Here is a 57671-nt window from a genome sequence, read left to right as displayed (position 1 = left end):
AACTAAACAAAAAAACTTTTTTTATACCTACTCCGGGACAATACGAACAGGAATATTTAGCTCAAAAATTAAAAAAAGAAGGCCTTGTCCCTTTTAGCGAACAAGACCTTTTTACTATTAAAAACCTTGAAGAATTAGTACATTATAAAGGACTCTCTGAAATAAAATCCGATATAAACTGGACGGCTCTTTTTGAAGTTTTTCTATTAAACAAACACTAATCGACCAAAAAAATGGTCAATTAGTGCGTTTAACATGTTGTCCTAATTAACCCCCGTTATAGGACAACGAAAAAAAACTAACCTAACTAAAACTACTGGTTATGTTATTGTATCGAAACAATTACGAATTCACTTCTTCTGTTTGCCTGATGTTCTTCTTCGGTACAATCTACGCCATCGGCACATTTATTAACCAATTGCGATTCGCCGTATCCTTTTGCCGTTAATCTTGCTGTATCCACTCCGTTTTTGATCAGCCATTCTTTAGTGGAAGCAGCTCTTCTTTCGGAAAGTTTTAAATTATAAGCAGCTGTATTTCTGCTGTCCGTATGTGAACGAATGTCAATTTTAATTGTTGGATTTTGCATCATTACGTCTAAAATTTTAGACAATTCTAAAGCCGCATCCGGACGAATATCTGATTTATTCAAATCAAAGTAGATGATTTTAATACCAAAAGCTTTCGCAATATCATCACCTACCGTTACTTTTTTAAGTGTTTTTTCGATAGTAATCGGGATGATGGTTTTTCCGGTAGCAGCAGTAATTGTTGCCGTAATTTCATCGGTGTTATACGCGTCTTTCTCAGTTTTGATATAATATTTAGCTTCACAATCCACCTGACCAAAATCGAATTCTCCTTTTGCATTTGTAGTTAATGTTTTCAACAATTTGTAACTGCTGTCAAACAGACTTACTTTGGCACCCGAAATCATTTCATGTGTTTCTACATCAGCCACAGTTCCGCTCAGGAATTGCTCGCAAGGATATTCAATTGGGCGTTTTTCTTTTACTTTATAAATATCATCACCACCCATTCCTCCGTCTCTGTTTGAAGTCACATAACCAATTTTAGTTTGCGGACTAAACCACAATCCAAAATCGTCTTTAGAACTATTTAAAGGCTCACCAACATTTAGAACCTCTTTAAAACTACCGTCCTGTCTGGCTTTGGATACAAAAACATCCAAACCTCCCAAACCGGGATGACCGTCTGAGGCAAAATAGAGTTCGTTTTTTTTGGTAATGAAAGGAAAAGTTTCTTTTCCTTCGGTATTTACACCCTTGCCCAGATTTTCAGGAGTTCCAAAAGTTCCGTCGTCATTAATACTTACCTTATAAATATCCGATTGCCCGATTGTTCCCGGCATATCCGAAGCAAAATACAAGGTCTTTTCGTCAGAACTTAAAGCCGGATGGGCTACACTATAATCGTTACTATTAAAAGGCAATTCGGCAATATTATCCCAATTTTCACCGTTTAATGTTGCTTTGTAAATTTTCAGCAAAGTAGTTTCTTTAGCATCGGTACCTCTTTTACCATTATTATAATTATTTCGGGTAAAATAAACGGTTTTTCCGTCTTTGGTAAAAACGGGAGTAGCCTCATGAAACTTGGTATTCAAGTTTTTGAATGCTCTGTGCACATTGGACAACATCCCATCCGAATCGACCGAAGCGGCATATAAATTAGTAAAACCTTCGCCGGTCCAGGGATCCATTCGTTTTACAAAATTTCCGGTATCACGCGCGGTTGAAAAAACTAAATTTCCATTATAATAAGAACTTCCGTAATCAGAATATTTAGAATTAATCCCTGCGTTTTCAATATCGTACCGTCCGGAATTTTTCTTAATTACCTCTAAATAATTTGTCTGACTTTTAGCCAATTTAGCTCTCAAATCATTACCGTTTTCCTTATTGAATTTAGCCATCATTTCATCAGCCTTCTTGTATTCTTTAATTGACTTTAAAGATTGGGCATAACGGTAATAGCATTCCGGAGTGACAATGGTTTCGGTAGCAAAAAGCTCTTTATAATATTTAGCTGCATTTTCTAAATCGCCGCTAAAATAATAGGCATTAGCCAGCTTCAGGAGCATATCCGGAGACTTATACCCTCTTTCATGCATCCTTTCGTAAGTTTTTATTGCATCGATATAAGCAAATCGGTCGTACTCTTTATCGGCTTTATTATCATAACTTACCTGTGCTGTGAGTTGCATAGCAAAAAAACCAAACAACAATATTGATATGTAATGCTTTTTCATAGGTTTAAATTTTATTTTCAGTTGTAACACATGGTATGCTTCGCCAGTTCGCTATTTTATTCATTGGTATTTGCTTTCGCAAAATTTTTGTTAATGGCGATTTCATACGCTTTATTTTTAGAAAAATCTTGGAGTTATAATTCGTTTTTGAATTCTAAATAATTCAAAACGCAAGAATATTTCATGTGAACCGGAATTATAATTTTCCAAAGAAGTAGTGTCAAAATCATAGCTGTAACCTACCAATAATCCATCGGTTATTTGAATTCCTGCCATGGCGGTTACCGCAGCACTCCATCGGTAAGAAAGTCCCAAAGTGAATTTATCCTGCAACAAAACATTAGCAGCTAAATCGACCTGCAAAGGTGCTCCCGATACCATTTTAGCCAAAACACTTGGTTTTAATTTCACATCAGGGCTCACATCAAAAACGTAACCTCCCATTAAATAATAATGCAATCGGTCTTTGTAAGCCGTTGAAGAATTATCATCAAAATGCTTTACGGTCAAGAAATTGGGAACCGAAAAACCAACATACATTTTATCAGAATGATAATAAACTCCCGCTCCAATATTAGGAGAAAACTCATTATCGATGTTATTTTGAAACAACTGATTCCCGGTATTATATCTGTTTAATTTGGTATAATCCACATTCAATAAGTCGGCTGAAGCTTTAATACCAAAAGACAATTTGTAATTTTCAGAAGTAGGAATTGTATAAGACAAATCTACCGCCAGATTATTTTGATCGCCGGCTCCAATTTTATCATTAACAAAAGACACCCCAATTCCCAATCTTGAATTTTCTAAAGGCGCATTAATGGAAAAGGCATTAGTCGTTGGTGCTCCATCTAATCCTACCCATTGTGAACGATGCAACCCAAAAATGCTTGTTACTCCCCTGCTACCGGCATAAGCAGGGTTAATATTAATGGTATTATACATGTAATGGCTGTATTGCGAATCCTGTTGTGCAAAACCAGACACCATTACTAACAACAGAAATAGTATTATAGAATTTGTTTTCATACTCTTAATTTTAATTATTCTAAAAGAACTTTTCTTTTTCGTGTTTTGCATTTATTTAGTTATTAATTAAATGCAGGTATCCCGCCTTATCTTGAGCTTGTCCACTATTTGGATCTACGTATTTTAGTACATAATAGTAAGTACCGCTTGGCAAAGCCTTGGATTGACTTACCGTAGCTCTTCCTTCAGAAATTCCTCTGAAAGCTTTCGTATTATTATCATATCCGTCCACCTCGAACACTTTTACTCCCCAACGGTCAAACACCTGAACAGAATTATTTGGATAACAATCCAATCCTCGTATGTATAAAATCCTTTCATATTCTGAACCTTCATTTGGAGAAACTGCGTTGAAAACCTCAACAACACAACCTTCAACCCCTATTACAGTCGAATCATCTTCTAACGGACTATCGTCATCCGATAAATCCTGAACTATAACTCCCAACGGACTTGTACCATACACAGTAGCCTGATTCATCACATGTCCAGCAATAATATCTTCTTGTGTAATGCTATAACTTGCCGAAAAAGTAGTGGTATCCATCGCTCCGATAGGCATATCAATGATTCCAGAGTTTTCATCAAGTCCTGCCAATTGGTCTTTAATCCAAACATTGCTTAGCGGAACATCTCCCATATTCATGATGGTATAGGTGTACAAAATGGTTTCTCCAATTTGTGCCTGACCGTCCTGATTCTCATCCTGAAATTCCCCTTTTAATATCAGAGCAATTTTTGGTGACTGAGGTAATCCTGTTTCTGTAATTGCATCATTGTCTATTGCTGTTCCGGAAAGATCACTAACCGGATTATTATCCGGATCTAAAGCAGTAACGGTAGCCTGATTACTTACTTTTCCGGCTTCAATGTTGGCTTGAGTAATAGTATAAATTCCTGTGATACCTGAATTAGTAACTCCCGGTGCCAAACTCACAATCGGACTTCCGGTAAGAATTAAACCTGTCATTGGATCCGTTACAACAATATTTGTCAAGTTGGTGTTCCCGGTATTAGTTACCGAAAATGTGTAGCTAATTGTATCCCCAACCTGAGCTTTAGTGGCATTTCCATTATAAACTGCTGTTTTCACTAAGGCAATACTCGAATTATGAGCAACCGGAGTTTCAGTAATATCGTCCGTTGTTAATGTTGTTCCAGACAAATCGGTTACAGTATTATCTTTAGGATCTTTGGCTGTTACCGTAGCCTGATTACTAACTTTTCCGTCATCTACATCATCTTGGGTAATTACATAAGTTCCGGTAATAGCTGTACTGGTAATTCCAGGAGCTAAACTCGCAATTGGGTTGCCTGTAAGGGTTAAACCGCTCATTGAATCTGTAACAACAACATTAGTCAGGGTCGTATTTCCGGTATTTTTCACCGCAAAAGTATAGGTAATTGTTTCACCTAAAAGTCCGGTTCCGGTTCCACTGATTACTGCCGTTTTAATCAAAGCAATGGAAGAAGATTGCGTTAATGGTGTATCAGTGGTATCATCCGTTGTTAAGGTTGTTCCGGACATATCGGTTACATCATTATTTTGAGGGTCTTTGGCTGTTACTGTAGCCTGATTGCTTATTTTTCCTTCATCTACATCATCTTGGGTAATTACATAAGTTCCGGTAATAGCTGTACTGGTAGCATCCGGTGCTAAACTGGCAATAGGATTTCCGGTCAGGATTATACCCGTCATCGGGTCGGTCACAACAACATTAGTCAGAGTTGTGTTTCCGGTATTTTTTACGGTAAAAGTATAATTCACTGTTTCACCTAAAAGTCCGGTTCCGGTTCCACTAATTGTTGCTGTTTTCATCACAGCAATTGAAGAAGATTCCGGCAAGGTAGTTTCTGTACTGGTATCATTGTTTACAGTAGTTCCTGATATATCAAACACATTTACGCCCTGTGGATCCTGTCCTGTAGCTGTAGCTGTATTCGTCACTTTTCCTGCATCAATATCTGCCTGAGTTATTTCATAATCCTGAGTTATTTGTCCGCTTGCAGACGGTGCTAGTGTACTTGGAACTAAAACCAAATTGGTAATACCAAGTTTTACATCGATAATCGCAATATTATCAATCGTTACATTTCCCGTATTCGTTATCGTGAATGTATAAGTAATTTTATCACCTACTTGAGCTTTAGTAGCATCTCCATTATAAACTCCTGTTTTGACGAAAGCAATTGAAGCTGATTTTGGCAAAATAGTTTCCGTACTAATATCATTGCTAACAGTTGTTCCTGAAACATCCTGAACATCGATATCCTGCGGATCTTTTCCGATAGCTATAGCCGAATTAGTTACTTTTCCGGCATTAATATCGGATTGAGTTATAGTATAATCCTGAGTCACCACTCCGGTTGCTGCAGGTGCTAGTGTAGCCGGAATCAAAGACAGATTACTTACTCCCAACTTAGCATCATTAATCACAATATTTTTTACAGTTACATTTCCGGTATTCGTTACCGTGAACGTATAAGTAATTTTATCACCTACTTGAGCTTTAGTCGCATTCCCATTATAAACTCCTGTTTTTACAAAGACTAAAGAAGCCGATTTTGGTATAATTGTTTCGGTACTGGTATCATTATCAACAGCAGTTCCTGATGTATCTGTAACATCAATATTTTGTGGGTCTTTTCCTGTTGCAGTAGCAGTGTTCGTTACGTTTCCGGTATCAATATCAGCCTGAGTAATGGTATAATCCATAGTTGCTACTCCGCTTGCCAATGGTGCTAAAGTGGACGGGCTAACTGCCAGATTGGTAATTCCTAATTTTGTATCATTTATAGTTACATTCTTTATCGTTACGTTTCCGGTATTAGTCACAGTGAACGTATAAGTAATTTTGTCTCCAACTTTAGCTTTAGTTGCATTTCCTTTATAAACTCCTGTTTTCACAAAAGCAATTGAAGCTGATTTGGTAAAAGTTACCTCTGTAGGATTATTTGTAATTTCAGAAGTTCCTGACAAATCAGTCACATTATTATTTTGAGGATCTTTAGCTGTTACTGTGGCCTGATTGCTTACTTTTCCGGCATCAACATCAGCCTGAGTAATAATATAAGTTCCCGTAATTGTTGTATCAGCATCAGGCGCCAAACTGGCAATTAAATTAGACGTAAGTAACAATCCAGGCATTGGATCACTTACTAAAATATTTTTTAAAGTGGTATTTCCTGTATTATGAATTGTAAAAGTATAAGTAATAACATCTCCTACACCTCCTGAACCACCTATACTGGCCGTTTTTACCAAAGCTATAGATGAATTTTGTGTGATTGGAGTTATCGTATTATCATTAGTTCCAATTGTCGTTCCTGATATATCCGTTACATCATTATTTGATGGATCTTTAGCTGTCACCAATGCCGAATTCACTACTTGACCGGCATCTATATCAGCCTGAGTAATAACATAAGTTCCTGTAATTGATGAATCGGTGATACCCGGCGCTATACTGGCAACAGGATTTCCTGTAATAACTAATCCAACCATCGGATCAGTTACCACAACATTAGTCAAAGTTGTTGTTCCGGTATTAGTCACAGCAAAAATATAGGTAATGGTATCTCCTAATCCTCCTGAACCACCTACACTGGCTGTTTTTACCAAAGCAATAGTTGATCTGGCTCCCACAGGAGTCTCAGTCGTATCATCTGTCAATATGGTAGTTCCTGACAAATCAGTAACATCATTATTTTGTGGATCTTTAGCGGTAACTGTAGCCTGATTACTAACTTTTCCAGCATCGAGATCCGTTTGCTTAATACTGTAAGTTCCGGTAATTGCTAAACTTGTTGCTCCCGGAGCCAAACTGGCAATAGGACTACCATTTATTACTAAATCCGGCAATGGATCGGTTATTACAACATTAGTCAATGTGGTGTTTCCGGTATTGGTTACAGCAAAAGTATAAGTTACCGTATCACCTAAACCACCTAATCCCGATACACTTGCTGTTTTTACTAAAGCAATCGATGGATTTTGAGTCACCGGTGTTTCGGTACTGTCATCTGTAGTTACTGTTGTTCCCGAAAGATCCGTAATAATATTACCATGAGGATCTTTGGCGGTTACTGTTGCCTGATTGGTTACTTTTCCGGCATCAACATCAGCCTGAGTAATAATATAAGTACCAGTAATTGTATTATTAGTAGCTCCCGGAGCTAAACTGGCAATTGATCCGCCCGAGATTACCAAACCAGTCATTGGATCGGTTACTACTACATTAGTTAAAGTAGTGTTTCCGGTATTCGTCACTATAAAAGTATAAGTAATCACATCTCCTTTTACTCCGGTTCCGCTTACTACTGCGGTTTTCACCAAGGCGACACCATCCGTTTGTAGTACCTCAGTAGCAGTACAATCAGGACAATCAGGATTTACAGGACAAGTTGTACAAGGAGTTGGATCGGTTGAAGTAGCGGTCAATGGCGTTCCTAAAATACTAATAGCATTTGCAGTAGCTAAATTATAAACCACCCCTTTATCAATATCTGCCTGTGTAATCGTATAAGTTGCCGTGAAAGTAGTGGTATCACTGGCTCCCGGCTCTAAACTGGCTATTGGACCACCGGAAACAGTAGCATTATTATCTGTCAATGTTATATTGCTTACCGTTTTAAAACCAGTATTTTTAACTTCAAATGTATAATCAATTCGGTCACCCGGATTTACTTTTCCATCAGAATTGGCATCCACATAAGTTCCTTCTTTCAGAACTGAAATAGAAGAAGCATTACAATTTAATGTACTTCCGTCACCTCCGTCACTCTCAGAAGTATCCACAAAAGCACCGTAAACATTAATAGAATTGATTACACTGGCTACCGAATTTAAAGTCAGCCTGATTTCGTCAAAAGGCAAAGTCGTTTTGAAACCAACATTATAAACACCCGGAACGGAACCTAAAACATCCAATCCCAAAAGCGATAAATCAATTAATTGTCCTGCTGATTGCGATTCCTGTAAAACACCGTCATTATAAGTACTGATTTGCAAAGATTGGAATAAATTAACCTGAGCCAGCGTCCCTAAATCATCAATTACAAAACCGGCAAAAGTTCCTTTTGGATAAGTAAACAACTGATCTTTTACAGCGACTGATCCAGAACCTACAACTCCGGCAATCAATGTAATATTAGCATAATCCGTTTCGTCTGCTGTTAATAAATTATTGGTATTCGTAACAGCACAAGACACACAGGCAACCCCTTCAACACCCGAGTGATCGGCATCAATAATTACCGGAAAATCAGGATTAGTCAACGTATAAGTCTTATTACACTCTACAACCGGATCACATAATTTCTGGAAAACAGAGTTATACACTTTAACCTCTCCTAAATTTACTGAGACCGTATTTTGAAAAGTAATTTTAACTTCGTCAAAAGGCATTGTAGTCACAAAACCCAGAGTTTGTTTTCCGGTGCTCACTAACAAATCAGTTCCCACAGAAACTAAAGGTCCATTTCCTGTTTTGGTTTCTTGTTGAATTCCATTTAAATAAGTGGTTATAATTACCGAATCCAATGCTCCTACATTAAGTAAAGCAGGATTTTCTATCGTATAACCGGCAAAAATTCCGGCCGGATAATCGGTAATTTGATTTTTTACGGATAAGCTTCCGCTGGTTCCAACACCCACAGCCAGATTAACGCTGGCGTAATTTGTTAAATCGGCATCAATTAAATTATCCTGATTGGTTACCGTACACAAAGCACAAACTAAACCATTAATTCCTGAATTAGCATTATTAACATATACCGGATACGTTGGAGCTGTCATAGGTGTTTGCGTATTACAAGCTAAATCAGGTCCGGCACAAAATTTTTCAAAAACAGCACCATAAACTCTGGTAGTTCCTAAACTCAATCCTACCGTTTGATTGATGGTTAATTTTACTTCATCAAAACTCTGAGAACTCACAAATCCTAATTTGAAACGTCCCGCAGCAGGAAGCAATCCTACATTGGCTAATAAATTATTACCCGAAAATTGCTCTTTCAACACTCCGTCTAAATATGTAGAAACGACTATATTACCTAAAACAGCCAAATCCAATAAACCCGTGTTTTCTATTTCAACCCCTGCATAAGTACCTGCGGGATAATTGGTAACCTGGTCTTTTATAGCGATACTTGCATTAGCCAAAGCACCAATTGTAAAATTAATCGTTGCATAATCTGAATCATCCGCGCTAACAGCGTTTTCAGTATTCGAAACACTTCCTGCAGAAAGTAATCCCGAAAAACCTGTATTAGCCTGATCTATAGTAACCGGATAAGTTGGAAAGCTCATTTTTGTAACCGTATTACAAACCAAATCAGGTCCGGCACTATATTCTTTTATTACAGCATAAAAAATATTAGTAGCACTTAATAAAGACACTGTTCCATTTAAAACGATTTCAACCGCATCAAATGATTTTAAAGTGTTAAAACCTACTAAATTTTCATTTGTCCCGGAAAGCAAACTCAAACTTAACAATCCATTTCCGGAATTTGCTTCCTGAAGAACCCCATCAAGATAGGTTCTTATTGTTATCCCGTTTAATAAATCCAAACTAAGAACCTGACTTCCGGTTCCTATTTTAAAACCTGTAAACGTTCCCGGAACATAACTTTTATTTAAAGTTCCGTCAGTAACTCGTAATCTATTAACAACACCTACACTAAGTACACCTGTGCTTGCAGTCGCATAATTAGTTAAATCAGCATCAATTAAATTAGCCTCATTGCTTACTCCGCAACCCACACACAAAACTGCTGTTGTATTTTCACTAACAGACAAATTAGCAAAGTTCGAAGACACAAAAGGAACTGGGTCGTCAGCATTATTTTGTCCGTATGAATTTAAGGACAATAAAAGAAACCCTAAAAACAAAGCCAACATATTAAGCTTAGCAGTTAACTGTAAGATTTTAATTGGCTCATTATTTAATAAATTAAAGTAATTATTTCTCATAATCTAAAGCATTTGATTTTGATTGTAAATCTTATTTTAGCTGATTTTATCCGAATAGTAAGACTATAAAAAACCTAAAATTCAGCAGCAATAACGATTCATTCACAAAATTAAATTAATGAATATCGAAAATCGGAGAAAACAAGTAGATATAAACCTACAAGAAAGGGAAATAAAATCGATTAACATCCTGATAAAATTCAATTCTTAAATCGATTAATTCTTACAAAAAAAATTTGTATATATTGATATATTTGTAAAGCGATAGTTTTTATCACCACAAACTATTCATTACAATCCTTTTCATCCAGCAATTAACAACGTTTAGTATTCTCTATAAAATTGAATCCAGCTAAAACAAATACCATTACTTTTTTAATTATAATACTAACAGCCTGTTCGATGTTGATAGTAGTTAACTTCTACACGATAAAAACACTTTCAGCCACAAGAGCTTATGTAAACGGAGAATCACGCTACTCCAAAGGACATAATGTTGCCACCCGCAATTTGATAAATTATGTTTTCACCTCAAAAGAAGAATATTGGACAAAATTTGTTTCTAACATCAATATTCCGCTGGGAGATAAAAAAGCCCGAATAGCATTAACAAAAAAACTAGATACCGAAACAATCAAGCAGGGTTTTAGAGAAGGTAAAAATCATGAAGAGGATTTAAATGATATGATTTGGCTTTTTAACAATTTTAAAAGTCTGTGGTTTTTACAAAATGCCATTGAGGAATGGAAACATGGAGACTACTTAAATACACAATTATACAATAGAGGTTTTGCACTACACCGATTAATAGAAAAACAAAAACTAGATTTAGCAACAAAAATCAAAATTCTGGAAGAGCTGGACAAACTCAGTCACAGTATTACCCGTAGTGAAGAGCGTTTTTCAGAACTCATGGGCGACGGTACCCGCAAAACCAATTATTACCTTTTGCTGACCAACATTTTTTTTATCTGTATTATTATATGTTCTATCAGCGTTTATTATAGCGGAATGCTCAAAAAAATTATCAAATCCAAACAGGAATTAAAACAACAAAAAATACAACTGGAAGCCATCATTAATGATTTAGAAAGAACCAAACTGGAATTATACACCGAAATTATTCAACACAAAAAAATCATCGGAACCATTAGCCATGATATTCGCAGTCCGTTAAAATACATCCAGCTTATTGCTAAACATTTGAGCAGCAATACCAAAAAAGCAAAAAATCCCGAAACTTACAAATACGCAAGTACCATTTACAAATCCTCTTCGCAACTGTATGATTTTACCAAAACGCTTATCGAATATTCCAAAATATACATCGAAGACCGGGATTACAACCAGCAAGAGTACTCTGTTTATGATTTGATTGAAAGCAAAAAAATTTTTTTTGAAGAAATTGCCGCAAATAATGACACTCAAATTATAAATAAGACCGATAATACTTTAAATTCGGACATTAATATCAGAATCATTTCAATCATCATCCATAATTTATTAGACAATGCCATAAAAAATACGAATTCAGGAAGTATCGAAATTGGTGCCTCATCCGATACTGAAAAAATCACCTATTGGGTAAAAGATACCGGCACAGGAATGAGTCAGGAAATTATAGACTATTATACTAATTTATTTAAAAACAGAGACCCCGAAAAACTAATCTTAAGCACTTATGGAATTGGTCTGCATTTAGTACTAGAACTTTTGATAATACTAAAAGGAGACATCTCTTTTTCAAACCCTACTAATGATGGAACTACTGTAACCATTAATATTAACTTTAAACAAAACAAGTCCTTAATTTAAAGAAAGAAGTTATGCAAAAAGAAATCCTTATAGTAGACGACCATCTTGTTGTAAGAACTGGTGTTTCTATCATATTAGAAGAAAAAGTCAAACACATTTCTATTTCTACAACTGATAATTTTAGTGACACCATTAAACTCTTAAAACAAAAAGAATTTGATTTAATTATACTCGACATCAATATCCCCGGCGGAAGAAATACGCTAATGATTGAAGAAATCAAAAACATTCAGCCTGAAGTTAAAATACTTATCTTTTCGGTTTATGAAGAAGAAACTCATGCCTGTCCGTACATCATTGCCGGAGCTAATGGTTACCTGAACAAATTAAGCGATAAAAAGAAACTCACTAATGCCGTAGAAAGCATCTTAAAAACCGGAAATTATTTAACTCCCGATATTATTAAAGATCTCGTAAAAGCTTCTACAAATAAAGAAAGTATCAATCCGCTGGATAAACTATCCAAAAGAGAAAAAGAGATTTCGGAACTACTGGTTCATGGAGACGGAAATATTGAAATTGCCAATAAATTAAACATCCAACTCACCACAGTTAGCACCCATAAAAACAAAATTTTCAGCAAATTAAACATCCGAAATATTGTAGAACTCATTACCTTATACAATAAATCTATAGGACTGGAAGGCTAACTATTTTTATTAAAAAATAAAAAATCAGGTTCTTCTCATTGAAAACCTGATTTTTTATTTTTTAATAAAATCAATTATTTATCTTCAAACTTTTCGTGTTTGATAATTTTGGCATGAACCATAAAATACACATATTCAGCAATATTGCTGCAATGTTCCGAAATACGTTCTAAATGTTTTAAAACCAAAACCAGATTGGTTCCGGAAACCACAACCTTAGAATTGGTTTTCATTTCGTTGATAATGGCTCCTATAACCTCATCTACCTTAGCCTTAATTGCATAATTTAAAGGAAAAACAGACGAAATAACCTCAGAATCGCGGGTTAAAAAACATTCATTTGTTTTTACCATCACCACTTCGACTTCTCTGGCAATGGTAGCAATATCAAATTTTGCTATCAAATCGTGTTTTTCTTTTATGCTTTTATTTTTTTTGATGATACTAATGGCCAAATCGCCTATGCGCTCCATCTCATTGCTAATTTGCAACGAAGCCATGATAAATCGCAAATCAGAGGCAACAGGCTGTTGCAAAGCAAAAATTCTTTGACAAATTTCGTCAATCTTAACATCCAATTTATCAATTTTGCTCTCAACTTTTTTTACTTCTTTCCCTTCGGCAACCGATTCAGAAAGCAAGGCCTTAACCGATTCATTCACCTGGTTTTCAGCTAAAGCTCCGATTTTTTGAATTACATTTTTTAACTTATCTAATTCTATTTCAAAGTGTGTCATTCTGTACTTTATTTTTTTAAAAATATTAAGACTGAAATTATAAAAAACAATTATAAACTATTTCTATAATTTTATCCAAATCTACCCGTGATATAATCCTCAGTTTGCTTTTTGGCCGGTTTGGTAAAAATAGCATCTGTTTTACCCATCTCAATTAATTCTCCCATATAAAAGAAAGCCGTATGATCGCTTACACGCGCTGCCTGCTGCATGTTATGCGTAACAATCAAAATCGTGTATTTCTCTTTCAGTTCGTGAACTAATTCTTCAATTTTAGAAGTCGAAATAGGATCCAAAGCACTTGCCGGTTCATCCATAAGAATAATATCCGGATTTACAGCCAAAGTTCGGGCAATACACAAACGTTGTTGCTGACCTCCTGAAAGTCCCAAAGCCGAGTCGCCCAATCGGTCTTTCAATTCGTCCCAAATAGCTGCCTGTCTTAAAGAGGTTTCAACTATTTCATCTAACTCTCTTTTATCGGTAATTCCGTTAATTCGGGAACCGTAAATAACATTTTCATAAATGGATTTCGGGAAAGGATTTGATTTTTGAAAAACCATCCCGATTTTTTTTCGGATGTTTACCACATCTACATTTTTATCGTAAATATCGACACCTTCTACAAGCATCTGCCCGGTAATAGAAACACTCGGAATCAAATCATTCATTCGGTTAATGCATCTCAAAAAAGTTGATTTCCCACAACCGGAAGGCCCAATTAAAGCAGTCACTTTATTAGCCGGCACCTGCATCGAAATCTCCTTTAATGCTTTCTTTTCACCATAATACAATGACAAATCATTTACTTGTATTTTTACGTCTTTCATTTTTATTTTATTATATCTAAAAGTAAATTTTAACAACTAATAAGCAAAATTATTTTGCTTTTCTTCTAATTCTGGATCTGATTACGACTGCAATTACGTTAAGAGACAAAGTAAGAATCAATAACACCAAAGTTGTTGCGAACTGAATAGGCATTGTTTTTTCCACATCAGAAGACTGCGTCGCCATAATATAAATATGGTAACCCAAATTCATAAACTGGTCGCTCAAAGAACCCGGCAATGTAGCCAAATAATAAGCCGCTCCGGTAAATAAAATAGGTGCTACCTCTCCGGCACCTCTGCTCACCGCAAGAATGGTTCCGGTCATAATTCCCGAAACCGACCCCGGAAGCACTACATTTTTGATGGTTTGCCATTTGGTTGCTCCCAAGGCCAAACTCGCTTCACGCAATTCTCTTGGAATCGTTTTTAAAGCTTCTTCCACCGAAACAATAATTACCGGCAAGGTCAAAAGAGACATCGTTAAACTCGCCCAAAGAATATTAGGTTGTCCCCATCGTAATTCACCTCCGTTAAAAGCAGTATCAAAACCCGTTCCAACGAATTGGATAAAAAATCCAAGTCCGAAAAGTCCAAAAATAATCGAAGGAACTACCGCTAAAGTTCGAACCGAAAAACGAACTGCCGCCGCAAATTTGGAACTTTCGCTGGCATATTCCGTCAAATAAATCGCTGTAATTGTACCGAAAGGAACAGCTGCCAACGACATTACAATCACCATGATAAAAGTACCAATCAAAGCCGGAAAAATTCCTCCTTCGGTCATCCCATTGGTTGGAAAAGAACTAATAAATTCCCAGGAGAATTTTTCGCGTCCTTCATATATTATAATTCCCAAAATCACAAAAAGCACTGCGATTATGGTATAAACAGCCAATTGTGTGGCCCCTACAATCAGTTTTCCTTTTAAATCTGAAGACTTATTTTGAGTTGAAAGCAAAGAACTATTCATTTCTGTAGTTGTTGTTTCCATGTTTTATTTCCCTTGAAATTTCTTAATTAATTTACCCTTTACATAAAATTCGGCCAACGCATTTAATCCAAAAGAAAAAATGAATAATAGAGATCCTATAAAAAACAACACGCTGTAATGTGTTTCACCAAAAACGGTCTCAGCCATTTCTGCTCCGATTGTTGCCGCAAAGGTTCGCACACTTTCAAATGGATTTGCCGACATCAAAGCTGCATTTCCGGTTGCCATCAAAGCAATCATGGTTTCTCCAAAAACCCTTCCTACTCCTAATAACAAAGCGGCAAAAATCCCGGGAGTCGCCGCAGGCAATACCACATAAAAGGCCGTTTGCCATTTATTAGCTCCTAATGCTAAACTTGCTTCAGTATAGGTTTTTGGAATAGAAGAAAGCGCATCTTCAGAAATTGTATAAATAATTGGAATCGCCGCTAAAGCCATCGCAACACCACCTACAAAAGCATTTAATCGGGAATCATACCCAAAAATGTCCTGAAAGAAAGTAGCCATTACCATCAAAGCAAAGAAACCAATAACAACTGATGGAAAAGCAGCTAACATTTCTATAATTGGTTTAATGATTTCCTTAGTTCGTTTAGAAGCAAAACAAGAAGTATAAAGCGCTGCCAAAATAGCAATTGGTCCTGCAATAAGCATCGAAATAATGGTTACTTTCAGCGTTCCGATAAGTAAACTTAACAAACCAAATCTCGGGTTTTCGGAAACCGGAACCCAATCCGGAGTTAATAAAGTATCCCAAATTGAGTTTGATTTTTCCTCCTTAGCTGTACCTTCTGCCGAATCATTATTTTCCACTAATGGTTCTGCCTGAACATCTCCATAAGTTTCCGGTTGTAAATCCTCTTTCTCTACGCCACCGTAAGACTCTGGTTGTAAATCTTCCTTTTCAACACCACCGTAAGATTCAGGTTGTAAATCTTCTGTTTCCAAACCACCATAAGACTCTGGTTGTAAATCTTCCGTTTCAACACCACCGTAAGATTCGGGTTGGTCTCCTGAGACAGAAGCAGATTGCTGCATTTCAACTTTTACTGATTCTTTTCCTAAACTAAAAATTGGCAAAGACTCTTTAAAAACAAAAATAAAAATCAAAAAGATGATAGCTATCGACAAAAATGCAACCGAAGAAATTATTTTCTCAGCCAAAAATTCGGAAAGTCGGAATTGTTTTTTCAGACCCTCCCTGGTAAAATTTTGTTTACTCGAAATTGGAGAACTCATTTTAAAAATTTAGAATTTATAAAATACGACAAATCCTTTATCAGTTGTAGTGATAAAGGACTGTCTTCATTTATTTTGTATTATTTTACCGGGAAATATCCAGTTTCAACAACTAATTTTTGTCCTTCCGGGCTTAAAATCCAGTCAATAAAAGCTTTAGTTTCTCCTGTAGGTCTTGATTTCAAATACATAAACAAGTATCTTGAAATCGGATAAGTTTTGTTTTTAATGGTAGCAGCAGTTGGCAACACTCCTTTGCTTTTAGCATCTTTCTTTACTTTACAATCTTTTACTCCTTCTGCATAAGCAGCACCACCGTAACCTACACTGTATTTATCTTTAGCTACTGCATTAACAATTGCAGCAGTTCCAGGCAAAGTTTGAACGTTAGCAACAAAATCTCCTTTTACTACATGCTCTCTGAAAAACTCAAAAGTACCAGAGCTGCTTTCTCTTCCGTACAAACGGATTTTAGCATCATCCCCACCTACTTGTTTCCAGTTAGTAATTTTTCCGGAATAAATATCTCCTAATTGCTGAATTGTTAACTCAGAAACTTTGTTGTTTTTGTTTAAGAAAACAGACAATCCATCTTTAGCACATGGAATTTCAATTCCTGCTGTTTTATATTTTGCTTTCAATTTTTGAACCTCAGCCGGTTTAATAGGACGACTTGCATTAGCAATTTCTGTAGAACCATTCAACAAAGCTGCTAAACCAACACCTGAACCTCCTCCGGTAACCTGAATCACAGTTCCCGGATGTTTTGCCATATATACTTCTGCCCATTTTTGAGACAAAATTACCATCGTATCAGACCCCTTTACAGTGATTTTTTTCAACGCTGTAAAAGACAATCCAACCATCATGATTACAGCTAAAAATGCGTATAATTTTAAATTTGACTTTTTCATTTTCTTTGTTTTAATTTTGATACAAAAGTACACTAGATACTTCGCTTCAATGTTAAGTTAATATTATCTAATTGTTAGTGTATTAATAAATTACAATCCAATTTCCACCTGACCACGTACATACCAGGTTCCTATATTGTCTCCTGAAATGTATTTGTCATTTCTATAAGAAACCTCGGTTTGCACTTTTAATTTGTGACCTAAAATATATTTCGACAAACCTAAAGCATACTCATCAGCATCAGGATTAGTAGCCTGAATTTCACTAGCTGCTTTTTGAATAGAATATCGGGCTGCGATTTGGTAATTGGACGGAAAAACATAGCTTAACTGCGTATCCACTCCGTGACCTGTAAAAACTGTTTGTATTTTAGTAATATCCAAAGGATTTACTGTAGTTGGATCATCGCACATAGCCGACATATAAGCTCCGATAAGCGACCAGCCATTGTATTTTAACATCGTATCAAAAAACAACGATTTAATAGTTCTTGCTTCGTACAACTCACTTCCTAATTGCCCTTGTTTTCTTAAAGCGTGATTATTTTGAGAAAAAGCTCCCGAAACCATCCATTTTACTGATTTTTCTCTTTCTAAATCAGCTTCGAAATTCGAACCGTGTTTTGTAAATGAACCTAAAGGAAACAATTCAGCTTTTGCAGTTAAAGCAATTCCGTCATCTTCCGTTTTAACCCAGTTTCTTCCTTCTCCTTTAGTCAAAGCTCCTTTGAATGAGTAAGCAAACTTAGATGGATTTTCATGACTATAATCTACAAAAAGCCCAAAGTCACGATCGATATTAAATCTGGAGTTATTAATACTTCGATCCGTAAATTCCAGAGCTCCCGAAGAAATCACACGTTGATTATTTCCAGGTAATTTTGTTTGTCCAAAAGCAATAGTCCAGTTTTTAGTAGGATGGTAAAAGAATACTGCATCCAGAATTACATTTCCATTTTTATTGTCTAAGGTTACCATATCCCTAGCCGCAAAACCTAATTCTATTTTATATCCAAATTTTGGATTATAAACAAAACCGTCCAATTTCAAACGCATTCTTCTTACTTCACCTTCATAAAAACCGGTTTCTCCTTCTGTTTTTTCAAATCCGGCACGACTTTGAATTCTAAAACCAATATTTACCTGAAATAGGCTGTCGGCCGCTGTAAAACCTAATTTCTTTTTATTAACATTATAGCCTTCTGAAGTTTTTTTTCCTTCTTGAGCTAAAGTCACCATTGAACACATCAACAGTATAACAAATAATTTCTTTTTCATTTTAACTTAGAATCAATATTGTATTATTTTAATGCAAACCTAATATTAAACTTTCTTTTAAATATTAAGCCTGAGTTACCTTTAAGACACCACAACGTAAAGATTTGTTCACATTAGACAAATAACAATGTCAGAAAAACGAGATTTAAAAACAACAAAACCCAGTATTCATAAGACCTAACAAGTTGTTTTATTGCTTAACAATTTATTAACATTGAAAAAATGCTATTTTTTATTCTTCCCAAAAGCAACAATCTGGCTTAAATTTTGAGTAAAAAGCAAAAAAATAAGGGCGCAGTTCTAATGAACTACACCCTTATTTATTAAGACAAAAAACAGACTCAATTATTCATCATCATCTTCTTCCTCCTCTTCGTCTATTATTTTTTTAGGCTCCTTTTTTTCTTCTTTTACTCCTGCCTTTTCAACCGTAAAAGAAAACTCTGAACCAATACCGAATTCACTCTCTACATAAATTTTTTCTTTATGCGCTTCGATGATGTGTTTCACAATTGCCAGCCCCAAACCGGAACCTCCTTCGGCACGGGAACCACTTTTGTTCACGCGATAAAACCGCTCAAACAATCTCGGGATATTTTGTTGTTCAATTCCTTCACCGTCATCACTGATGCGAACCAAAACCTTTTCTTTAGTCAAATTCACCACAGCCACTTCGGTGACACCTCCTTTTTTTCCGTACTTAATAGAATTGACAATTAAATTTTCAATTACCTGCTGAATTCTATCTTTATCAGCTCTGACAAAATTGGGACGAATGTATTCGTTTTCGAAAGCTAGCGATATTTTTTTCTTATCGGCTTTCATTTCCAATAAGTCAAAAACATTGCGAATCAATTCGACAATATCAAATTCGGTAATCTCCAAATTTAAATCTCCCGATTCTAATTTGGTAATCATATCCAAATCTTCTACTATATATATAAGACGCTCGACACCTTTATCGGCTCGTTTTAAATATTTTTTTCGAATGGTTTTGTCATCCATCGCTCCGTCTAATAACGTAGAGATATAACCCTGAACGGTAAAAAGAGGTGTTTTTAATTCATGTGAAATATTTCCCAGAAACTCTCTTCGGTATTCCTCACGAACCTGTAGCATTTCTATTTCCAGTTTTTTATCGGTAGCAAACTTTTTAACCTCTCGGGTCAAAGTTTCCATGTCGGTAGTTATGGGCTGATTAATCAATGTGCTGGATTCTAACAAAGAAACATCGTCGTAGATTTTTTTCACCCTTCGGTAAATAAAACGTTCTACCCGATATTGCAACACCAAAAAAGAAAAGAGGTAAATAGCAAAAACAAAAATGATCCCAAAAACCCAGAGACTTTTAGGATCAACTTTAAAAATTATCATTGCCAAACCGAGAACAAAAGCAGTAGAAAAAAGACTGATGTAAAATGCCGATTTTATGGCAAACTTATAGGTTTTTTTAAAACTTATTTTCATTGAATAATTATATCAGGTTACTTCAAAGATAATAACAATTATACTTCAAATTTGTAACCTACCCCTTTTATCGTTTTAAAAAGGTCATCACCAATTTTCTCGCGTAGTTTTCTAATGTGGACATCAATCGTTCTTCCGCCTACTACCACTTCGTTCCCCCAAACCTTATCTAAGATTTCATCTCTTTTAAAAACCTTACCTGGTTTAGAAGCCAAAAGATAAAACAATTCGAATTCTTTGCGAGGCAAAGCAATCTCTACATCGTCTTTGATGATCTTATATTCTTCCCGATTAATTTCGATTCCGCCTACATTTAGCGTTTCGCTGTCCTGAGCACCTTCTTCTTTTAATCTTCTTAATAAAGCTTTTACTTTACTTACTAATAACTTTGGCTTAATTGGTTTCGTAATATAATCATCGGCTCCGGCATCAAACCCGGCCACCTGAGAATAATCTTCACTTCTTGCTGTTAGAAAAGTAATGATTACATCACTCAGTTCAGGAATGGCCCGGATGTTTTCACAGGCTTCCATTCCGTCCATTTCAGGCATCATGACATCCATTATAATTAGATTAGGCAATTCTTTTTTAGCCTTAGCTATCGCTTCTTTTCCATTAGAGGCTGTAACAATTTGGTAGCCTTCCTGAGTCAAATTATAACCTACAATTTCTAAAATATCTGGTTCGTCATCTACCAGTAAAATCTTCGTGTTTTTCTTTTTCATAATCTAGCAAATTTTCTTTTGCGTTGTAAATGTAACAATAAAAAAACAGCATAAAACTCCTGTTAACCGTAATTTAAAAAGATAACAATTTGGTAATATTTTACCAACATAATCGTAACAACTGATTAACATCAACTTTACAAAGCTACCATTTCTTTGCAGAAAATTTAAAGAAAACATGAAACTTAGATTATTTATTCTAACACTTTTTATTACTACGCTAAGCTTTGCGCAAACCAAAGGTACTATTTCAGGGGTAATAACAGACAAAGATTCCAACAACGAAACTTTACCCTTTGCCAATGTGAATGTAAAAGGAACTAAAGTAAATGCAACTACAGATATAGATGGGAAATACAGTATTAGTATTGCTCCCGGAAACTATGTGGTACAATTCTCATTTGTAGGATACGAACCTAAAGAAGTTTCGGTAAAAGTAACTGCCGGCGCTAAAATTGAAATGAATCAGGCCTTGTCTTCAGGCGCTTATGCTCTTAAAGATGTAGTAGTTACTGCAACGGTAAACAGACAAAAAGAAACAGCTTTATTACTCGAACAAAAAGAAGCTGTTGAGATTAAACAAGCCATCGGAGCTCAGGAATTATCCAGAAAAGGAGTGAGCGATGTTGCTTCGGCAGTAACTAAAGTTAGCGGTATTACCAAACAGGAAGGCTCAGGAAGCGTATTCGTTAGAGGTTTAGGTGACCGTTACAATGTTACAACCTTAAACGGCTTACCATTACCTTCTAATAATCCTTCTAATAAAAATATCCTTTTAGATATATTCTCTACTGACATAGTTGAATCTATTGGAATTAGCAAAACTTTTGAATCCCAAAATTATGCTGATTTTTCAGGTGCCAATGTTGACATTGTATCCAAAAAGATGAGCGGCAATCCTTTTGTAGAATTAGGATTAGCTCTTGGAGGAAACACTAATGTTTTAAAATTAAATCATTTTTATTTACAGGACGGTCCGTCTTATTTAGGCTTTAACAAAATCAATGCCCCTAACAACCCTTTATTACCTTATAATTACTCCACAAGTTGGGATAGACAAGAAAGAAAATATACACTAAACAACAATTTTTCTTTATCAGGAGGTAAAAAATTTAATGTAGGCGAAAATGGAAGTATCGGAACCTTTATTACCGCTTCCTTTGACAATGACAATAAATATAATGAAGGGGTTTATAGAACAAGTATTACAGCCCAAGGCTTAGCTAATAGTGATTTTTACAGAAAATCATATAAATACAACACCAATACTACGGTAATGGGTAGCGCTAATTACAAAATTAACCCAAATAACTCCCTCTTATTCACTACCTTGTTTTTAAACTCAACATCACAGGATTATAGCGAATATGATGGTAAATACATTGAGTTTCCCGGAAATGATCCTGTTGGTTTTATCAAACGTGGAACTTTTGACAAAACACAATTAATTGTAAACCAATTATTGGGCAAACACAAACTTAATGACCGATGGAATACGAATTGGGCCATTGGATACAGCATGCTTGACAACACGATTCCGGATCGTATGCAAAATACTTTTGTACCTACTTCAGACGGATCAACAAATTACACTTTCTTTAAAAACGCCAGTATTGACAACCACAGGTATTTTCAAACACTAACTGAAAACGAATTTTCTGCTAACCTTTCCGCTAGTTATAATTTTGCTAAAAAAGAAGACAACTATAAAGGAAAAGCAACCTTAGGTTATTCCGGAAAAATGAAAAATGTAGATTTCAATTCGCAACAATATTCATTTTTTCCACAAACAAACAAAACCATTTTTCCTATCGAAGGTTTTAACAACACGGACTTATACTTAAGTAGTAATTACTTCGATTTATCGGATGGAGACAGTTCCAGTAAACTTGCACAATATTACAATGGTCATTTAAACATTCATGCTGTTTTTGGAAATATCAAATATGATTTCACCGACAGATTATCGGTTATCCTTGGAGGTAGATTTGAACAAATTGAGCAATATGTATTTTACGTAAGTTTAGATGCTCCGGATGGAACAGGCAGAACTTATGCTCCGGTAAAATTTCTACCGAGTGTAATTGCAAAATATAAATTGAACGATAAACAAAACTTAAAATTTGCGGCAAGTAACACTTACACCTTACCACAATTTAAAGAAAAAGTAAAAATTCTTTTCCAGGAAGTTGGTCAAAGTTATGAAGGTAATAACAAATTATATGCTTCCACAAATTACAATGCCGACTTGAGCTGGGAGTTATTCCCAAGCAATGACGAATTAGTTTCGGTAACTGCTTTTGGAAAACTAATCCAAAACCCTATCAACGAAATGTACACCAACTCCTCTTCCGGAAACATCACCTATGCCAATACCGGAGACAAAGCAGTGGTAGCCGGAATTGAAGTAGAGTTCAGAAAAAACATTTTTGAAATAGAACATAATGATTTAAAAGACAAATTAGCTTTTGGTTTTAATGGTTCTTATATGTATCAGGATCAGGATTTAAGCAATACTAAAGTAGTAACTGAAAATGGATTTGGTGCCAACTTTACCTTTAAAAACTCCAAACTTTCAGGTGCTTCTGATTTTTTGGCCAATGCTGATTTATCTTTCACAAAAGAATTCAAAGAAGACAGAGACATTACAGCTACTTTAACCTACGCCTATGTATCCGATAAATTGGCTGTAATTGGAACACAAGACAGAGGAAACCTTGTGGACAAAGCTATTAACCGATTAGATTTTATTGTAAAATCTAATTTGACTAAAAATTTAAAAATTGGATTGGCTTACAAAAACATCTTAAACCCAGCTTACAGAAGAGTTAGTGAACAAAGCAAAGCTCCTCTTATTAAAACAACTGATGTTCTTGCAAGTTCCTACAAAATTGGTTCTAATTTAAGTTTATCACTAAACTATAAATTCTAAGATCCTAACTTTCAAAACCCAAGAGGCAGTCATTATAAACGGACTGCCTCTTTTTATTTATAACATTTCAAACAATGTAAATTCAATGTTATTAAAACTAAAAAAACAATAGGAATACTTAACAACAATGTAATACTTGCTTAACTAAAGAAAAACAATCACTGCTTTACTTTGCGGTGTTAATAATAAACAACAAAACAAAAATTAAAAAAAAATGAAAAAATCAATTTTAGCAATCTTAACAATTGCAAGTATAACTTTTACAAGCTGTAGTAATGATTCTACTCCAGATTCATCAAGCTCATTTGAAGTAGTTGTAGATGACTTAAAAGGTAATATTACAGAAGGAACTGTAACATTAGATGCAAATGAAACTTATACCTTAACTGGTGGCTTAGTAGTAAAATCAGGAGCTACTTTAATTATCCCTGCCGGAACAACTATCCAATCTGACCCAACTGCCGATTCAGAAAAAGCAAAAACAATTTATGTTGCTGTTGAAAGAGGTGCAAAAATCTATATCAATGGTACCTCTACTAAACCAGTTGTGATGACCTCTGGTAAAGCTTCTCCTGCTCAATCGGATTGGGGTGGATTAATCATTTGCGGTGATGCCAAAGTAAATACCGGAGATAACGGATCATCTGAAGTAGGAAACCTACTTTACGGAGGTAACAATAACGCTGACAATTCCGGATCTATTACTTATTTAAAAATTGCTTATACTGGTTCAAAATTCGACTCATCTAAAGAATATAATGGAGTTTCATTCTTTGGAGTAGGTAGTGGAACAGTAGTTAACAACATCTTTGCACTTGAAAGCGGTGATGATGGTATCGAATTTTTTGGAGGTGCTGTAAATGCTTCAAACTTATTGATTATAAATTCTTATGATGACTCATTGGATTTTGCTGATGGCTATCAAGGAACCCTTTCAAATGTTTATATTTCCGGAGTTACTGCTGCTGGAGTTGAAGGTTCTAACAATGCAGCTAACGACATCAAAGAACCAATGACCAACGCTAAAATTAACAATATCTCAATCTACAAAGGTGCTGATGCTAAATTTACAGCTTCTGAAAAAGCAATTAACTTCAAAGAAGGTGGTGGTATCCAAACTTACACAAACTTATATGTTCATAGTGATATGCCTGCTGATTTTGCTAAAATTAATGCTGGTACCGGAATTGCTGCCAGAATTGCAGCCGGAGATTTCAAAGTTAACGGAATTAACTTTGTAACAGCTAACAACACTATTGGTGCTTATGTTACCAATCAAACCGGTGCTACAACTTCAGTATTTGCTTGGACAAACTACTTCAACAACTAAGAGATATTTCATCTTAATAAAAAATGCTTTCCTAAAATTAGGAAGGCATTTTTTTTGGCATACTATTTGATTTTTTCGTATATTTACTAATCAAAATCAGGCTAATGAAAAAAAACTACTTGTATAGTATTCTTTTAATGGTTTTTTTCTGTTCCCTAAGCATCAAAGCTCAGGAAAGCAAGCAGTTGCAAAACCCAAATGCCCCCTCTGTAATTGAGGGTTTGAATTTGTACCCAAATCCTGTTAATACTGGTAAAGTAACCATTTCAACCAAAAATGATGGTGACAAAGAAATTATCATTTTTGACCTTCTGGGAAAACAAGTACTTCAAACCCGACTCAGTTCCAGAGAACAACTGAACGTGTCTAACCTTTTTCCAGGTGTTTACATTATCAAGATAAACGAAGACAACGCTACAGCCACACGCAAACTCATCATACGATAATTTGTAAAACTATAAACTAAAAGCTTCAACTTAAAAATTGAAGCTTTTTTTATGACAAGATAAACAGCTTTTAATTTATACCTTTGCAAAAAAAACTTCTTGATTACAACTACTGACATCTTTACTATTTCAAGTCAAAAGCAGTTTGAAAAAATAGCTTTAAAAGTATTCCGTTATCAATATGAGAACAACTTAGTATATCAGGAATTTTGCAACTTTTTAAAAACCGATGTTCAAAAGGTAAAATCACTCCAACAAATTCCGTTTTTACCTATCCAATTTTTCAAAAGCCATAATGTAGTTTCGAATACTCATCCGGTTCAGACAACTTTTACCAGCAGCGGAACTACCGGAATGATTACCAGCAAACACTTAGTGACCGATGTAAGTCTTTATGAGGAAAGTTACCAAAAAGGCTTTTCGGAGTTTTATGGCAACATCGAAAACTATGTGGTTTTAGCCCTGCTTCCTTCCTATTTAGAAAGAGAAGGTTCTTCCTTAATTTATATGGTCGAAGATCTCATAAAACTCTCCAATCATCCCGAAAGTGGTTTTTATCTGCACAATCACGATGATTTGATTAAAAAATTAATCGAACTTGACGAATCCGGACAAAATGTAATCCTGATTGGCGTTACTTATGCGTTACTCGACTTAATTGAAAAACAAAAATTCCAGCTCCAAAACACCATTATCATGGAAACCGGAGGAATGAAAGGCAAACGCAAAGAAATGATTCGCGAAGAGCTTCACCAACAACTTTGTACCGGATTTGGCGTTGCAGCCATTCATTCAGAATACGGTATGACCGAACTACTTTCGCAGGCTTATTCCCTGGGTGACGGAATTTTTGAGTGCCCGGCATGGATGAACATTCTTATCCGCGATACTGAAGATGCACTTTCTTATGTTTTACAAGGAAAAACAGGTGGAATTAACGTGATTGATTTGGCTAATATCAACTCCTGTTCCTTTATTGCCACGCAGGATTTAGGCAAAAAATATCCCAACAACTCTTTCGAGGTATTGGGACGTTTTGATAATTCGGATATCCGGGGTTGTAATTTGATGGTCGTTTAAAATGTGTAACCGTTGATTTGTTTAATCGGTTAAACAATTATACACCTAAACCACTCTTACCACAAAATAATTTTTCTTTCCGCTTTGCAACAACACAAATTGGTTATTGATTAAATCATTGTCTGAAAGCACAAAATCTTCTTTTACTTTTTCTCTGTTTACCGAAATCGAATTGGCTGTCAAAGCACGTCTTGCCTCACCATTCGATTTCATAAATCCTGTTTTTTCATTCAAAACAGTCACAATATCAACACCGGCTTCAATTTCAGATTTAGCAATTTCTGCTTGCGGAACTCCGTCAAAAACTTCTAAGAAAGTCTTTTCGTTTAATTGTTTCAAATCTTCTGCAGTAGAATTTCCAAACAAAATATTAGATGCCTTAATTGCATTTTCCAATTCTTCAGTCGAGTGAACCATCACGGTAATTTCTTCAGCTAATTTTTTCTGCAACAAACGCAAATGCGGAGCTTCTCTGTGTTTTTCAGTCAAATCTTCGATTTCCTCTTTTGATAAAAAAGTAAAAATCTTGATGTATTTTTCAGCATCAATATCAGATGTATTTAACCAATATTGGTAAAATTTGTAAGGCGAAGTTCTCGCTGCATCCAGCCAGATATTTCCTCCTTCGGATTTACCAAATTTAGTTCCGTCAGCCTTAGTGATTAAAGGACAAGTCAAAGCATACGCCTTTCCTGCTTCAATTCTACGAACTAATTCGGTTCCCGTAGTGATATTTCCCCATTGGTCGCTACCACCCATTTGTAACGTACATTTTTTGTCTTTATACAAATGCAAAAAGTCATACCCCTGAACCAATTGATAAGTAAACTCCGTAAAAGACATTCCTTCGGCTGATTCAGAAGACAAACGTTTCTTAACCGAATCCTTAGCCATCATGTAATTTACCGTAATATGTTTTCCCACATCACGAATAAAATCCAAGAAGGAGAAGTTTTTCATCCAGTCGTAGTTATTTACTAATTCAGCCGCATTGGGTGTATCAGAAGTAAAATCTAAGAAACGACCTAATTGCTCCTTAATTGCTTCCTGATTGTGACGCAAAGTCGCTTCGTCCAATAAATTTCTTTCGTTTGATTTTCCGGACGGATCACCAATCATTCCGGTGGCTCCTCCAACCAAAGCTAAAGGTTTGTGTCCCGCTATTTGAAAATGTTTCAACAACATCACTCCTACTAAATGTCCTATATGTAAGGAATCGGCAGTTGGGTCAATCCCCACATAAGCCACACGCATTTGTTCCATCAGGTGCTCTTCGGTACCTGGCATAACATCGTGAAGCATGCCTCTCCATGTTACTTCTTCAATAAAATTTTTCATCTTTTTATTCAATTTACTTTCGTCAATTCGGCCATTCAGGCTTCGTGCGCGCAAAGATAACAATATCAATATCAATGACAAAAATCAATATCAATGTTTAAGGAAAATATTAAAATATGATACGGTCATTGGAATTTGGAATTTTTTAAATTGGAATTTATTTTTTGCTATTGTCATTGCTATTGAAATTGAAGTTGATTTCATTACATTTACAAAATGATTTTAGTTACCGGAGGAACAGGCTTAGTAGGCGCACATTTATTACTTCATTTGATAGAAAATGGAGCAAAAGTCCGTGCTATTTACCGAAATGAAAAAGGCATTCAAAAAACCAAATCACTGTTTCAACATTATCATAAAGCTTCCTTATTTGATGCTATCGAATGGGTTCAGGGCGATATTCTCGACATTCCTTCTTTAGAGCATGCTTTTGTAAATATCACCCAAGTATACCACTGCGCCGCCTTAATTTCATTTGATCCAAAAGACGAAAATAAACTTCGAAAAAACAACATCGAAGGCACGGCTAATGTGGTTAATTTTTGTCTGGCTAAAGGAATTAACAAACTTTGTTATGTAAGTTCAACAGCGGCTTTAGGCGACTTAGCAGCTAACGAAACCATTATTACGGAAGAAAGCGAATGGAATCCGGAAAAATACCATAACGATTATGCTATTTCTAAATACGGAGCCGAAATGGAAATTTGGCGCGGACAACAGGAAGGCTTAAAAGTAATTATTGTAAATCCGGGAGTCATTATCGGACCGGGATTTGAAGATCAGGGCAGCGGGCAACTGTTTCAAAAAATCGCCAATGGTTTACGATTTTACACCAATGGCAAAACGGCTTTTGTTGCCGTAAACGATGTGGTGCGAATAATGATTACTCTCATGGAAAGTTCCATTTGCAACGAACGTTTTATTCTTATTGGTCAAAACATCGTTTTCAAAGACATTTTTAACACCATTGCCGACACGCTAAAAGTAAAAAGGCCTGACATTGAAGCCAAGCCTTATATGTTAAAAGTCAATTTATTTTTCCATTGGTTAAGCAGTTTCTTTTTCCGAAAAACAAACAATTTTTCCAAAGACACTCTGATTGCCGCCAGCAATACCAAAGAATTTTCGAATCAAAAAATCAAAACAGCTTTACAAACTTCTTTTACTGATGTGCATCAATACATCAAAGAAAATTTCCAGCCCGTTAATTAACAACGTTTCCGTTTTTAATAACCAAAGATTTCTTTTGTTGTAGCAAATTTTTCTTCGCTGCGGTGGTTTTCTTTTTTAACAAAAGCAACGAATCTTTTTTCTTTACTTTTTGCAAAGAATCTTTCTTAGCCTTAGCTACTTTTTTAGCATTGCTGATAGAATCCAAACGCTTCTTTTTCAACTGAAGCAAAGAATCTTTCTTCACTTCTTTTTTTACCAAAGAATCCAAAAATATTTTCTTTCGATCCACACGCTTGATCACGCTATCATACATTGTTTTGTAGCCTTCAAAATCAGAAGCATAATAAATATTGCTTTGCGCAAATTGAGCACTATCTACCTTGTATTTTCTAAAAACAAACTCTTTTGGATTGACTTTATATTTTTCAGTCGTAGCCGGTTCACTATATTTTATAGCATCAATAATTGCCAAATCATAAATGATATTTTCCATAACATCTTTATCAATAAGGCGCTCAGGTTTTTTAACTGCTTCGTCCTTGCAGCCAAAAAACAACAATATTGTTACTAAAAGTAAAACCGTTTTTTTCATGGATTATCTGTCAAATAAAAGTCTTTTTCCAGCACGAATATCTTTTGCTTTAAAAGCATTGTACACTAACTGACCATTTACAAAAGTATGCGTAATTCTGGATTTAAAGGTATAACCTTCAAACGGAGACCATCCGCATTTAGCAAAAATATTTTCTTTTTTTACACCCCAAGGCAAACCGGCATTTACAATTACCAAATCGGCATAATACCCTTCTTTGATAAATCCGCGTTTTTCAATCTTGAAAATCTTAGCCGGATTGTGGCACATTTTCTCCACAATTTTCTCCACCGTAATTTTTCCCTGATGATAGGCTTCAAACATAGCTACCACAGCGTGTTGAACCAATGGTCCTCCCGAAGGCGCTTTTAAATACGATTGTTTTTTCTCTTCCAAAGTATGTGGCGCGTGATCGGTAGCAATCACATCGATACGGTCATCATTCAAAGCTTTCCATAAAGCATCTCTGTCTTTAGCCGTTTTCACCGCCGGATTCCATTTGATAAAATTCCCTTTAGTTGCATAATCATCATTGGTAAACCACAAATGATGCACGCAAACCTCAGCGGTAATTTTCTTTTCTTCCAATGGAATTTTATTGGTAAACAAATCCATTTCTTTGGCAGTTGAAAGATGAAAAATATGCAATCTTGCTCCTGTTTTTTTAGCCAGTTCAATTGCTTTAGAAGAGGACAAATAACAAGCTTCCTCACTTCTTATCAAATGATGCACGGTTACCGGAACATCCTCACCATATTCTGCTTTATATTTTTCTGAATTGGCTTTAATAGTCGCTTCATCTTCACAGTGAACAGCAATTAACATCGGCGTACTTGAGAATATTTTTTCCAAAGTAGCCTGATTATCCACCAACATATTTCCGGTAGAAGAACCTAAAAATATTTTAATTCCCGCTACATTCTTCGGATTGGTTTTTAAAACCTCTTCCAAATTATCATTGGTAGCCCCCATCATAAACGAATAATTCGCATAGGATTTCTCGGCAGCAATTTGGTACTTTTCTTCTAAAATTTCCTGAGTAACCGCATTCGGAACCGTATTAGGCTGTTCGATATACGAAGTAATTCCACCCGCAACTGCTGCTCTGGATTCCGATTCGATATCGCCTTTATGCGTTAAACCCGGCTCTCTAAAATGCACCTGATCATCGATAGCGCCCGGAATTAAAAAATTCCCTTCGGCATCAATAATTTTACAATCTGAGGTTTTGGCACTTATGCTTTCTGAAATTTCAACAATTAAGTCATTCTCAATTAAAACATCGCCTTCAAAAATTACTCCTTCATTTACTATTTTGGCATTCTTAATTAAAACCCTGTTCATTGTTATTTTATTATAATCTGTTTACTAATTTTTTTAATCGAAGTGCAACCACTCCAAAAACCGCTTCCACAATAATCGAATTGCTCATTTTAGACTGACCTTTGGTTCGGTCAGTAAAAATAATAGGCACTTCGGTAATTTTAAAATTATTACTGAAAGTACGGTATTTCATTTCAATCTGGAACGCATAACCCACAAACTTAATTTTGTCGAGATTTATTTTTTCCAAAACTTCGCGTTTGTAACACACAAATCCGGCGGTGGCATCATGAATTTGCATTCCGGTAATCATTCGCACATAAACCGAAGCAAAATAAGAAAGCAACACCCGATTTAACGGCCAGTTCACCACATTCACTCCCGTTACATAACGCGAACCGATAGCCAAATCAGCGTCACCAAAATGACAAGCATTGTACAATTTCTCTAAATCATTCGGATTGTGTGAAAAATCGGCATCCATTTCGAAAATAAATTCGTAATTATGAGCCAAAGCCCATTTAAAACCATGCACATAAGCCGTTCCTAAACCCGATTTTTCTTTTCGGTTTTCCAAAAATAAACGCCCTTCAAATTCGGTTTGCAATAACCGAACCTTATCAGCCGTGTGATCAGGAGAATTATCATCCACTATAAGCACGTGAAACTGTTTGTGCTGCGAAAGCACCGCTCTGATGATACTTTCTACATTTTCAATTTCGTTATAGGTTGGAATTATAACTATGCAATTATTCATATTTCTGGAAATTTCACCGCAAAAATAACCTTTTTATGGCATTTGAATCATAATAATACTATAATAAAAATATTGATTCAAAATTTTACTAATTTTGCTCCACTATGACTGAATATCTCCTACATCCGAGAATTACCGAAAACAAAGACTGGGCGACTGCTTTGTTCATTTTAGCCTTTGCTATCATTGCCATTACAAAATCATTTAACGAAAACCGTTTTGGCGATTTTATCAATTTAATTTTCTCTGATAAATATTCCAAAGTCTATCGCGACAGCAGCCAGCTCAAAAGCAGCTTTACGATTTCTTTATTCTTTGTACAGGTCATCTCATTCGCTTTTTTTATTCAAATTTCGCTAAATATATTTGGCTACGCCTCCAAAACCGACTGGTTACTCTACATCCAAATTATCACTTTTTTGATCTTTTTTATTTTATCAAAATTTTTAGTCGAAAAAATAATTGCCACCACCTTCAACATTGAGGAATTTATGGAGCAATTTAACCTCCAAAAAATAACTTACAGAACCTATATCGGGATTATAATTTTACCGATTAATATCATTTTATTTTACCACAACACTGTTTCCCAACACATTCCAATTACCATCATTGCAATAATTCTGGGACTTAGCATACTGACTTATGCACTTTCGATAAAAAAATATCAAAATGTAATATTCAGCAAGTTGTTTTATTTTATTTTGTATCTTTGCACTCTCGAAATAGCTCCCTATTTTTTCATGTATTATTTGTTTATAAAAGGGAGCGCTTAGTAAATGTTAAAATATGAAAGTGAAAACAATTTTGGTATCGCAACCAGAGCCTAAAGTAGAGAACTCACCTTACTTTGAACTCCAACAAAAACACAAAATCAAAATTGATTTCCGCCCTTTTATTCACATAGAAGGCGTTAGTGCGAAAGAAATTAGACTTCAAAAAATTGATCTCAACAATTTTTCTGCTATTATTTTAACCAGTAGAAATGCTGTGGATCATTTTTTCAGGGTTGCCGAAGAAATGCGTTTTAAAGTTCCGGAAGGCTTAAAATATTTTTGTCAGTCAGAAGCTATTGCCTTCTATTTACAAAAATATGTGGTGTACAGAAAACGTAAAATATATGTTGGTGCAAAAGATTTTGCCGACATGGCGCCTTTGATTAAAAAATACAAAGACGAGAAATTCTTATTACCGGCTTCCGACCAATTAAATGCAGACGCACCGCAAACCTTAAACAACTTAAAAGTGGATTGGACTCAGGCTACTTTTTACAGAACAGTAATGAGTGACTTATCTGATTTAGCCGATGTTTACTATGATGTTTTGGCTTTCTTTAGTCCAACCGGAATCAAATCGTTATACAAAAACTTCCCTGATTTCAAACAAAACAACACCCGAATTGCTGTTTTTGGACCAACAACCCAAAAAGAAGCTCTGGATCACGGTTTAAGAGTGGACATCATGGCGCCTGCTCCGGGAACCCCATCGATGACAATGGCTTTGGAAAAATACATTAACGAAGTGAATAAAGCTAAATAACAGCTTCCTTTTACATATATTTAAGCCGCGAGTTTCGCGGCTTTTTTTATTCCAGCTATCCAAATTAATTTTAAAATCAAATTAAACCCAAATCCTTTTTTAAGGTCTTAAAAACAAAACCAACTTTAATATTAAATTTATGAAGAAATTCAAAATTATTGCATTGATGCTTCCATTAGCAGTTGTACTTAGCAATTGTAGTTCGGCCAAAAAAAACAAAGACTATGTTGATGCTAAAAAAATTACTTACACTAACGATGTAAAACCTATCATCGCTAACAGCTGTACACCTTGCCACATGCCGCCACAAGGAAAAAAAAGAACCATTTAAAAATTACGAACAGCTAAAAACACACATTGGTGCTATACTGGAAAGAATAACTTTACCTCAGGACAATCGTAAATTTATGCCTCCGGTAAACAAAAAACCAGCCTTAACAGAAGATCAGGTAGCTGTTTTAGTGAACTGGCAAAAACAAAATATGCCGGAATAACAGCCAAAAATATTCAATAAAAAAATTCCAAATTCCAATAACACTTCGAGAAGCTAAGTGTGACAATTGGAATTTGGAATTTTATTTTTTTTTTGAATTTATTTCTCTCTCAATTCCATCATTGAAATTGATATTGAACTTATTAGTTTCTCCTACTTCCTCCTAAATAAACAGAAAGATAATACAACAGCGTAGCAATAGACCCTAAAGCAGCCACCACATAAGTTCTGGCCGCCCATTTCAAAGAATCTTCTGCTCCGGCATATTCGGCAGGATTCAACATATTTTTAGTTTTCAACCAGGCCAAAGCGCGATTACTGGCATCATATTCTACTGGCAACGTAATAATGGAAAACAACGTAGTTGCAGCAAACAAAATAATTCCTATAAGCAATAATCCCGGAAAGGTTTTTAACATCAAAATACCAGCCAGTAAAACCCATTGCATATAAGACGAAGCCACATTAACAAAAGGTACTAATTTAGAACGCATCGTCAGCCACTCATAACCGCGGGCATGTTGTACGGCATGACCACATTCGTGAGCCGCCACCGCAGCCGCAGCCGCATTACGCTGATTATACACCGCTTCACTCAGATTTACTGTTTTATCAGCCGGATTATAATGATCCGTTAATTGTCCCGGAGTCGAAATCACTTTTACATCATAAATGCCATTGTCGTGAAGCATTTTAGTAGCAATTTCAGCACCACTCATATTATTTTGTAAATGCAACTGCGAATAATGCTCAAACTTGCTCTTTAATCTTGAACTTACTAACCAGCTGAACAGCATAATTACCCCGGCCAGAATTAAATAACCACTTCCCATATCTTTTTATATTTTAGTTTCAAATTTTAAATACAATCCGCAAATTCTAAACCAATTTACAAAAATGCCATTTTGACAGCTGTTAAAAATTCATTAAATAGCAATAAGAAATATCAAAACAAAAATTCCAAATTCCAATAACACTTCGAGAAGCTCAGTGTGATAATTGGAATTTGGAATTTAATCCCGACAGCTATCGGGATTGGAATTTATTCGGTTAGCCAACCAAATTGATGATTTTCCCCGGAACGATAATCACTTTATTAGGTGTTCTGCCGTCTAATTGTTTTTGAGTTCTTTCGTCTTTCATCACGATTTCCTCAATTTGTTCCTTAGTTAAATCCAAAGGCAAGGTAATTGTAAAACGCATTTTCCCATTGAAAGAAACCGGATATTCTTTTTCAGATTCGACTAAATATTTTTCCTCACATTTAGGGAAAGCAACAGTAGCTATTGAACCTTCATTTCCTAAAGCACTCCATAATTCTTCGGCGATGTGAGGTGCATAAGGCGAAATTACAATTGCCAGAGGTTCTAAAATAGCTCTCGAATTACACTTTTGAGCCGATAATTCGTTCACACAAATCATAAATTGAGAAACCGAAGTATTGAACGAGAAATTATCGATATCTTCCGTTACTTTCTTGATGGTTTTATGCAACGATTTTAAATTGTCTTTGGTTGGTTCGTCGTTATTTACAACCAAACCATTATCATCAAAATACAAACGCCAAAGTTTTTTCAGGAATCCAAAAACTCCCGAAATACCAGCCGTATTCCATGGCTTCGCCTGCTCTAACGGCCCTAAGAACATTTCGTACAAACGCAAAGTATCAGCACCATATTCAGCGCAAATAGCATCCGGAGTTACGACATTGTATTTCGATTTAGACATTTTTTCTACTTCGCGACCTACAATGTATTTTCCGTTTTCGTCTAAAATAAATTCGGCATCCGCATAATCTTCTCTCCAGGCTTTAAACTTTTCAATATCCAATTCATCAGAAGCATTTACAAAATTCACGTCTGCATGAATTGGCTGAACATTTTCCCCGTTGATTTTATTTTTAGAAATAAAAGTATTAGCTCCTTCAATTCTGTAAACCAAAGCACTCGTCCCCAAAATCATTCCCTGATTGATCAGTTTTTTGAATGGTTCTTCTGTTGGCGCAAAACCTTTGTCTTTTAAGAATTTATTCCAAAAACGGGAATACAACAAGTGTCCGGTGGCATGCTCGCTACCACCAATGTATAAATCTACAGATTCCCAGTATTTCAATGCTTCTTGGCTGGCAAATTCAGTATCATTTTTAGCGTCCATATAACGCATCCAATACCATGAACTTCCTGCCCAACCCGGCATCGTATTCAATTCTAATGGAAAAACAGTCACATGATCTATCAACTCACAACCAACAACCGACAACTTTTCAGTGTCCCAAGCCCAAACAGCCGCATTTCCTAATGGAGGCAAACCGTCTTCGGTTGGTAAATATTTCTCTACTTCCGGTAAAATAATTGGCAAGTGTTGCGCTTCAATCATCTGCGGCAAACCATTCACATAATATACCGGGAAAGGCTCACCCCAATAACGCTGACGGGAGAAAACCGCATCACGCAAACGGTAATTTACTTTTCCGTAACCCTGTCCTATTTTTTCCAATTCGGCAATCACTTTTTGAGTTCCGTCTTTGTAACCCATGCCGTTCAAGAAATCGGAATTTACCAATTGGAATCCTTCTTTGGCGCCAAAAGCGCCTTCGGAAATATCTTTGTCAACAATGTTCTTTATCGGTGGCATTCCTCCCGAAGCCTCGGGATGACCTTTAAAGAAATTAGCAAAGGCATAATCTCTTTCATCCCCACAAGGCACCGCCATTACAGCTCCTGTTCCGTAACCTGCCAACACATAATCGCCAATCCAAACCGGAATCGCTTCTTTGGTAAACGGATGCTCCGCATAAGCTCCTGTAAATACTCCCGAAATCGTTTTTACATCGGCCATACGCTCTCTTTCGGAACGCTTGGCTGTTTTTTCGATATAAGCCTCAACCGCTGCTTTTTGTCCCGGACTTGTAATTTGAGCAACTAATTCGTGTTCCGGTGCCAAAGTCATAAAAGTAACTCCGAAAATGGTATCTGGACGGGTTGTAAAAACATCAATTACTTCCTCATGATTTTTTAACTTAAAAGTCACCATAGCACCAACTGATTTTCCAATCCAGTTTCTTTGTGATTCTTTAATCGACTCACTCCAGTCAATGGTTTCCAAACCTTGCAGTAAACGTTCCGCATAAGCTGAAATACGCATGCTCCATTGGGTCATTTTTTTACGAACTACCGGAAATCCACCACGTTCCGAAACTCCGTTTACGATTTCGTCATTTGCCAAAACCGTTCCTAATCCCGGACACCAGTTGACTTCGGTTTCTGCTAAATAGGTTAATCTATATTGTAGTAAAATTTTCTCCTGAGTATCTTTTGCGAAAGCGTTCCACTCATCAGCTGAAAAAGCTTGGATGTTATCATCACAAACTGCATTAACTTTTGAATTACCTTCTTTTTCAAAAAGAGCAATCAAAGTCGAAATATCTTCCGCCTTGTCTGAATCTTTATTGTACCAGGAATTAAATAACTGAATAAAAATCCATTGGGTATGCTTGTAATAATTTGGGTTGGAAGTACGCACTTCTCTGTCCCAATCAAATGAAAATCCAATTTTATCCAATTGTTTACGATAACCCGCAATTAGATTTCCTTCTTTATCCACACCTCCGTCAATATTCACACGGGTGGTATCTTCCGGACGTTGCCCCGTTTGAATGGCATATTGCTCAGCCGGCAATCCAAAACTATCGTAACCCATTGGGTGCAACACATTATACCCCTGATGACGCTTAAAACGCGAATACACATCCGAAGCAATGTAACCCAGCGGATGTCCTACATGCAGTCCTGCTCCCGAAGGATAAGGAAACATATCTAAAACATAATGTTTCGGTTTGTCTGAATCATTTTTGGCTGCAAAAGTTTTATTGTCAGCCCAGTATTGTTGCCATTTGGCTTCGATTTCGTTCGGATTGTATTTCATTATAAAGTTTCAAAGTTGCAAAGTTGCAAAGTTTATAAGATTTTATCTGTTGATTTTCAGTTGGCAAATTTACGTTTATTGTAGATTGCACCAAAGTTATTTTCAGAAAACAAAAAATAAAACAAGCAAGAACTATTTACTAAGTAATAATACTTATTTTTGCAAGAGAAATAACAACTTCATCCTAAGATTTTTCATGAAACAAACCCTGATATTTTTTTGTTTACTTTCTTTGTTGTCGTTCGAAAAAATAATGGCTCAGGACACCAAGACGTTGACACATCTGTTATTGCAAAAGAAACTGATTACGCAAAAAGAAGCTGATTCGTTAGAAACTCTGATGACCAATTCCCAAAAAACAACTCCGGAAAACAAAGAATTTGCCATTGGTTTGGAATTCAGACCCAGAACAGAATACCGAAACGGTTACAAACAACTCAGAACCGACGACAGTAAAGCGGCTTTTTTTACTTCGCAACGCAGCCGTTTGAATGTTGATTACAGCCAGAATCAGTTCCAATTTCACACTTCCATTCAGGACATTCGGGTTTGGGGACAATACGGACAAACTTCCACTTCGGGTTCTTTGAATGTTTTTGAAGCTTTTGCAGAAGCAGGTATTTTGAAAAATTTCTCCGTAAAATTAGGTCGTCAAAAAGTAGAATTAGATAATGGCAGAATTTTCTCAGCGGCCAACTGGAGTCAGGCAGCGAGAGCTCACGATGGAATCAATTTGATTTACGACAATGCTAAAATTCATTCGGAATTTTTCACTTCTTTTAATCAAACTTCCGAGCGTATTTTTGAGACTGATTTTTCTCCAACAACATTTAGCAATTATAAACTCTTAAATATTCATTATCTAAAAGCGAAGCTGAATGAAAATTTCAGTCTGACAACAATCAATGCTGCCGACAGTTATCAAAGCAAAATCAACAGCAACACCCTGTACACACGTGCAACTTCGGGCGGACGACTGGATTTTGAAAAAGGAAATTTACACCTAACCCTGAGCGGTTATTATCAATTCGGTCAATTGCAAAGCGGAAACCGGATTTCGGCTTATTATTTCCAACCGGAAATCCAATTGAAAACTAACCAATTAACGACACGTTTTGGAGCAGAAATCATGAGTGGCGACAATACCAATAAAACAAGCGAAATTTCCAAATCCTTTGTACCACTTTACGGTGTAGCCTGGAAATTTATGGGAAACATGGATTATTTTACTTCTTTTCCAACTGATGTAAAAAATGGCGGATTGGTTAATCCTTATTTATTTTTCACTTATGATGTAAACCAAAAAATAAGTCTGCGTTCCGATTTTCATTTGTTTTACTTAGCCAATAAAGTTAATAACGATTTGAATCAAAACATCAATTCGTATTTAGGTTTTGAAAACGATTTGTCGTTGCATTACAAATGCAATGGCTTTACGATGATTGATTTTGGATTTTCCTATATGGCTGCCGAAAAAAGCATGGAAACACTCAAAGACGGAAACAGTGCGTTAACCCCGATTTGGAGTTATCTGATGATTACTTTCAAACCGGAATTGTTTCGTTTTAAAAAATAACAGCCCATGAAAAACTCAAACGTCTTTTTACTTTTATTGTTGTTGAACAGTTTTGCTTTTTGGGGACAAAACAAAGCGACTGTGGTAGTTGCTGCCAACTTAAAATCGGCGATGGATTCGATTGCAAAAATTTACCAACAGGAAAATCCGGCCGATAACATTCAAATTTCCTATGGCTCCTCGGGTAAATTCTACGAACAAATTGCTAACGGTGCCCCTTTTGATGTTTTTTTCTCCGCCGACATGAATTACCCAACAAAATTGAAAGAAACGCATTTTGCTATTTCAAAAGTGAAAATGTATGCCATTGGAAACATTGCCATTTGGAGTAAAAAAACAGACCCGCGTATTCAAAAAATAAATGCACTTTTAGACTCCAAAATCAAAAAAATTGCCATTGCCAACCCTAAAACCGCGCCTTACGGCACCAAAGCGGTGGAAAGCATGAAATATTACAAACTATACGATAAACTAAAACCAAAGTTGGTTTACGGCGAAAATATTGCTCAGGCAGCACAATTCACCGCATTTGGCGCAGCCGATATTGGCATTCTTGCCTTATCAGATGTGTTGTCGCCGGCAATGAAAAAAGAAGGCGGAAAATATTATATCATTCCGCAAAAAAGCCACGCAGCACTGCAACAAGGCTGCGTTATTCTAAAACACGGTAAAGAAAATGCAGCAGCAAAGCGATTTTATGAGTATATTTCGTCAGCAAAAGCCAAAGCGATTTTGAATTATTTTGGTTATTCTCAAAAATAATTTTTTAAATGAACATTTTAAAAGGCAAAATATCCGAAATTAAAACCGAAGGCAGTTTGTCTTTAGTTAAAATATGGGTTCAAAATTGCCCGATAACTTCCATTGTAATTGACACTGCCGAACATTCAGAATACCTTAAAATCGATAATCCCGCAACTATTATTTTCAAAGAAACCGAAGTAGTTCTGGCTAAAGATTTTTCAGGAATAATCAGCCTTCAGAACAAACTGGATTGCAGCGTAATTTCTTTTGAAAAAGGCAATTTGCTTTGCAAAATCATCCTGCAATTTCAGGACAGCAAAATTACTTCGGTCATTACCCGAAATGCTTTTGACCAACTTGCCATTCAGGAAAATGATTCGGTGATTGCGATGATAAAAACCAACGAAATAAGTTTAGCCGCTCATGATTGATTTGCAACCCATATATCTCACCTTACAACTGGCCTTTTGCACCACGCTGATTTTGTTGTGCCTTGGCTTACCGTTGGCTTATTGGTTAGCTTTCAGCAAATGGAAGTTAAAAGTAATACCGGAAGCTGTGGTGAGTTTGCCGCTTGTCTTGCCTCCTTCAGTTCTAGGATTTTACTTATTACTGGCTTTTAGTCCCGAAAATACTTTTGGGAAATTTCTCGACCAATATTTTGACCTCCGACTGGTTTTTACATTTTCCGGATTAGTGGTTGCCTCGGTTTTGTATAGCCTGCCTTTTATGGTACATCCCATTCAAAACGGACTCAAATTGCTTTCTCCGTCCTTGATGGAAGCTTCTTTTTTATTAGGAAAAAGCAAAACCGAAACCCTTTTTAAAGTTTTAATCCCAAATATAAAAAAAAGCATACTTACCGGAATTGTACTGACTTTTGCACATACTATTGGCGAATTTGGCGTGGTTTTAATGGTAGGCGGCAGTATTCCGTCAGAAACTAAAGTCGTTTCCATTGCTATTTATGACGAAGTGCAGGCGATGAATTATCACAATGCCAATGTGTATGCCGGAATTTTATTTGCTTTTGCGTTTATTGTGCTTTTATGCGTTTATACCATTAACCATCGTTTTTCTAAAACATCTCCTTTACAATGATTGTCATTCAAATTCAGAAAAAACTCCAATCAGCAACAGGAGAAATGCTTTTGAACCTTGATTTTGAAATCAGGGAAAATAATTTTGTGACTTTGTATGGCGCGTCGGGTTCGGGGAAAACAACTACGTTGCGCATGCTTTCGGGATTGACTCAGGCTGATAAAGGTATCATTACAGTAAATAACGAAAACTGGCTGGATACCGATAAAAAAATCCAACTTTCTCCGCAAAAACGCAACATAGCTTATGTTTTTCAGGATTATGCTTTATTCCCAAATATGAGCGTTCGCGAAAATCTAAATTATGCTCTTGAAAAAGGACAGGACAAATCCATTATCGAGGAATTATTAGCATTAATGGAATTGCAGCAATTGCAACATCAAAAACCGGCACAGCTCTCCGGCGGACAAAAACAAAGAGTCGCTCTGGCCAGAGCCTTAGTTCGTCGTCCCAAAATTTTATTGCTTGATGAACCCTTATCGGCAGTGGATCAGGAAATGCGTGTAAAATTGCAGGATTATATTCTTCAGGCACATAGAAAATACCAGCTCACCACAATTCTTGTCAGTCATGATATTGCCGAAATTTATAAAATGTCCGACAAAGTAATTGTTCTTGAAAACGGTATTATCAGCAAAAATGGTCGTCCGGACGAAGTTTTTTCGAGTCGGATAGTAAGTGGAAAATTTCAGTTTGTGGGCGAAATTCTCAAAATTGAAAAAGAAAATTTCATCAACATCGTAGTCGTTTTAATTGGAAACAACATTGTCAAAATCATTGCGATGGACGAAGAAATTCAGGATTTAAACATTGGTAATAAAGTGCTGATTGCTTCCAAAGCTTTCAACCCTATTCTTACAAAAATAGATTCTGTTCCTAAAAGTCGGGATTTATAACACGAAAATTGAAACTTTGAACGTTATTAACTTCATATAAAGAAATTGTTTATTATTTTTACCCCATAATTAAAGTAAACTATGAGTTCTTCATTTGATAAGTTTCAAAAACGCAGGTTAATTTCCTCTTATTTTTCGGTAGTTCTGAGTATTTCTCTGGTTTTATTTTTACTCGGAATCTTAGGTCTTTTTATTGTCAATTCTAAAAGATTAGCTGACAATTTTAAGGAAAAAATCGCCATGACGGTTTTCTTTAAAAACGAAGCCAATGATACTATTTTAAAAGGTTTTGGTACCGAATTAAAAAAAGCAGCTTACGCTAAAAGCATTGTATATGTAAGCAAAGAAGAGGCTGCAAAACAACATACTGATATTATCGGAGAGGATTTCCTGACTTTCCTGGGCGAAAATCCTTTACAAAACTCTTTTGACATTCACATCAAAGCCGCTTATGTAGAAAAAGACTCTGTGGCTAAAATTGAACGTCAGTTACGCACGAATAACCCAATGATTTCGGATATTGTGTACGACAAACAATTGGTAAACATGGTTAACGACAACATCAAAAAAGTCAGCATGTGGATTTTAATCGTGAGCGGATTTTTAACTTTTATTGCCGTTTTACTAATTAACAGTTCGTTGCGTTTGTCCATTTATTCCAACCGATTTATCATCAAAACCATGCAAATGGTAGGCGCAACCAAATCGTTTATCCGAAAACCATTTGTCATGCGAAGTGTAAAATTAGGAATGCTGGGAGCGGCTTTGGCTATTTTAGCCTTAATTGGACTTTTATCCTACATTCAAACTAATTTTCCGGAATTGGGAATTCTGGAAGATAAAGTATATATCATCCTGATTTTTGCCGGCGTTTTTGGATTTGGAGCTTTAATCACCTGGTTAAGCACTCATTTTGCTACCCAACGTTTCCTGAATTTAAGAACAGACGATTTGTATTAGTAATCAGTGGTCAGTTCTTAGTGATCAGTACTGCATTAAAAAATAATAACTTAAAAAAACTGGAATGAGATTGCTTCGTTCCTCGCAATAAAATGGAAAACAACAAACAGGAATTCTTATTCGATAAAGTAAACTATAAAATTCTATTAATCGGAATCGGGGTTATTGCACTTGGATTTATACTTATGTCAGGTGGTGGAAGTGATAATCCAAAAGTGTACAGCGATGCTATTTTTGACTTTAGAAGAATCCGATTAGCGCCTACAACCGTTTTAATTGGTTTCGGAATCACCATTTATTCTATTTTCAAAAAAAACAATAAGTAGTTTACAGTAATCAGTTGCAGTTTGCAGAAAAAACAGCAAAACAACTGAAAACTGAAAACCGAAAACTGATTACTCCAAAATGAACACATTACAAGCTATTGTTCTGGCTATAATCGAAGGAATCACCGAATTTCTTCCGGTTTCTTCTACGGGACACATGATTATTGCTTCTTCTTTTTACGGAATTGAGCACGAAGAATTCACTAAACTTTTCACAATCGTCATTCAGCTAGGGGCTATCCTTTCGGTTTTGGTATTGTATTTCAAACGCTTTTTTCAGTCTTTGGATTTTTATTTCAAATTACTGGCTGCGTTTATGCCGGCAGTCGTTTTTGGTTTGCTTTTCAGCAAAAAAATCGATGCCTTATTAGAAAATCCTGTAACGGTTGCCATTTCGTTATTAATTGGCGGAATCATTCTGCTCAAAGTAGACGACTGGTTCAACAATTCAGAAGACACTGAAATCACTTACAGCAGAGCTTTAAAAATTGGTTTTTTCCAATGTTTAGCAATGATTCCGGGAGTTTCCCGAAGCGGTGCTTCTATCGTAGGCGGAATGTCTCAAAAACTTTCCCGAACGGCTGCTGCCGAATTTTCTTTTTTTCTGGCTGTCCCAACAATGTTAGGCGCCACTGTAAAAAAATGCTACGACTATTACAAGGAAGGTTATGTATTAACCGAAGACCAAATTAATATCTTATTCATAGGAAACATTGTTGCTTTCATCGTAGCTATGTTAGCCATCAAATCTTTCATTGGATTTTTAAGTAAAAAAGGCTTCAAAATTTTTGGTTATTACCGCATAGCAGCCGGATTAATCCTGTTGCTCATTCATTATTTCATTCACCCGCTGACCGTTATCTAATGACAAAAGAAGAGTATTTAGAAGGGCAGGTTTTATTGATTGACAAACCTTTGCAGTGGAGCTCGTTTCAGGCGGTGAATAAATTAAAATACCTGCTGATTAACAAAGTAGGATTGCCTAAAAAATTCAAAATTGGTCATGCCGGAACTTTGGATCCTTTGGCGACCGGACTATTGTTAATTTGCACCGGAAAGTTTACCAAAAAAATTCAGGAATTGCAGGGGCAGACCAAAGAATATACCGGAACTTTCTACATAGGAGCCACCACGCCATCGTATGATTTAGAAACTGAAATCGACGCAACTTTCCCAACCGCACATATTGATGAGGCTTTAATTCACGAAACCGTGAAGCAGTTTTTAGGCGAAATTGACCAAAAACCACCTATTTTTTCAGCTATTAAAAAAGACGGAAAACGCCTGTACGAACATGCTCGTGCCGGTGAAGAAATTGAAATAGCAAGCAGAAAAACAACCATCCACGAATTTGAAATCACCCGAATTGCACTTCCTGAAATCGATTTTAGAGTAGTATGCAGCAAAGGAACTTACATTCGTTCGCTTGCTTACGATTTTGGCAAAGCCCTACATTCAGGCTCACACTTAACAGCATTGCGTCGTACTAAAATTGGCGATTACGATGTCAAAAATGCCATTGACATCAGGCTTTTTGAAGAAAGCTTAGGATTAGAAAGCTAAATAAATTATTCGTAAAAGCGAAAATTAATTCATCGGGGAATTTATGCGTTTCACTGCAATATAAATTTCTCACACTGATTGACAACGCTAAAGAACCTATGATTAATAATCCTAATGAAATCTATTGTGTTAAAGATTCTATCAAAATTACCGATAAACATTTTCACCTTATTCTTTTCAGAAATAAAAATAATTATTGGAATGTAAAACTAAACAATAGACCTCCTTATGATGAAATCGAACAATATGAAGGTGTAATTGAAGTTAAAAATGATTCTATAATAGATGTTCCGATTAAAAGAAACAAACTCTACAATAAATAAGAAAACTATATTTTTTCACTTATATAAAATCCAAAAAAGTGTACTTTTATAAAAATTACCAATCAAATGAACTTATATTCAAAATCAATTGGGTTGGCGCTTTCGGGTGGTGGCACAAAAGGTTTAGCCCATGCGGGGGCTATTAAATTTCTGGAAGAACAGGGCATTCGTCCTACCCAAATTGCCGGAACCAGCGCCGGATCAATTGTGGGCGCTATGTATGCCTGGGGGAAAACACCCGAAGAAATCCTCGATTTCTTCAAATCTATTTATTTATTTCATTGGAAACACATTACTTTTACCAAAGCCGGCTTGATCGATTCTGAGGCATTCAAAGAATATTTTCAGACAGTTTTTAAGGATGCGACTCTTTCTGATTTGGAAATTCCGACACAAATTACCGCAACTGACATGATTGAAGGCAAACTGAAAATTTTCGAACCCGAAACTAAAATTGTCGATGCACTGATTTCGTCCTCTTCCTTTCCCGGCATTATTTCGCCTTATGAAATTAATGGCAATCATTACAGTGACGGCGGAATTTTAAACCACTTCCCTACCGATTTACTCCGTGAGCACTGCGCCACCGTTATTGGGGTTTATGTAAGCCCTATCAATACTATCGAAGCTAAAGATTTGAATTCCATCAGAGCAGTTACCACAAGAGCTTTTGATATTCTCTCCGAATATTCAAATATCTCAAAATTCAATCAATGTGACTGGATGATTCAACCAAAAGAACTGAGTGTTTACAGTACCTTTGAAACCAATAAAACCAAAATGGATTCGATCTTTAATTTAGGCTATCAGGCAGCCAAATACAGCTACGAGAACAAATTATATAAAATTTAAGGCGTCCTATTTCAGAAAAAAAGAATATCCCTATATTTGCACCAATCAACGCAACAAAAACATGAAATACAAAAGAATTCTTCTAAAATTAAGCGGAGAAGCTTTAATGGGAGAACGTCAATACGGAATCGATCCAGCAAGATTAGCTGAATATGCTGAAGAAATCAAAAAAGTACACGACAAAGGAGTAGAAATTGCCATCGTAATAGGTGGAGGAAACATCTTTAGAGGCGTTGCAGGAGCGAGCAACGGAATGGACAGAGTGCAGGGCGATTACATGGGAATGCTCGCTACCGTAATTAACGGAATGGCTTTACAGGGCGCTTTAGAAGAAAAAGGCATGAAAACCCGTTTGCAAACAGCCTTGAAAATGGAAGCCGTAGCCGAACCTTATATCAAAAGAAGAGCCGACCGTCACCTTGAAAAAGGAAGAATCGTAATCTTTGGTGCAGGAACCGGAAACCCATATTTTACTACCGATACCGCTGCTGTTTTACGCGGAATTGAAATTAATGCCGACGTAATTTTAAAAGGAACAAGAGTAGACGGGGTTTATGACTCTGACCCTGAAAAAAATGCTGCTGCCGTAAAATTTGACTATATTTCATTTGATGATGTAATCAAAAAAGGACTGAATGTAATGGACACGACCGCTTTTACATTAAGTCAGGAAAACAAATTACCTATTCTTATTTTTGACATGAACCAAAGCGGAAATCTGGAAAAAATCTGCGATGGTGAAAACATTGGAACAGTAGTTAATATTTAATTTGCAGACAGCAGCTTTCAGACAGCAGAAAATCTGAAATCTAAAATCTGAAATCTAAAAATCTAAAACAATGACTGAAGAAATTGAATTTATATTAGATAGCGCACAGGAATCTATGGAAGGTTCTATTGGTCACTTAGAAAAAGAATTTCTAAATATCCGTGCCGGAAAAGCCTCTCCTGCTATGCTTGGGAGTGTATTTGTAGATTACTACGGATCTTCAACACCGTTGAATCAGGTAGCTAAAATCAGCGTTCCGGATGCGCGCACGATTACTTTGCAGCCTTTTGAAAAAAATATGTTGCAAACCATTGAAAAAGCCATTATGATTGCTAATCTTGGTTTTAACCCAATGAACAATGGAGATGTCATTATCATTAGCGTACCGCCTTTGACAGAAGACCGTCGCCGCGAATTGGCTAAACAAGCCAAAGCGGAAGCTGAAGATGCCAAAATTGGTATCCGAAACGCCAGAAAAGATGCTAACAACGACATCAAAAAACTGGAAAAAGACGGAACTTCGGAAGACATTTGTAAAAGTGCCGAAGAAGATGTTCAAAATCTAACGAACACTTACATCAAGAAAATAGACGAGCTTCTTGCTGCTAAAGAAGCCGAAATTATGAAAGTGTAACTTTCGAAAAACACATTTTAATATCCGTCCTGATTATTTTTATTTTATCTGGACGGATTTTTTATTCTTACTTTTGCCATACCAAAAAAGCGTTTCCTTTCGTTTTGATTCAAAAAGCAGCCATGAAGCATTTTTTATTATTTTTCCTTTTTACCCTTTCGCTTCAGGCGCAATTCCAAATCAATGGAATTGTAAAAGATTCCCACTCCGGCAAACCGCTGCCTTTTGCCACCATCACAACCAATTCCGGCAGTAGCATTAGCGATGTAGATGGAAAATTCAGCATTAACTTTGATTCCAAAACAACATTTTCGTCTTTTTATGTTTCTTATTTGGGTTACCAAATAAAAAAAACCGACTATCAAAACGGGACTGCTTTTTACAGCGTTTTTTTGACTCCTCTGACAGCCGAACTGAAAGAAGTAAAAATTCAAAATAAAAATACGGCGCTGGCCATTATTCAAAAAACCATCGCACTCAAAGACCAAAATAATCCCGAAAAAAAACTGCAAAGCTTTGAATTTAAAAGCTATAACAAACTCATCGTCTCAGCTAATCCCGATTCGATTTCCGGAAAAATTGACTCTGCCATTGTCAAAAGAACCCGGAATGGCGTTTATATAAAACTGGATTCTACCAATTATAAATTCAAAAAAACGGTCAGCAAACGCCATTTATTTCAAACAGAAAAAGTATCCCAATTTCAATTTGGCGACAACAAACTCAAAGAAACCGTTTTAGGAACTAAAATGGCGGGACTTAAGCAGCCGCTTTATGAAATCTTATCGTTCAACCTGCAGTCTTTTTCCATTTACGATTCGAAATACGAACTTTTCGAAACCAAATACAACAGTCCGATTACCGAAAATTCTTTTCGGGATTACGATTACAAACTTCTGGACACCATTGCTATTTCGGGCAGAAATTCTTTTATGATATATTTCAAAAACAAAAAGAAAAGCAAAGCCAAAGGACTCGAAGGTATTTTATACATTGACCAACACAGTTATGCTGTTACCAAAGCGATTATGCGCATCCGCGGCTTACTCGATATTAGCGGAAGCCATGAATTTGAATATTTCCCGGAAGAAAATCTTTGGTTTCCTACTCACAAAAGCTTCCGGATTATTAAAGGAAAAAATGACGATGACATTCGTATTTTTGGCGGAACCATTCAATTTGACGGTGATGTAGAAAACAATCTTAAACCCCGAAAAAAACAACCTTCGGATTACATCTATCTACAATCCGAAACCTATAATTTTGATATTAAAAGAAACATTACTGTCTCCATTCCTAATTCTTATTTTGCTGTAGAAATAGAGAAAAATGCACTGAACAAAGAAGAATCTTTTTGGGAAAACTACCGAAAAGATGCCATGGATATTCGCAGTCAAAAAACCTATAGCGAACTCGACAGCATTTCGGTTAGAAGAAAAATTGCCCATCGCGTGCAATTTGGAAAAAAAATCATCAACGGCTATTTTCCGATTGCTTTCTTTGATTTGGATTTACGAAAAATATTCAGCTACAACAATCACGAAGGATTCCGCTTAGGATTAGGCGGTGTCACTAACGAACGTCTTTCTAAAAACTTCCGAATTGAAGGCTATTATGCTTACGGAACCAAAGATGGCATTTTTAAAGGAAGTCTGGGCGCTGCCGCAAAAATAGATCAGAAAGACAATTCATGGATGGGAATTGCCTACACCGATGATGTTCGGGAAATTGCCAGCACCTGGTTTTCGATTGAAAAAAAACCTTTCAAAATTTACGATCCGCGCCCGATAAACATCAGCACTTTTTACAATTATGTGAGTTGGAAAAGCTATTTTGAAACCCGAAAAATTCCCAAAACCGAAAGTATTCTGGAACTCAATCACGCCGATATTACTCCAAAATTCAATTATGCCTTTTTGTATAATGAAAAACGCTACACGGCTTACACTATGACCACAGCCATGTTGTCGCTGCAATGGAGTCCGCTGAGTGATTTTATGCAAACCCCGACCGGCAGAATCGAAATAGAAAAACGCTTTCCTAAATTCACCTTTCAGTTCACACAATCGCTTGGAAAATTATGGGAGAATGATTTTAATTTCAGCAAATTTGATTTTAAAACCGAATACGAAAAGAAATATTTAAACGGACAAAAAACCGCCTTATTATTTCAGGCAGGTTATGCTTTAGGCGATATTCCGCTAACGCATTTATACAACACCTCGCCGAATAACATTACAAAAGAAACCGTTATTCAGCGAATTACTTTTGGTGGGAAAAACAGTTTTGAAACCATGTTTTTTAACGAATTTTTCTCTAACAAATATGCTTTGTTCCAATTCAAACACGCTTTTAACCGTGTGACTTTGTTCAAAAAAATTAAACCTTCGCTGGTTTTAGTTTCCCGAATGGCATGGGGAAATTTAGACCATCCGGAACAACATGTCGGGCTTAATTTTAAAACCTTACACAATGGTTTCTTTGAATCGGGAATTGAATTAAATCAGATTTTCAACGGATTAGGACTCACTACTTTTTTCCGTTACGGCCCTAACCAACTTCCGCGATTTGAAGATAATTTAGCGATCAAACTCAGTTATGTTTTGAATTTAGGTTTTTAGTGACTCGACACAAATTTGAGCCCGATGATGGAAGCAATAAGCGTACTGATGAAAAACAATCGCCAGAAAGTTGCCGGTTCTTTAAATACAAAAATCCCAACTAAAACAGTTCCTACAGCTCCAATTCCGGTCCAAACCGCATAAGCCGTCCCAATGGGTAATTCCTGTGTGGCTTTGTACAACAAAAACATACTTGCTGTTAAACTCAACAAAAAACCAATCATCCAGTAAGCCGATTCCATTCCGGTAGTTTCCTTTGCTTTTCCTAAACAGGAGGCAAAAGCAACTTCAAACAAACCGCCAATTACCAATAAAATCCAACTCATATTTATGATTTAATAATTAAAACAGAAGGAATATCCACCAGCCAGTCGGCAGCCGTATCCATCACACTTTTCCAGCTTTCTAAACTAATCAGCATCAAATCCTGTTGTTTGATAAAAGAAGTATTCATTTCTTTATCGCTGATAACACTGATATTATTAGGATATTTTTGCAACAAAGTCACCACAGTGCTTTGAATCACAAAATTATTTTTCACAAAACCATTGCTGTCCACCAGATGAATTTTTGAATTATTATTGTAAATCATTTTTTGAACATAATCCATCAAAACCGCATCGTCTGATTTTAAAATAGGCACAAAAACATGATCCATTTGTTCAAAATCATTATCAATTAAAATCCCCAAAGGCGTTTTGGTTTTAGCCACAATTTGTCTTGTTCTTTCATCAAAAGGCGAATTTTCGAACAAGCCTTCTTTTCCTTTGAATTTATCAATCAATCGATCCGGATTGATGATTCGCGTGGTAAATCCGATTACTTTACCCAGCAAACTTCCTTCGAAAATAGATTTTCCTAAACCAACCAAAAGCAAATCATAATCGCCGTTATTAGCCACATCGGCAATTTCGGCTTCAATATCGCTGGTCACTTTAAAAATAGAAAGCAATTTCACTCCCAACTGATCTGATTCGTCAAAAACAGGTTCGAAAGTTTCTCTTTCAATTTCTTCCAAATTAAACGAATGCAGTTCATCACTCTGAGACAAATGCATCGCTGTAATAACCGAAGTCTTTTTTTGTTTTTTGGTCAAACCATTGGCCAAACGCAACAAAGATTTCCCTTTTTCATTGTTCCCAAAAGAAATCAAAATACGGTATTTACTCTCGTCAATTACTTCAACGCTTTCTTCTTCTCTTTTATTTTTAAAGATAAAATCCAGTACGTTCAATGCCGGCCCTGTCATAAACGTCGTGACCAATGCCATAATGACCATCATGGTAAAAACTTCAGGAGTTAACACTTTTAGTTCCAAACCAATGTTCAAAACAATCAGTTCCATCAAACCGCGGGTATTCATCAAAGCACCGATAGTGAAACTTTCATGCCAATTTTGCCCGACAAATTTAGCCGCAAGCGCACTTCCTAAAAATTTCCCCATCACTGCAACCCCAATAATTGCCGCCGTAACTTTCCACAAATACGGATCATTAATCAAGCCCACCTGCGTATGCAAACCTGTAAAAACAAAAAACAACGGTAAAAGCAAAATCACCGATACATCTTCGACTTTTTCGATAAAAATCATTCTGAATTTAGCAATATCCGGCATGATGGCTCCCATCATAAAACCACCAAACAACGCATGAATCCCGATTACTTCAGTAGCGTAAGAAGAAAGAATAAGCAGTAATAAAAAAAGCGCCATAACCGGTTTTCCGATATTTTCTTTTTCGGCATACAAATCACCTATTCGTTTCAGGAAAGGTTTGACCACATAAAGCATGGCTAAAACATAAATAAATGCCAACGAAATAACATACAACGAACCTACAAAATCACCGGCTTTAACAATAGCAATTACCACTGCCAGCAAGCACCAGGCGGTAATATCATCGGCAGCGGCACAGGTAATTACGATAGCTCCCAATCGGGTTTTATGAATCCCGCGCTCCTGAACAATTCGGGCCAAAACCGGAAAAGCCGTAATACTCATCGCGATTCCCATGAAGAGACTAAAAGAAAGAAACTCTACTCCTTCCGGCGCAAATTGATTATACACAAAATAAGACAAACCGATTCCCATAGCAAACGGAATCACAATACTGGCGTGACTAATAACAATAGCTTCACTAGCCTTATTTTTCAGGACTTTTACATCCAATTCCATTCCGATAACAAACATGAAAAGGATTAACCCAATCTGACTTAGAAACTTCAAATTCCCCAAAGAGGCTTCCGGAAACAAAGCCGCTGAAAATTCCGGAAAATACATTCCTACCAAAGAAGGTCCAAGAACAATTCCGGCGATGATTTCACCAATAACAGTGGGTTGCCCAATTTTCTTAAAAAACCAACCGAAAATTCGGGCAGTAAGGATAATCATTACAATCTGAGCCAGCAAAATAGCCAGCGGATCCTGAAAGTTATGCAGCATCGAATTGACAAAATCGTTAAAAGAATTATTAGACGCTTTAACTCCGATTGGTACTTTTTTCAACTGAAGCAATTTTCCCTGTCCGATGATCCAATAAATCAAAGCCGAAAAACCTCCCGTAACCCCAAAATAAAAAAGCGAATTTTTATATTTTTTCAAAACCATAACCCACAAAATTATTGATTCAAACTTCACACAAAGATGCTAAATTCTTTGATTGAAATTACAAGCCGAAAATTAATTATAAATCAAGAAAAACAAGCGCTCCAAAAACCTAAAATTCATTTAAAATTTACAAATAAATTACGCCTTTACTTTGGTTTTCATTACATTTGCAGCCATTTTAAAACCCTTATGAAAAAGAAATTAAAAGTGGGATTTTGGGAGTTTGTGGCCCGAATTGTACTTAAAAACAAAATAGCAATACTGGGACTTATTCTTCTGTTCACCATTTTTCTGGGATTACAATGGAAAAATATTCGGTTTTCATTTACCGAAGCCAACTTACTTCCGGACGACAACATCGTTAACAAAGAATACAACGCTTTCCTGAAAGAATTTGGCGAAGAAGGAAACCTTATGGTTGTTGGTATCAAAGACGATGTGTTTTTTACCCCGAAAGTTTTTGCTGCCTGGAACAAACTGATGACCGATCTTAAATCACAGCAAGAAATCGATTTGGTTATTTCAGTAAGTGATTTGAAGAAACTGAAAAAAAACGAAGCTATTGAAAGTTTCGAATTAGCTCCTTTTGTAGATCAGAGTCAGACAAACAATCAGGCGTATCTGGACAGCATTAAAAAAGATTTATTCGAAAAAATGCCTTTTTACGAAGGTTTGCTTTTTAACAACAAAGGTACCATTCGCTCGGCCATTTACATGGATAAAAAAATTGTAAACACCGCAGCGAGAAAGGATTTTATCCTAAATGATTTTATCCCGAAAATTGAAGCTTTTGAAAAAGAAACCGGTATCGATCTTCGGGTTTCGGGAATGCCTTACATTCGAACTTTAAATGCGAAAAGCATCACCGACGAAATCAGTCTTTTTATTGGAGCTTCGCTATTTATCACCTCCTTTATTTTCTTTTTCTTTTTCCGTTCGTTCCGCGCTACTTTAATTTCGATGATTATTGTAGTTATTGGCGTGATGTGGACTTTTGGATTACTGGGATTATTCCATTACGAAATCACCGTTCTTACAGCCATTGTTCCGTCATTAGTTATTGTAATCGGAATTCCAAACTGTATTTTCCTGACCAATAAATACCAGCAGGAATACCGCGCTCACGGAAACAAAGCCAGAGCATTGCAAAGGGTAATTACCAAAGTAGGAACTGCTACTTTGATGACCAATTTAACTACAGCCGCCGGTTTTGCTACTTTTATCATTACCAATAGTGAATTGTTAAAAGAATTTGGTATCGTTTCTTCGTTAAGCATCATTGCTTTATTCTTTTTGTGTTTGATTGTAATTCCTATTTATTACAGCTATCAGGCCGTTCCTAAAGACCGACACTTGGAACATTTGAGTCGAGATTATACTAAGAAATTTATTTCCTGGATAGAAAAAACAGTAAAATACAACCGCCGCTATGTGTATGCAGTTGCTATTTTTCTATTCCTGATTAGTTGTATTGGTGCTTTAAAAATCCAGACTTCAGGAAGTTTAATTGAAGACATGCCTAAGAAAACAGGCTTTTTCAATGATATTCTTTTCTTCGAAAAAGAATTCAACGGCGTGATGCCGCTTGAAATCACCATTGACACCCAACGCAAAAAGGGAGTTATGAAACTTTCGACCATGAGAAAAATGGACGAATTACAAAAAACCATCGAAGAAATTCCGGAATTGTCTAAACCGGTTTCGATTCTTAATTTGGTTAAATATTCGAAACAGGCGTACTACAACGGAAATCCGGACTATTACGAATTGCCAACTTCTCAGGAACAGGCTTTTATTTTAAGTTATGCCAAAAACGGAACCAAAGACAGCAAGGAAAATATCATGAAAAGTTATGTGGACAGTACCGGACAGGTTGCCCGAATTACGACTTTCATGAAAGACATCGGCACCGGAAATATGGCTAAAATTGAAGACAAACTTTGGTCAAAAATCAATACTATTTTCCCAAAAGAGCGTTACAAAGTAACCATGACCGGAAAAGCGCTGGTTTTTGAAAAAGGAACCAAATATTTATTGGACAACTTAGTTAGTTCGATTTTATTTGCCATTTTCCTTATATCCATGTTAATGGTTTTCATGTTCCGTTCGTTCAAAATGGTAGTTGTTTCTTTGATTCCTAATTTACTTCCACTTGCTATTACAGCTGGTTTAATGGGTTATTTTGGCATTCCTTTAAAACCATCTACAATATTAGTATTCAGTATTGCATTTGGTTTATCAGTTGATGATACCATTCACTTTTTGGCACAATATCGTCAGGAACTTACACACAACAACTGGAAGATTAAAAAATCGGTATTTGCCACGATTAAAGAATCGGGAATCAGTATGTTTTATACTTCGGTAGTATTATTTGCCGGATTCTCGGTTTTCATGTTATCCGATTTTGGTGGAACTGTAGCTCTTGGAGGATTAATCGCCATTACTCTTGCTTTTGGAATGCTTTCTAATTTGATGTTATTACCTTGTTTGGTTTTAACATTAAACAAATCATTGGCTAACGAACAGGAATTTATTGAACCCAAAATTGACGTTTTGGATCATTTAGACGAATTAGAAGACAAATAAAATAGAATAAAAAAACAAAAAAATGATTATTGAAGAACAAGTAACGCTTGCGAATAAATACCTTGATAAAGCAATTGACTTTGGGTTTGAATATGCTCCTAAATTAGTAGGAGGAATAATAGTTTTAATAATCGGTTTATGGTTGACTAAAATCACGACCAAAGCCGTTGGCAAATCCTTAGAAAAATCTAAAATAGACCAATCATTAGTTCCGTTCTTAAAAAGCTTGACTAACATTGCCCTGAAAGCTTTAGTTTTCGTAACAGTAATGGGAATGATTGGAATCCAAATGACCTCCTTTGTAGCGATTCTGGGAGCTGCCGGTTTGGCTGTAGGCATGGCTCTTTCAGGAACTTTACAAAATTTTGCCGGAGGTGTTATCATCTTAATCCTGAAACCATTTAAAATTGGCGATTTTATCGAAGCTCAGGGATTCACTGGTACTGTTAAGGAAATTAGTATTTTTTCGACCATGCTGAACACAGCCGATAAAAAGCTGGTTATCATTCCTAATGGACCACTTTCAACAGGTGCTTTAATCAACTATTCCGCCGAACCTACAAGAAGAGTCGATTGGACTTTTGGAATTGCCTATGGAGATGATCTTGAAAATTTCAAAAGAGCGATTAATGATTTTATCGCTCAGGACGAAAGAATCTTAAAAGATCCGACTCCTTTCGTTGGATTATCTGCACTTGCAGATAGTTCGGTAAATTTTACCGTAAGAGTTTGGGTCGATGGTCCGGATTACTGGGATGTTTTCTTTGACATGAATGAAAAAGTTTATACGCAATTTGCTAATTACAACCTCAACATTCCGTTTCCGCAAATGGATATGCATTTTATTAAAGAGAAATAGTTTTCTCACAACACGATCAGGAGTCCCGTTTTAACTTAAAAGCGGGATTTTTTTTAGTTAAAATCTAGTGCTTTATCAAAAAAATGTCTTCTTTTTTTTCGAAACAGAAAAAGAAACTTTCTAATACCAACAATTAAACAATACTTCATTTGCGCTGAAACAATTGCAGAAAAAAGTCTTATTTTTACTAATGACCATCTTAAAAACAAAAGCTGGCTTTAAAAAAATACCACACAATTATGACGCATACCACTTCAGAAAAAGAAAGACTTGCTGTTGCAAACAATTATAGAAATTGGAAAAAATGGGGACCTTACTTAGCCGAAAGACAATGGGGAACGGTTCGCGAAGATTACAGTGAACACGGTGAAGCCTGGGAATTCATAGACCACGACAAGGCGCGTAGTAATGCATTCCGATGGGGAGAAGAAGGCATTGCCGGTTTTTGTGATTCCAGAGAAATTGTATGTCTGGCAGCTGCTTTTTGGAATGGAAAAGACCCGATTATTAAAGAACGTCTTTTTGGTTTAACCAACAATCAGGGAAATCATGGTGAAGATGTAAAAGAACTCTATTTTCATCAGGTTTCGACGCCTACGCACACTTACAATAAATACCTCTATAAATACCCACAAAACGAATTCCCTTACACGGATTTGGTTCAAAAAAACCAACGAAGCCGTGAAGAACCGGAATTTGAGATTTTGGACAGCAACAGCTTTGATAACAATGCTTATTTTGATTGTTTTATCGAATATGCCAAAGCAGATGTAGAAGATCTTTTGATGAAAATCACTGTGGTTAACAGAGGAACGGAAACAGCAACCATTCATGTGCTGCCGCATTACTGGTTTCGCAATTTCTGGAAACACAACGACCGTCACCCGAGACCGAATATGGAATCGGTTTCTGAAAATGCAGTACTTTCTAAAAGCAGTCGTATTGAAGATTACTATTTATACCATGAAGATGGCAAACAATTATTTTGTGAAAACGAAACCAATAACGAGCGCATTTACAATTTCGCTAACGAATATCAATACGTTAAAGACGGTATCAACAATCATGTTATCAAAGGAGAACCAACTGTAAATCCGGAGAAATTTGGAACTAAAGTCGCTATCTGGCATGAATTAGAATTAAAAGCCAGCGAAGAAAAAAGCATCCGAATTCGCTTAAGTCATCTACCATTAGACAATCCCTGGGGAGATTTTGAATCTATTTTTGACCAACGGAAAACAGAATGCGAAGCCTTTTACAATGACATTATCACCGAAAAAATCCCTGAAGCCCAAAGAGCCATTGCCAAAAGTGCTTTTTCAGGTTTGTTATGGACTAAGCAGTTTTATTATAACGATGTTTTCAAATGGCTCTTTGGCAGTCCTAAAGAAGAACCG

The 57671-nt window shown here is 36.1% G+C and carries 47 protein-coding genes (2 of these 47 cut by a window edge); 28 read left to right on the top strand and 19 right to left on the bottom strand.

The annotated features are described in order from the left end of the window. On the top strand, positions 1–221 hold the final stretch of the coding sequence (locus tag H599_RS0118335; protein WP_026715441.1) for a glycosyltransferase. It extends 856 nt beyond the left edge of the window; 221 of the gene's 1077 nt are visible here — the last part of the coding sequence; the start codon falls outside the window, past its left edge; the stop codon is at positions 219–221. 104 nt (positions 222–325) lie between these two features. Here the strand turns inward: H599_RS0118335 and H599_RS0118330 are convergent, their stop codons facing one another. The 3 genes from H599_RS0118330 to H599_RS20455 all read right to left on the bottom strand — a co-directional run bounded on the left by H599_RS0118330 (position 326) and on the right by H599_RS20455 (position 10280). Then, positions 326–2272, bottom strand: a complete 1947-nt coding sequence (locus H599_RS0118330) for an OmpA family protein (protein ID WP_026715440.1) — start codon at positions 2270–2272, stop codon at positions 326–328. A 117-nt stretch (positions 2273–2389) separates the two neighbouring features. After that, entirely contained in the window at positions 2390–3304 is a 915-nt protein-coding gene (locus H599_RS0118325; RefSeq protein ID WP_026715439.1) for a PorP/SprF family type IX secretion system membrane protein, read from the bottom strand. 55 nt (positions 3305–3359) lie between these two features. Next, a complete protein-coding gene (locus H599_RS20455; RefSeq protein WP_026715438.1) occupies positions 3360–10280 on the bottom strand; it encodes a DUF7507 domain-containing protein in 6921 nt (2306 codons plus the stop codon). 402 nt (positions 10281–10682) lie between these two features. Between H599_RS20455 and H599_RS0118315 the strand changes: the two genes are divergently transcribed. Together H599_RS0118315 and H599_RS0118310 are read left to right on the top strand one after the other, a co-directional pair. Further along, a complete protein-coding gene (locus tag H599_RS0118315; RefSeq protein WP_026715437.1) occupies positions 10683–12095 on the top strand; it encodes a sensor histidine kinase in 1413 nt (470 codons plus the stop codon). Between the two features lie 11 nt (positions 12096–12106). Then, positions 12107–12745 carry a response regulator gene (locus H599_RS0118310; RefSeq protein ID WP_026715436.1) on the top strand — a complete coding sequence of 213 codons (639 nt, stop codon included), beginning with the start codon at positions 12107–12109 and terminating at the stop codon, positions 12743–12745. Positions 12746–12819: 74 nt separating this feature from the next. On the opposite strand, the gene phoU is transcribed toward H599_RS0118310, so the two are convergent. The 8 genes from phoU to H599_RS0118270 form a co-directional block, all read right to left on the bottom strand. Further along, positions 12820–13482 carry a phosphate signaling complex protein PhoU gene (gene phoU, locus H599_RS0118305; protein ID WP_035141944.1) on the bottom strand — a complete coding sequence of 221 codons (663 nt, stop codon included), beginning with the start codon at positions 13480–13482 and terminating at the stop codon, positions 12820–12822. A gap of 71 nt (positions 13483–13553) precedes the next feature. Continuing rightward, a complete protein-coding gene (gene pstB / locus H599_RS0118300) occupies positions 13554–14312 on the bottom strand; it encodes a phosphate ABC transporter ATP-binding protein PstB (protein WP_035141942.1) in 759 nt (252 codons plus the stop codon). 49 nt (positions 14313–14361) lie between these two features. Then, positions 14362–15306, bottom strand: coding sequence for a phosphate ABC transporter permease PstA (gene pstA, locus H599_RS0118295; protein ID WP_081810603.1), 945 nt, complete (start codon positions 15304–15306; stop codon positions 14362–14364). Positions 15307–15309: 3 nt separating this feature from the next. After that, a complete protein-coding gene (gene pstC, locus H599_RS0118290; protein ID WP_051590812.1) occupies positions 15310–16545 on the bottom strand; it encodes a phosphate ABC transporter permease subunit PstC in 1236 nt (411 codons plus the stop codon). Between the two features lie 80 nt (positions 16546–16625). After that, complete coding sequence (locus H599_RS0118285) at positions 16626–17459, bottom strand: phosphate ABC transporter substrate-binding protein (RefSeq protein ID WP_026715431.1); 834 nt, start codon at positions 17457–17459, stop codon at positions 16626–16628. A gap of 90 nt (positions 17460–17549) precedes the next feature. After that, positions 17550–18737, bottom strand: coding sequence for a porin (locus H599_RS0118280; RefSeq protein ID WP_026715430.1), 1188 nt, complete (start codon positions 18735–18737; stop codon positions 17550–17552). A gap of 345 nt (positions 18738–19082) precedes the next feature. Further along, positions 19083–20204 carry a sensor histidine kinase gene (locus tag H599_RS20170; RefSeq protein WP_051590811.1) on the bottom strand — a complete coding sequence of 374 codons (1122 nt, stop codon included), beginning with the start codon at positions 20202–20204 and terminating at the stop codon, positions 19083–19085. A 38-nt stretch (positions 20205–20242) separates the two neighbouring features. After that, entirely contained in the window at positions 20243–20929 is a 687-nt protein-coding gene (locus H599_RS0118270; RefSeq protein ID WP_026715429.1) for a response regulator transcription factor, read from the bottom strand. A gap of 178 nt (positions 20930–21107) precedes the next feature. On the opposite strand from H599_RS0118270, the gene H599_RS0118265 reads away from it, so the two are divergent. The 4 genes from H599_RS0118265 to H599_RS0118250 all read left to right on the top strand — a co-directional run bounded on the left by H599_RS0118265 (position 21108) and on the right by H599_RS0118250 (position 26717). Then, positions 21108–23861 (top strand): TonB-dependent receptor, encoded by a 2754-nt coding sequence (locus tag H599_RS0118265; RefSeq protein ID WP_026715428.1) that lies wholly within the window; start codon positions 21108–21110, stop codon positions 23859–23861. Positions 23862–24075: 214 nt separating this feature from the next. After that, entirely contained in the window at positions 24076–25191 is a 1116-nt protein-coding gene (locus tag H599_RS20165; protein WP_051590810.1) for a hypothetical protein, read from the top strand. A 104-nt stretch (positions 25192–25295) separates the two neighbouring features. Further along, positions 25296–25637 carry a T9SS type A sorting domain-containing protein gene (locus H599_RS0118255; protein ID WP_026715427.1) on the top strand — a complete coding sequence of 114 codons (342 nt, stop codon included), beginning with the start codon at positions 25296–25298 and terminating at the stop codon, positions 25635–25637. Between the two features lie 99 nt (positions 25638–25736). Beyond that, positions 25737–26717, top strand: coding sequence for a LuxE/PaaK family acyltransferase (locus tag H599_RS0118250; RefSeq protein WP_026715426.1), 981 nt, complete (start codon positions 25737–25739; stop codon positions 26715–26717). Positions 26718–26762: 45 nt separating this feature from the next. Here H599_RS0118250 and tyrS read toward each other — a convergent pair whose 3' ends face one another. Continuing rightward, complete coding sequence (gene tyrS / locus H599_RS0118245) at positions 26763–28055, bottom strand: tyrosine--tRNA ligase (protein WP_026715425.1); 1293 nt, start codon at positions 28053–28055, stop codon at positions 26763–26765. Positions 28056–28271: 216 nt separating this feature from the next. Here tyrS and H599_RS0118235 point away from each other — a divergent pair, with 216 nt between their 5' ends. Next, the gene (locus H599_RS0118235; protein ID WP_026715423.1) at positions 28272–29267 is read left to right on the top strand and encodes an NAD-dependent epimerase/dehydratase family protein; all 996 of its coding nucleotides are present in this window, start codon (positions 28272–28274) and stop codon (positions 29265–29267) included. Here H599_RS0118235 and H599_RS20160 read toward each other — a convergent pair. From H599_RS20160 to H599_RS0118220, 3 genes are read right to left on the bottom strand one after another with little or no spacing between them, the layout of a single operon-like run. Next, complete coding sequence (locus H599_RS20160) at positions 29260–29820, bottom strand: DUF4296 domain-containing protein (RefSeq protein WP_051590809.1); 561 nt, start codon at positions 29818–29820, stop codon at positions 29260–29262. The two genes, H599_RS0118235 and H599_RS20160, sit on opposite strands and share 8 nt — an antisense overlap. Positions 29821–29823: 3 nt before the next feature. Next, entirely contained in the window at positions 29824–31164 is a 1341-nt protein-coding gene (locus tag H599_RS0118225) for a dihydroorotase (protein ID WP_026715422.1), read from the bottom strand. Between the two features lie 10 nt (positions 31165–31174). Beyond that, the gene (locus H599_RS0118220) at positions 31175–31900 is read right to left on the bottom strand and encodes a polyprenol monophosphomannose synthase (RefSeq protein ID WP_026715421.1); all 726 of its coding nucleotides are present in this window, start codon (positions 31898–31900) and stop codon (positions 31175–31177) included. Positions 31901–32004: 104 nt separating this feature from the next. Between H599_RS0118220 and H599_RS0118215 the strand changes: the two genes are divergently transcribed. From H599_RS0118215 to H599_RS0118205, 3 genes are all read left to right on the top strand, one after another. Next, positions 32005–32676, top strand: a complete 672-nt coding sequence (locus H599_RS0118215; protein ID WP_026715420.1) for a DUF4271 domain-containing protein — start codon at positions 32005–32007, stop codon at positions 32674–32676. Between the two features lie 13 nt (positions 32677–32689). Further along, the gene (locus tag H599_RS0118210; RefSeq protein WP_026715419.1) at positions 32690–33439 is read left to right on the top strand and encodes a uroporphyrinogen-III synthase; all 750 of its coding nucleotides are present in this window, start codon (positions 32690–32692) and stop codon (positions 33437–33439) included. A gap of 139 nt (positions 33440–33578) precedes the next feature. Beyond that, positions 33579–33770 (top strand): hypothetical protein, encoded by a 192-nt coding sequence (locus H599_RS0118205; protein ID WP_026715418.1) that lies wholly within the window; start codon positions 33579–33581, stop codon positions 33768–33770. A gap of 305 nt (positions 33771–34075) precedes the next feature. Here H599_RS0118205 and H599_RS0118195 read toward each other — a convergent pair whose 3' ends face one another. Together H599_RS0118195 and leuS are read right to left on the bottom strand one after the other, a co-directional pair. Continuing rightward, positions 34076–34765: a zinc metallopeptidase gene (locus tag H599_RS0118195; RefSeq protein ID WP_026715417.1), complete on the bottom strand. Its 690-nt coding sequence runs from the start codon at positions 34763–34765 to the stop codon at positions 34076–34078. Between the two features lie 217 nt (positions 34766–34982). Continuing rightward, positions 34983–37856 carry a leucine--tRNA ligase gene (gene leuS, locus H599_RS0118190; RefSeq protein WP_026715416.1) on the bottom strand — a complete coding sequence of 958 codons (2874 nt, stop codon included), beginning with the start codon at positions 37854–37856 and terminating at the stop codon, positions 34983–34985. A 253-nt stretch (positions 37857–38109) separates the two neighbouring features. Between leuS and H599_RS20155 the strand changes: the two genes are divergently transcribed. From H599_RS20155 to H599_RS0118120, 14 genes are all read left to right on the top strand, one after another. After that, complete coding sequence (locus H599_RS20155) at positions 38110–39432, top strand: alginate export family protein (protein ID WP_162174279.1); 1323 nt, start codon at positions 38110–38112, stop codon at positions 39430–39432. 6 nt (positions 39433–39438) lie between these two features. After that, positions 39439–40194, top strand: a complete 756-nt coding sequence (modA, locus tag H599_RS0118180) for a molybdate ABC transporter substrate-binding protein (protein ID WP_026715415.1) — start codon at positions 39439–39441, stop codon at positions 40192–40194. Between the two features lie 8 nt (positions 40195–40202). Further along, on the top strand, positions 40203–40607 hold the full coding sequence (locus tag H599_RS0118175) for a TOBE domain-containing protein (protein ID WP_026715414.1): 405 nt from the start codon (positions 40203–40205) through the stop codon (positions 40605–40607). Beyond that, complete coding sequence (gene modB / locus H599_RS0118170) at positions 40600–41277, top strand: molybdate ABC transporter permease subunit (protein ID WP_026715413.1); 678 nt, start codon at positions 40600–40602, stop codon at positions 41275–41277. The genes H599_RS0118175 and modB overlap by 8 nt, the downstream gene beginning before the upstream one ends. Beyond that, positions 41274–42173 (top strand): ABC transporter ATP-binding protein, encoded by a 900-nt coding sequence (locus H599_RS0118165; protein ID WP_026715412.1) that lies wholly within the window; start codon positions 41274–41276, stop codon positions 42171–42173. The genes modB and H599_RS0118165 overlap by 4 nt, the downstream gene beginning before the upstream one ends. Positions 42174–42254: 81 nt before the next feature. Further along, positions 42255–43133, top strand: a complete 879-nt coding sequence (locus tag H599_RS0118160; RefSeq protein ID WP_026715411.1) for a cell division protein FtsX — start codon at positions 42255–42257, stop codon at positions 43131–43133. A gap of 92 nt (positions 43134–43225) precedes the next feature. After that, positions 43226–43459, top strand: coding sequence for a DUF3098 domain-containing protein (locus H599_RS0118155; protein ID WP_026715410.1), 234 nt, complete (start codon positions 43226–43228; stop codon positions 43457–43459). Positions 43460–43538: 79 nt separating this feature from the next. Then, positions 43539–44324: an undecaprenyl-diphosphate phosphatase gene (locus H599_RS0118150; protein ID WP_026715409.1), complete on the top strand. Its 786-nt coding sequence runs from the start codon at positions 43539–43541 to the stop codon at positions 44322–44324. Then, positions 44324–45022, top strand: a complete 699-nt coding sequence (gene truB, locus H599_RS0118145; RefSeq protein WP_026715408.1) for a tRNA pseudouridine(55) synthase TruB — start codon at positions 44324–44326, stop codon at positions 45020–45022. Before H599_RS0118150 ends, truB begins: the two co-directional genes overlap by 1 nt. A gap of 98 nt (positions 45023–45120) precedes the next feature. Beyond that, positions 45121–45345: a hypothetical protein gene (locus tag H599_RS0118140; RefSeq protein ID WP_026715407.1), complete on the top strand. Its 225-nt coding sequence runs from the start codon at positions 45121–45123 to the stop codon at positions 45343–45345. A gap of 66 nt (positions 45346–45411) precedes the next feature. Then, positions 45412–46197, top strand: coding sequence for a patatin-like phospholipase family protein (locus H599_RS0118135; protein ID WP_026715406.1), 786 nt, complete (start codon positions 45412–45414; stop codon positions 46195–46197). 61 nt (positions 46198–46258) lie between these two features. Beyond that, positions 46259–46966: a UMP kinase gene (pyrH, locus tag H599_RS0118130; protein ID WP_026715405.1), complete on the top strand. Its 708-nt coding sequence runs from the start codon at positions 46259–46261 to the stop codon at positions 46964–46966. A 70-nt stretch (positions 46967–47036) separates the two neighbouring features. Next, on the top strand, positions 47037–47600 hold the full coding sequence (gene frr, locus H599_RS0118125; protein WP_026715404.1) for a ribosome recycling factor: 564 nt from the start codon (positions 47037–47039) through the stop codon (positions 47598–47600). 122 nt (positions 47601–47722) lie between these two features. Further along, the gene (locus H599_RS0118120; RefSeq protein WP_026715403.1) at positions 47723–50221 is read left to right on the top strand and encodes a DUF5686 family protein; all 2499 of its coding nucleotides are present in this window, start codon (positions 47723–47725) and stop codon (positions 50219–50221) included. Here the strand turns inward: H599_RS0118120 and H599_RS0118115 are convergent. After that, positions 50218–50547: a DMT family transporter gene (locus tag H599_RS0118115; protein ID WP_026715402.1), complete on the bottom strand. Its 330-nt coding sequence runs from the start codon at positions 50545–50547 to the stop codon at positions 50218–50220. The genes H599_RS0118120 and H599_RS0118115 overlap by 4 nt on opposite strands. A 2-nt stretch (positions 50548–50549) precedes the next feature. Further along, a complete protein-coding gene (locus tag H599_RS0118110; RefSeq protein ID WP_026715401.1) occupies positions 50550–52820 on the bottom strand; it encodes a cation:proton antiporter in 2271 nt (756 codons plus the stop codon). 195 nt (positions 52821–53015) lie between these two features. Here H599_RS0118110 and H599_RS0118105 point away from each other — a divergent pair, with 195 nt between their 5' ends. The 3 genes from H599_RS0118105 to H599_RS0118095 all read left to right on the top strand — a co-directional run. After that, a complete protein-coding gene (locus H599_RS0118105) occupies positions 53016–55415 on the top strand; it encodes an efflux RND transporter permease subunit (RefSeq protein WP_026715400.1) in 2400 nt (799 codons plus the stop codon). A gap of 22 nt (positions 55416–55437) precedes the next feature. Then, a complete protein-coding gene (locus H599_RS0118100) occupies positions 55438–56274 on the top strand; it encodes a mechanosensitive ion channel family protein (RefSeq protein ID WP_245600570.1) in 837 nt (278 codons plus the stop codon). Positions 56275–56513: 239 nt separating this feature from the next. After that, on the top strand, positions 56514–57671 hold the 5' portion of the coding sequence (locus H599_RS0118095) for an MGH1-like glycoside hydrolase domain-containing protein (protein WP_026715398.1). 1467 nt of this gene lie beyond the right edge of the window; the window shows 1158 of its 2625 coding nt (coding positions 1–1158); its start codon is at positions 56514–56516; its stop codon lies beyond the right edge, outside the window.

The sequence above is a fragment of the Flavobacterium daejeonense DSM 17708 genome (genome assembly GCF_000425425.1).
Lineage (GTDB): Bacteria > Bacteroidota > Bacteroidia > Flavobacteriales > Flavobacteriaceae > Flavobacterium > Flavobacterium daejeonense.
The sequence above is the reverse complement of the archived record's forward strand: the minus strand, read 5'-3'. Positions and strand labels throughout refer to the sequence as shown.

Bases quoted from the DNA above. Each gene is read 5' to 3' on its own strand.
- H599_RS0118270 (WP_026715429.1), bottom strand. From the start codon at position 20,929: ATGAAAAAGAAAAACACGAAGATTTTACTGGTAGATGACGAACCAGAT.
- H599_RS20455 (WP_026715438.1), bottom strand. From the start codon at position 10,280: ATGAGAAATAATTACTTTAATTTATTAAATAATGAGCCAATTAAAATC.
- H599_RS20170 (WP_051590811.1), bottom strand. From the start codon at position 20,204: ATGAAAATAAGTTTTAAAAAAACCTATAAGTTTGCCATAAAATCGGCA.
- H599_RS0118115 (WP_026715402.1), bottom strand. From the start codon at position 50,547: ATGAGTTGGATTTTATTGGTAATTGGCGGTTTGTTTGAAGTTGCTTTT.
- pstB (WP_035141942.1), bottom strand. From the start codon at position 14,312: ATGAAAGACGTAAAAATACAAGTAAATGATTTGTCATTGTATTATGGT.
- H599_RS0118235 (WP_026715423.1), top strand. From the start codon at position 28,272: ATGATTTTAGTTACCGGAGGAACAGGCTTAGTAGGCGCACATTTATTA.
- H599_RS0118100 (WP_245600570.1), top strand. From the start codon at position 55,438: ATGATTATTGAAGAACAAGTAACGCTTGCGAATAAATACCTTGATAAA.
- pyrH (WP_026715405.1), top strand. From the start codon at position 46,259: ATGAAATACAAAAGAATTCTTCTAAAATTAAGCGGAGAAGCTTTAATG.
- H599_RS0118285 (WP_026715431.1), bottom strand. From the start codon at position 17,459: ATGAAAAAGTCAAATTTAAAATTATACGCATTTTTAGCTGTAATCATG.
- H599_RS0118165 (WP_026715412.1), top strand. From the start codon at position 41,274: ATGATTGTCATTCAAATTCAGAAAAAACTCCAATCAGCAACAGGAGAA.
- H599_RS0118135 (WP_026715406.1), top strand. From the start codon at position 45,412: ATGAACTTATATTCAAAATCAATTGGGTTGGCGCTTTCGGGTGGTGGC.
- H599_RS0118225 (WP_026715422.1), bottom strand. From the start codon at position 31,164: ATGAACAGGGTTTTAATTAAGAATGCCAAAATAGTAAATGAAGGAGTA.
- H599_RS0118315 (WP_026715437.1), top strand. From the start codon at position 10,683: ATGTTGATAGTAGTTAACTTCTACACGATAAAAACACTTTCAGCCACA.
- truB (WP_026715408.1), top strand. From the start codon at position 44,324: ATGACAAAAGAAGAGTATTTAGAAGGGCAGGTTTTATTGATTGACAAA.
- H599_RS0118255 (WP_026715427.1), top strand. From the start codon at position 25,296: ATGAAAAAAAACTACTTGTATAGTATTCTTTTAATGGTTTTTTTCTGT.
- H599_RS0118220 (WP_026715421.1), bottom strand. From the start codon at position 31,900: ATGAATAATTGCATAGTTATAATTCCAACCTATAACGAAATTGAAAAT.
- H599_RS20160 (WP_051590809.1), bottom strand. From the start codon at position 29,820: ATGAAAAAAACGGTTTTACTTTTAGTAACAATATTGTTGTTTTTTGGC.
- H599_RS0118160 (WP_026715411.1), top strand. From the start codon at position 42,255: ATGAGTTCTTCATTTGATAAGTTTCAAAAACGCAGGTTAATTTCCTCT.
- leuS (WP_026715416.1), bottom strand. From the start codon at position 37,856: ATGAAATACAATCCGAACGAAATCGAAGCCAAATGGCAACAATACTGG.
- H599_RS20165 (WP_051590810.1), top strand. From the start codon at position 24,076: ATGAAAAAATCAATTTTAGCAATCTTAACAATTGCAAGTATAACTTTT.
- pstA (WP_081810603.1), bottom strand. From the start codon at position 15,306: ATGGAAACAACAACTACAGAAATGAATAGTTCTTTGCTTTCAACTCAA.
- H599_RS0118330 (WP_026715440.1), bottom strand. From the start codon at position 2,272: ATGAAAAAGCATTACATATCAATATTGTTGTTTGGTTTTTTTGCTATG.
- H599_RS0118310 (WP_026715436.1), top strand. From the start codon at position 12,107: ATGCAAAAAGAAATCCTTATAGTAGACGACCATCTTGTTGTAAGAACT.
- H599_RS0118120 (WP_026715403.1), top strand. From the start codon at position 47,723: ATGAAGCATTTTTTATTATTTTTCCTTTTTACCCTTTCGCTTCAGGCG.
- tyrS (WP_026715425.1), bottom strand. From the start codon at position 28,055: ATGAAAAATTTTATTGAAGAAGTAACATGGAGAGGCATGCTTCACGAT.
- phoU (WP_035141944.1), bottom strand. From the start codon at position 13,482: ATGACACACTTTGAAATAGAATTAGATAAGTTAAAAAATGTAATTCAA.
- H599_RS0118280 (WP_026715430.1), bottom strand. From the start codon at position 18,737: ATGAAAAAGAAATTATTTGTTATACTGTTGATGTGTTCAATGGTGACT.
- modB (WP_026715413.1), top strand. From the start codon at position 40,600: ATGATTGATTTGCAACCCATATATCTCACCTTACAACTGGCCTTTTGC.
- H599_RS0118210 (WP_026715419.1), top strand. From the start codon at position 32,690: ATGAAAGTGAAAACAATTTTGGTATCGCAACCAGAGCCTAAAGTAGAG.
- modA (WP_026715415.1), top strand. From the start codon at position 39,439: ATGAAAAACTCAAACGTCTTTTTACTTTTATTGTTGTTGAACAGTTTT.
- H599_RS20155 (WP_162174279.1), top strand. From the start codon at position 38,110: ATGGCTCAGGACACCAAGACGTTGACACATCTGTTATTGCAAAAGAAA.
- H599_RS0118205 (WP_026715418.1), top strand. From the start codon at position 33,579: ATGAAGAAATTCAAAATTATTGCATTGATGCTTCCATTAGCAGTTGTA.
- H599_RS0118105 (WP_026715400.1), top strand. From the start codon at position 53,016: ATGAAAAAGAAATTAAAAGTGGGATTTTGGGAGTTTGTGGCCCGAATT.
- H599_RS0118150 (WP_026715409.1), top strand. From the start codon at position 43,539: ATGAACACATTACAAGCTATTGTTCTGGCTATAATCGAAGGAATCACC.
- H599_RS0118195 (WP_026715417.1), bottom strand. From the start codon at position 34,765: ATGGGAAGTGGTTATTTAATTCTGGCCGGGGTAATTATGCTGTTCAGC.
- H599_RS0118140 (WP_026715407.1), top strand. From the start codon at position 45,121: ATGATTAATAATCCTAATGAAATCTATTGTGTTAAAGATTCTATCAAA.
- H599_RS0118325 (WP_026715439.1), bottom strand. From the start codon at position 3,304: ATGAAAACAAATTCTATAATACTATTTCTGTTGTTAGTAATGGTGTCT.
- H599_RS0118175 (WP_026715414.1), top strand. From the start codon at position 40,203: ATGAACATTTTAAAAGGCAAAATATCCGAAATTAAAACCGAAGGCAGT.
- H599_RS0118215 (WP_026715420.1), top strand. From the start codon at position 32,005: ATGACTGAATATCTCCTACATCCGAGAATTACCGAAAACAAAGACTGG.
- H599_RS0118265 (WP_026715428.1), top strand. From the start codon at position 21,108: ATGAAACTTAGATTATTTATTCTAACACTTTTTATTACTACGCTAAGC.
- frr (WP_026715404.1), top strand. From the start codon at position 47,037: ATGACTGAAGAAATTGAATTTATATTAGATAGCGCACAGGAATCTATG.
- H599_RS0118155 (WP_026715410.1), top strand. From the start codon at position 43,226: ATGGAAAACAACAAACAGGAATTCTTATTCGATAAAGTAAACTATAAA.
- pstC (WP_051590812.1), bottom strand. From the start codon at position 16,545: ATGAGTTCTCCAATTTCGAGTAAACAAAATTTTACCAGGGAGGGTCTG.